The following is a 57,097-nucleotide window of genomic DNA, read 5'->3' as shown; positions in this document are numbered from 1 at the left end:
CACGGGATCGGGACCTCCTTCAGGGCTGGCGTTGGCCATGATGGGCGCCTAACCTTCCACACGTCAATGACTTGAGTAGTGCTTTTTGGTCTGCGATCCAGGCTTAACAAGGCCGTTACCAACGTTCTGAGCTGGACCATTGAGAGATTAGCTAACTTGAGTTACTGTCTCTGCTCAACTACTCCGGATAGTGAATCTCTCCCCGGATCCCCATCCCCATCCCCCCACTCCTACGGAGGCGCCATGAGGGGCACCCGCATCACCACGCTGGCCACCGCACTCCTGGCGGCCGCACTCGCCGTGTCCGCCTGTGGCGGCTCCAGCGGCTCGACGTCCTCGGCCGACGGCAAGATCCGCATCGCGCTGAACAACACCAACGACTCGCTCGCGGTGCTGGTGGCCGACCAACAAGGATTTTTCGCCAAGCACGGCGTGAAGGGCGTTTCCACCACGACGCTCAACGACATCACGCTGGTGCCCTCGTTGCTGGGCAAGCAGTACGACCTCGGGTTCAGCGTCGCGCCGATCATGCTGCGCGCGTCCTCGTCCGGCGTGCCGCTCGTGGCCGTGTCGGGCAACAACGGCGACTCGCCCGAGGACCAGAGCGTGCAGATCTTCGTGCGCCCGGACATCACGGACGTGAAACAGCTGCAGGGCAAGCGCATCGGCTCGCCGACGCTCACCGGCAACATCAACATCGCCACGAAGGCGTGGCTGTCGAAGAACGGCGTGAACCCCGCGGCCGAGCAGTTCGTGCAGGTGCCGACGCCGAACATGATCGACGAGCTGAAGGCCGGCCAGGTCGACGCCGTCGAGGTGATCAACCCGTTCATCACCGTCGGCAAGCAGGCCGGGATGCGCAGCCTCGGCGACCCGGAGCGGGCGCTGAGCCCGAACTACCTCGGTGGCACGTACTGGATCGCCTCGAAGGACTGGACCGCGGCGAACCCCCAGCTCGCCGACGGGTTCAAGGCGGCGCTGCAGGACGCGGCGCAGTGGATCAAGGCCAACAACGACAAGGCCTACACCGCCTTGGCCGCCTACACCAAGGTCACGCCCGAGCAGGCGAAGAAGTCCCCGCTGGGCGAGTTCACCACCGAGGTCTCACAGGACGACCTGAAGATCTGGGGCGACGCCATGAAGCAGTTCGGCGGCTTCGGCGGCACGGTCGACTACAGCAAGCTCGTCTACACCGGTTCGAAGTGACGGGAGCACGACAAGTGTCCACTGAGGACAAAACGGCCGCGGCGGTCACCTACCGCCCCGCGGAGACACCGGCGTCCCTGCTCGACTTCCACGCACCCGACGGCGTTTCGCTGCAGTACTACGAGATCACCTCGCTCGACGGGCGGTCCGGGCCGGCCGCGCACCTGGTGCCGGCCGAGCCGTTGCCCGACGCGCCGCTCGTGCTGAGCGTGCACGGCAGCGGTGGCAGCATCGGCAGCCTGCCGGTGCGCACGCTCGCCCTCGGCCTCAGCGGCCGCGGCGTGCCGGTGCTCGCGATCAACACCCGCCAGTCGGGCGATGCCGTGAACACCGACAACTTCTACGCGACCGTGCGCGACATCGAGGCCGCGTACTGGACGGCGCGTTCGCTGGGCTACTCGAAGATCGTGCTGCACGGGCACAGCCTCGGCACGTCGCAGGTGTCGTACTTCGCGGCCACGCACTGGCACCCGGAGACGGCGGGCATCGCGCTGACCGGGATGTTCGCGGACCTGCCGTGGAAGTCGCGCCACCTGCTGATCAACGACGAGGCCACCTACCGCGCGCTGACCGAGGAGGCCGTGGCCGCGGCGCAGGCCGGCGACTTCGGCCGCACGCTGTCCACGCAGATGTCGTGGCTCGGCGGGCGCACGGTTCCGGTGACCGCGCAGCACTTCCTCACCTACCGGCGCACGGGCACCGCGGGCGCGCGCAGCATCGAGTGGATCGCCCGCGTGCCCAACCCGATCCTCATGGTGCGCGACCAGCACGACACCGTGATCCACGACTTCGAGCCCGGCTGGCTGGAGGCGGCGCTGGAGCAGGGCATCTCGCCGTCGGTCACGTCGGTGTCGCTGCCGTCGCCGGAAGGCACGGAGGGGCACCGCTTCGACGGCTCGGGCGAGTCGCTGGTGGACACCGTGGCCGGCTGGCTCGCGAAACTCGGCTGAAAGGAACTGACGAAGACATGGGACAGAGCGTGGTGGTCGTGGGCGCGGGTCCGGTGGGCGCGGTGTTCGCGCTCGCGGCCGCCCGGCGGGGGTTCGACGTGACGCTGCTGGAAGCGGAGCAGGCCGTCGAGGACGCCCCGCGAGCCGCGACAGTGCACCCCTCCACCCTGGCGATGCTCGGCGAGCTGGGCCTGATGGACGACGTCGTCGCCCGCGGGCTCGTCGCGCGGTACTTCGACTTCTGGGACCGGCCGGAGCGTTCCCTCATCGCGCGGCTCGACCACGACGTGCTGCGCGACGTGACGCCTTATCCGTTCGTGGTCCAGATCGAGCAGCACAAGATCGTGAACATGGTGCTGGAGCGGCTGTCCGGAGTGGACGTCCGCTTCGGCGCCGCGGTGACGGGCGTGACGCAGGACGCGGACTCCGCCACCGTGCACACGGCCGAGGGCCCGGTGACCGCCGACTACGTGGTCGGCGCCGACGGCGGGCGCAGCACCGTGCGCAAGGCGCTGGGGATCGAGTTCGAGGGCTACACGTGGCCCGAGCGGTTCCTGGTCCTCACCACGCTGTTCGACTTCCAGTCCGAACTGGACTGCAGCTACCGCAACTACTGGGCCGACCCGCGCGAGTGGGTCAACCTGTTCAAGGTCGCCGGCGACGACGGCAAGGGCCGCTGGCGCGCCGTCTTCCCCACCACCGTGGGCGAAACCGACGACGAAGCCGTGGGCGACGAGGGCGCGCGGGCCCGGCTTTCGGGCCTGGCGCTCTCGGCGAACCCCGCGGACCAGCTCGTGCACCGCAAGCTGTACAACGTCCACCAGCGCGTGGCGGCCAGCTTCCGCTCCGGCCGCGTCTTCCTCGCCGGCGACGCCGCCCACGTCAACAACCCCATCGGCGGCCTGGGCCTGAACTGCGGCATCCACGACGCCGTCGAGCTGGCCTCCTCGCTGCACGCGTTCGCCTCCACGGCCGACGAGAAGGTTCTCGACCGCTACGACCTGCGCCGCCGCACGGTGAACATCGAGTTCGTGCAGCAGCAGACCGTGACGAACAAGCGCCGCCTGGAGGAAAAGGACCCCGTGCGGCGCAAGGAACGCCTGGCCGAACTCGCGGCGCTGGGCGACGACGCGGAGCTGGAGTTCAAGTTCCTGATGAACTCGTCCCTGCTCAACAGCGTGGCTCGGGCCGAGTCCCTCGGCTGACCCCCGCTCTCTCCCCCTCCCCCAGGCGCCCCCATGCGGCGTTGGGTGCGTCCATCGCACCGAACGCCGCATGGGGTGCGTCGTCCGCACCCCATGCCGTAAGGGGAAGTGCTAGAGGCGGATGCCGGCGAGCTGGGTGCCCTGGGCGACCAGTTTGCCGGTGCTGTCCCAGATGTGGCAGGACTCGTCGACGCGGCTGTCGGTGATGAGGTGGGCGCGGTGGAGGACGCGGAGCGGGCCGGGGGCCGGGCGGGCGCGGACATAGGCCGTCAGCTCGAGGGTGGGCACCCAGCCCGACGGGGCGAGGTCGAAGGTGGCGGGCGGGAAGGCGTCGACGGCGAACAGGAGGCTCACCGGGTCGAACGGTTCGCCGCCGGGGAGGGTGAGGCGGCCGAGGAGCTCGCCGCGGCCGGAGGGGCCGTCGGTGAAGACGCGGGCGCTGGCGGGGTCGAGGAGGACCTCGATCTCGTCCATGATGGCCACCGGCAGGCCGAGCGGTGTGGCGCCCGGGACGCGGAACGCGGACTCGACGTCGAAGCGCGGGTCAGGCAGGCCGTCCTGCCAGTACGGCTCGCCCTCCGTGAGCGTGCCGACGGTGAAGAGGGCCTCGACCGCGGTCTTGCCGTTCTGGACGAGGCGGCCGCGCACCTGGCTGGAACCGCGGCCGGTGCGCAGCGTCTCGATCTCGACCTCGGCCGGGCCCGGGTCGGGCGGGCGCAGGTAGTGGGCGCTGGCGGCGAGCACGTCGGGGTGCTCGCGCTCGGCGACAGCGGCGCGCGCGATCAACGAGAGCAGGTAGCCGCCGTTCGGCTTGCCACCGATTGTCCACTGCGGGCTGATGTCCGCGTCGAAACCACCGGGCGACCGCCGTTTGACGGCGGACACCGCGGCGAAGGTCGTCGTGCTCACCGGGACCGCCTCCTCGCCGGGCAGAGGGTTGTTCCGCGCAACTTAGCTCGCCCGTCCCGTGCGCGCCCGTCGAGTGAGACGGACACCACCCCCTTCAGAACCCGTACAACCCGACCGGGTTGTCGACCAGGATCCGCCGGCCCACCTCCGGGCCGGTCCAGTCGAGCAGCCGGGCCAGTGCCCGCGCGTCGTCGACCGGCTCGAACGGCTCGACGCTCAGGCGGTTGCCCGGAGTACGCGGCCGGCCACCGGTGTGGGGCCAGTCGGTGCCCCACAGCAACCGGTCCGGCGCGGCGGCGACCAAAGCGTCCACGAGCGGCCCGACGTCCGCGTGGTCGGCAGCCGTGGAAATCCGGTGCGGCGCAGAGAGCTTGACGTACGCCGCACCGGATCGCAGGAGGTCGGTCAGCTCCGGCAGGCCCGGCTGACCGAGGTCGGGCGAAGCGAGCGCGAAGTGGTCGAGGACGACGGGCACCGGCAGTCGCGCGAGGTCGTCGGCCAGCGCCGCGACCACGGACAGCTCCGTGAACACCTGCAGGTGCCAGCCGAGGTCCGCGATGGCCGCCGCGGTCGCGCGCAGTGGCGCCAGGGCCACGGCCGGGTCGTCGACCGCGAACGTCGCCAGGTTCACCCGCGCCCCGCGCACCCCCAGGGCGTGCCACTCCCCCAGCGGCGCCGGGGCAGCGGGGTCGAACACCACCACACCCCGCGCCCGGTCGCCCCGGACGCGCAGCTGCGCGAGCAGGCACGAGTTGTCCGTGCCGTACGGGCTCGGCTGCACGAGCACCGCCCGGCTCACACCGAGCCGCCAGTGCAGCTCGTCCAGCTGCTCACCGCTCGCCGGGCCGGGGGTGTAGGCCCGGTCCGCGGCGTAGGGGAACCGCGGGTCGAAGACGTGCACGTGACAGTCGCACGAACCGGAGGGCACCGTCGTCACCGCACGGCGCCCGCGAACTCGGACAGCCGGGCCAGCACCCCGTCGTCCACGGGGACGCCGTCACGCAGCTGCCGGTGGTAGCGCGCGAGCTCGAACTCACCCGGCAGCCGCACGGGCTGCGCCGGGTCCGCGGGCGGCGTGGTGTGCAGGACGGAAGCGAAATCGTCCATCCGGGACGTCAGCTCGGCAGCGGGCACGAGCTTCGCCGTGTCGATCAGGAAGAACACGTGGCCCAGGTTCTGCGGCCGCTCCGGATCGACGCTCCACGAGCTGATGCGCGTGAGATAGCCCGCGCCTGAGAGCACCCCGGCGAACAGGTCGACCATCACCGACAGGCCGTACCCCTTGTGCCCGCCCAGCGGCTGCAGGAAGCCGTCCAGCGCGGCCGCGGGATCCGTCGTCGGCTTGCCGTCGCGGTCGGTGGCCCAGGTGTCCGGAATGGACTCCCCCGCCGCCGCGGCCGCGCGGATCTTCGCCCGCGCCGCCACGCTCATCGCGATGTCCAGCAGCACCGGGTCCCCGCCGGGGGTGGGCACGCCGATGCCGAGCGGGTTATTGCCCAGCCGCGCCTCGCGGCCGCCCCACGGGGCGATGGTGGTGGTCGCGTTGCTCGCGATGATCGCCGCGAACCCCTGCTCCGCCGCGCGGAACAGGTACGGCATCACCGGACCGAAGTGGTTGCTGCCGCGCACGAAGGCCGCGCCGAGACCGGTCGCCCGGGCCGAGGCCAGCGCCGCGTCCAGCGCGTGCGAACCGACGAGTGGCCCGATGCCGTTGGCACCGTCCACCCGGGACAACGCCGGCGCGACCTGGTCCACCGCCACCTTCGCGTGGAGGTCGACGCCGCCGAGGCGCGCGCGGTCGAGGTACTGCGGGATCCGCGCGACGCCGTGCGTGCGGATGCCGAAGAGGTCGGCGAGCACCAGCACGTCGGCGACGCGCGCGGAGTCCTCTTCGGACATCCCGTTCCCCGCCAGCGCGCGAGCCGCCAGCCCGCGCAGGTCCTCGGCGGTGATCTGGGTGTCGCCGGTCATCGGTGTCCTTCTCCTTCGGTCAGGTCGAACTCGGTGGTCGCGGCGAGGTCTTCGCCGAACCACGAACGGATCCCGGCTCGCCGGGTGTCCGTGTAAACAGGGCCGTCGTGCCACAGCATCGGCACGTCGTGGCCCGGCACGAGCAGCGTGTCCGGGTGTTCCCGCCACAGGGTGAGGATCTTGTGCACGGACGCGCGGCTCGCCTCGCGGTCGAGCGTCATGTCGACATCACCGCCCAGCAGCTCCGCGCGGTTCTTCGCGGCGTCGCCGCTGAACAGCACGGAACCGGCCACTCGGAACACCAGCGAGCCCGGCGTGTGCCCGGCCGCGGCGAACGCCTCCACGCCGGGGAAGATCTCGCCGTCTTCGCTCACCCGCCGGGTGCGCGGATTACGAGCGAGATCGGCGGCGTACAGCTCCGGCAACGGGTCGAACCCCGGCTCGCGCCCGGCCGCCCACTCCAGCTCCGCCGCGCCCACCCACACGGTGGCCGACGGGAAGAGCAGGTAGTTCGCGGCGTGGTCGTAGTGCGCGTGCGTGAGCAGGATGTCGGTGACCTCACCCGGTTCCACGCCGTGTTCGGCCAGCCGCTGCGCGAGCAGAGAGCGCATTCCGAACGAGCCCGTGTCGGCCAGGATCAGCCGTTCGCCGTGGCGCACGAGGGTGACGCTGCTCCAGCCGAGCCCGCCGTGCTGCGTGCTTTTCCCGGGGTAGCCCTGGGTCAGCGGAAGGATGTTCACCGCGCCTCCGGGGAAACCGTGTCGGCGACGGGGACCACGGCCTCGTCGTGGTCGAAGGTCCGCCGGGCGTAGAACGAGACGACCGCCGTGATCAGGCCGAGCACCGCCAGGTACACACCGAGGCCGTACGGGCCGCCGGTCACGTCGTTGAGCCACACACCGATGATCGGACCGGTGCCGCCGAACACGGCCTGCGCCACGTTGTAGGCGAGCGCCCCCGCCGTGACGCGCACGGCCGTCGGGAAGATCTGGCTGATCGCGAGCAGCGCCGGCAGCGCGAGCAGGCCCTTGCAGGCACCGATGAGCGCGCCGCCGGTGAACGCGCCGACCCCGCCACCCGCGGCGAGCGCCAGCGACGGCACCGCGAGGATCGCGACCACGAGCCCGGTGAGGCTCAACGCCTTGCGCAGCCCGATCTTGTCCGCCACCGGCCCCATCACGAGCGTGCCGATGATGACGAGCACGTTGCTCACGATCGTCGCGTTGTAGGCCTCGGTGCTGTCGAGCTTGCCGACGTTGATGAGGAACGTGGTGAGGAACGACGTGATGGTGGTGCTCAGCAGCGCGTAGCTCGCGGTGCAGACGATGAAGACGACGATCGGCACCCAGTGCAGGCGCAGGGCGTCGCGCAGCGGCGTGGCGGCGGCCTTCGCCTTCTCGCGCGCCTTGACCAGCAGCTCGAACTCCGGGCTCTCCTCGACCTTCGAGCGCAGGTACACACCGAACGCGGCCAGCGGCAGGCCGACGAGGAACAGGATGCGCCAGCCGAACGTCTGGTACTCGTCCTTGGTCAGGATGCTCGAGAACACGCGCGCGAGGAGTGATCCACAAAGGATCCCGATAAACGTGGTGGCGATCAGCGTGCTCACGTTGCGAGCGCGTTTGGCGGCCGGGCTGTGCTCGAACACGAAGCTGATCGCGCTCGCGTACTCGCCGCCCGCGCCCATCGACTGCGCGAGCCGGCACACGAGCAGCAGCACCGGCGCCCGCAGGCCGATCTGCGCATAGGTGGGCAGCACGCCCATGAGCGCGGTGCCGAAGCACGTGAACAGGATCGAGATCGACAGCGCGCGGCGGCGGCCGTACTTGTCGCCGATCCAGCCGAAGAAGATGCCGCCGATGGGGCGGGCGATGTAGCCGAGCGCGAACACGGCGTAAGTGTTGAGCAGCGCCACGGCGGGGTCGTTGCCGGGGAAGAACTTCGCGGCGATGATCGTGGCGACCACGCCGTAGACGCCCCAGTCGTACCACTCGGCGAAGTTGCCCGCCGAGGCCGCGATGATGATGCGGCGCCGGCGGGCGCCGGTGAACTCGAGCTCCGTGTTCATGACGGGTGTTTCCGTTCTCTTCATCGGGAAAGGAGTCAGGTGAGCCGCGCCGCGACCGCTTCGGCGACGGCCGCGGGACCGCCCGTCGCCGAGCCGTCCGGCCGGATGCGGATGTCGCCGGCCTCGAGCGCGCCGGCGACGGCCGCGCGCACGAGGTCACCCTCGGCGGTGTGGTGCAGGTGGTCGAGCATCATCGCGGCGGCGAGGATCTGCCCGATCGGGTTCGCGAGGCCCTTGCCCGCGATCGAGGGCGCGCTGCCGTGGATGGGTTCGAAGTACGCGCTGACGTCGCCGATGTTGCCGGAGCCGCACAGCGAGATGCCGCCGACGGTCGCGCCGCCGAGGTCGCTGAGCACGTCGCCGAGGAAGTTCTCCATCACCAGCACGTCGAAGTCGCCGGGGCGCAGCACCAGGGCCTGGGCCGCGGCGTCGGCGTAGAGGACCTCGGTCTCGATGTCCGGGAAGTCGGCGGCGACTTCGAAGAAGATCTCGCGGAACAGCGCGTGGCTGCGCAGCACGTTGCTCTTGTCCACGCAGGTCACGCGGTGCTTGCCGTCGCTGGGTGCGCCGCCGCGGGCGGCCGCGAGCTCGAAGGCGCGCCGGCAGATGCGCAGCGTGCCCTCACGGGTGGTCATGAGCGTGTCGGACACGGCCCAGCGGTTGCCGACGCCCTTGCCGCGCGAAGCGTAGAGCCCTTCGGTGTTCTCGCGGACGATGACGTAGTCGATGCCTCCGGCCGCCACCCCGCCCAGCGCCGACGTGACGCCGGGCAGCAGCAGCGCGGGGCGGACGTTGGCGTACGCGTCGAGCCCGATGCGCAGGATGCCGCCGAGCAGGCCGGCCTCGGTGCCGTCGGGGAAGCGCACGTCGGGCAGGCCGACCGGGCCCTTGAGCGTGGCCGCGACAGCGGTGCGCAGGTATTCGAGGTCTTCGGGTGAGCAGGCCACGCCGGTGCGGCGGTAGGTGTCGGCGCCGGCGTCGACGTCGGTGTAGCGCAGCTCGAAGCCGCCCTTGGCCGTGACCGCGCCCAGCACGGTGAGCGCGGCGTCGACCAGCTCGGGACCGATCCCGTCCCCTCGGATGACGGCGATGTCGTGAACCTGCACTGGCGTTCCACCTCGAAAATCAATATAATCAACATTGAGCATCAACATTGACGAGAACGACGAGACCGTAGGCCGGTCCGGAATCCGTTGTCAACCCGATGTTTCTGTTCCGTGACAAGCATTGGCGGTCACTAGACTCGCCGCGAATCGTCACCGCGGCACGAGATCGCCGACAGAGGAGGGGGCACCAGTCGTGAGCACCGACACTGAGGTGCTGTCGATCGCCGAGGCAGCCGACGTCCTCGGGGTCAAGCAGAGCACGGTGTACGCCTACATCAGCCGGGGCCTGCTGAAGCGCCACCGGCTCCCCCGCGACCGGCGCAGCTGGCTCTCGCGCAGCGAGGTCGAAGGCTTCGGACAGCGGAAGGGCACCCGCACGCTCCTGCACGACGACGAGCCGGCGGTCTCGGCCGACACCAGCCAGGTCGCGCGCCTCGACGGCGACACGCTGCTCTACCGCGAGCGCGACGCCGTGGAGCTCGCGCGCACGGCGTCGTACGAAGAGGTGGCCGAGCTGCTGTGGGAGCAGCCCGACGTGGCGCCCGCACGGGACCTCGAACCGGAGCTGGTCTCGGCCATCCACCGGCTGCAGGACACCATGCCGGCGAGCAGCCTGCCGCTCGACCGGCTCAAGGTCACCGCGACGCTGCTCGGCGCGCGCGACTCGTTCCGCTACGACCTGTCCGTGCCCTCGGTGCTCTCCGCGGCGCGCACGATGGCGCCCGCGTTCGTGGAGTCGCTGCCGCAGCCGGGCGCGGTGTGCGAGGGCGGCCGGCCCATCGCCGAGCGGCTGTGGGGCCGGCTCACCGCGGAACCCGCGACACCGGAACGGCTCGCGGTGCTCTCGGCCGCCCTGGTCCTGCTGGCCGACCACGGTCTCGGCCCGTCGACGCGCGCGGTGCGCGAGGCCGCGGCCAAGGCGGCGGACCCGTACTCGGCCGTGCTCGCGGGCATGAGTGTCGCGAGTGGACTGTTGCTGGGCGGTGGGTCGTCACTGGCCGTGCAGGCGTGGCTGAACGACATCGCTTCGCCCGCTTCGGTTTCCCGGGTGCTCGAACAACGCCTGCTGCGCGGCGACCGGCTGTCCGGCTTCGGGCAACCGCGCTACCGCAGTGCCGATCCCCGCGCCTCGGAGCTGCTGCGCCTGCTGGCCGAGGCGCCTGCCGACCCCGAACGGCTCGCGATCGTCGAAGGGGCCATCGACCTCGTGCGCCGCCGCCGCGATCTCGAGCCGAACGTCGAGTTCGCGTTGGGCGCCTTGTGTTTCGTCCACGGCATGGCCGAAGGCGCCGGGGAGGCGGTGTTCGTGATCGCCCGCACGGCCGGGTGGATCGCGCACTCACTGGAGACCTACACCGTCCAGTGAGGACACTCAGCCGAGGCGGCTGCGGCGGTGGGCGGCCATGCGGACGGGGGCGTTGCCGGCACCGTAGCCCGCGTAGCCGTCGATGCGTTGCAGGACCTCGAAGAACACGCGCCCGCCGAGGATCTCGGTGAAGAAGTGCAGCAGGACGCCGCCGTGGTCGTCGCGGTCGTAGAGGATCGAGTGGGCCCGCAGGGCGTCGAGCAGGTCCGGCGGCGGGGCGAGGCGGGCGTCGAGGTCGTCGTAGTAGTTGCCGGGGATCGGCAGGAGCGGGGCGCCGAGTTCGAGCATCACGCGGGCGCTGGCGAGCGCGTCGGCCGTGGTGAAGGCGATGTGCTGCGGTTCGCGTACGCCCGGGGCCCAGTCGCCGCGGCGCAGCAGGGCGGAGTCCAGGGCCAGGCGCACGGTGCCGCGCTCGGTTCCGCCGCTCACCGTGCGGCTGCGCACGAGACCGAACGGCGCGGCGAACTCCGTGACCGGGTCGGGTTCGAGGCCGAGCACCGCGCGGTAGAACAGCGCGGCCTCGTCGAAGTGGTCGAACGGCTGCGTCAGCGAGACGTGGTCGACGCCCGTGACTCCGGCGTCCGCGGCTTTTCCCGCCACGGCGGCGAAATCGTCCAGCCAGCTGTCGCCGGGACCGGTACGGCAGAAGAACACCGAGGTGCCGTCGGGCGCGGCGACCGCGGACAGGTCGGCCTCCCCCGCGCTGTGCGTGCGCGGCAGCACCGGCGCGAGCAGCCGCTGCGCGCGGTCGGCCGAGGCCACCGGGTCGGCGCTCTCCACCGCCAGCGCGGCCACGGAGGCCCCCGGGTCGGATCCGGCCGAGTTCACGAGGATCCGCGCTTCGCCCTGCTGCCACAGCGCGACGGGTTTGGTCCGGTGCTGCCCGGCGTGCGCGAAGCCGAGCGCCGCCAACGCCTGCTCGACGTCGGTGCCGGCCGTGGCGATCTCCGTGAACGCGTGGCCGCTCAGCGCCGGGGCGGGCGGCAGCGTCGTCGCGCCGAGCGATTCCTCCAGTGCCAGCAGCGATCGCATGGCGTCGACGGCGGCCGGGCCGGGGTCGGCCTGGCGGAACACGTCGTTGAACACCTCCAGCGACAGGGGCCCGTCATAGCCGGCCGCGCGCACGTGGCCGGTGAAAGCCGTGAGGTCGAACGCGCCCTGGCCCGGGAAGAGCCGGTGGTGGCGGCTCCACTGCAGCACGTCCATCTCCAGCCGCGGCGCGTCGGCCAGCTGGAGGAAGAACAGCTTCTCGCCCGGGATCGTGCGGATCGCCGCGGGATCGCTGCCCCGGGACAGGATGTGGAAGCTGTCGAGGCACAGCCCCAGCGCGGGGTGCGCGGCGCGGCGCACGATCCGCCACGAGTGCTCGTAGGTGTTCACGAACCGGCCCCACGCCAGGGCTTCGTACGCGATCCGCAGCCCGCGCGCGGCGGCGCGCTCGGCCAGGGTGTGCAGCTGTTCGGCGGCGAGATCGTCGTCGTCGACGGCGTCCGGGGACACCGAGGAGCACACGAGCATCGTGTCGGCGCCGAGCTGTTCCATCACGTCGAACTTGAGCTCCGCGCGGCGCAGGTTCGCCGCGAGCACGGTGGGCGCCACGGCCTCGAAGTCGCGGAACGGCTGGTAGAGGTCCACCGTCAGGCCGAGGTCCGCGCAGTGCTCGCGCACCTGTTTCGGCGACCACGGCGAGGCGATCAGGTCGTTCTCGAAGATCTCCACGCCGTCGAACCCGGCAGCCGCGGCGGCGGTGAGCTTGTCCTCGAGCGTGCCGGACAGGCAGACGGTGGCGATCGCGCGGCGGTTTTCGAGGGCGCGATTTTCGAGGGCGCGGGTTTCAGTCGAGGACATCGGCGGGTTCCCTTTCCCCTGGGGAGGCGAGGCGGTCGAAGTGCCGCCGCATGCGGGCGGCGTCGGGTTCGGCGCCGGTGAACAGCGCGAGTGCGTCGGCGGCCTGGAACACGGCCATCCGGCCGCCGTCGAGCACGCGGCAGCCGCGCGCGGCGGCGACGCGCACGAGCTCAGTCTCCAGTGGCCGGTACACGACCTCCGCGACCCACAGCCGCGGATCGAGCAGCTCGGCCGGCAGCGGCAGGCCCGGGTGCGCGGCCATGCCGACGGGGGTGGCGTGGACCAGACCGTCGGCGCCGGCCAGCGCCGACGCCACCGATCCGCCGGCCGAAGCCCGCTGCGCACCGAACCGCGCCTGCAATGCGAGGGCGAGCGCCTCGGCCCGCGTGGTGTCCAGGTCGAGCACGCGCACCCGGCCCGCGCCGAGCGTCAGCAGGCCGTGGGCGACGGCCGCACCGGCGCCGCCCGCGCCCAGCAGCACGACGGACCCCAGCGGCACCCCCGGCAGCCCCGTTTCGAGGCCGCGGGCGAAGCCGGACCAGTCGGTGTTGTGCCCGGCCGCCGTGCCTTCGCGGAACACCACGGTGTTCACGGCGGCGAGCGCGGCGGCGTCGGCCGACAGCTCGTCGAGGTGGTCCAGCACGACCTGCTTGCACGGGTGCGTCACGTTGAGCCCGGCGTAGCCCGCGGCGCGCGCGGCGGCCACCACCTCGCCCGCGGCGCTCGCGGGCAGGCCCCAGTCGTCGAGGTCGAAGCGGCCGTACGCGAGCCGCACGCCGAGCCGGGCGGCCTCGGTCTCGTGCAGCGGCGGGCTCAGCGACGGGCCGATGCCCGAACCGACGAGCCCGGCGAGCACGGTGCCCGGGCCGGAGCGGCGGGCGTGCTCGCGGACCGCGTCCACGACCGTGGCTGGGTACACAGGTTTCCTTTCGACGGGCCGGTGGCGCCGGGCGGGTTTGTCGCGAAACGGCCTACAGTGGGGCGAGATCCATCCGGAGGGAGAAGGGACGTCCGTGGCCGCACCGTCGCCGGAAGACGCCGCCGGGAAAGACCGCACCCGCGACGCCGAGCGGACCAAGGCCGAGATCCTCGACGTCGCCGCCGCGGAGTTCGCCGAGAAGGGCTACGACGGCGCCCGCGTGGAGGAGATCGCGGCGAAGACCCGCACCACCAAGCGGATGATCTACTACTACTTCACCAGCAAGGACCAGCTCTTCGTCACGGTGCTGGAGCGGGCCTACACGGTGATCCGGTCGCTGGAGCAGGAGCTCGACGTCGACCACCTCGACCCGGTCGACGCGATCCGCCAGCTCGCCGAGCTCACCTTCGACCACCACGAGTCCCACCCCGGCTTCGTGCGGCTGGTGAGCATCGAGAACATCCACCGCGCCGAGCACATCGCGCGCTCCACCACGCTGTCGACGCTCGCCAACCCCGCGCTCGACGTGCTCACCCGCATCCTCGAACGCGGCCGCGCGGCCGGGCTCTTCCGCGACGACGTGGACGCGCTCGACGTGCACATGGCCATCAGCGCGTTCTGCGTGTTCCGCACCGCGAACCGCTACACGTTCAACGCGATCTTCGGCCGCGACCTGCTCGACCCGGCCACGCGCGAACACCACCGGCGCATGCTCGGCGACCTGCTCGTGAGCTACCTGACCGCGAGCTGAGGCCCTCACGCGATCCTCGCGATCCGGCCCGACGGGTCTGCCGGGTAGCGGTCGAGCACGCGCGGGTCGTGGCCGGGCAGGAAGATCCCCGACGGCCCGGCCAGCTCCCGGATGCGGTCGAAGGCGCCGTACACGTCGGTGGTCGAGTGCAGCAGCGGCGCCGGGTGGTCGGCTTCGAGGTTCTCGTAGAAGTGGCTGGCGTCGGAGGCGACCACGAGCTGGCCGGCCGCGGTGGCGATCCGCACCACCTGCGTGCCGGCGGTGTGCCCGCCGACGAGGTGGACGCTGAGGCCGGGCACGACGTCGGCGTCGCCGTCGACGAGCCGCAGCCGGTCGCCGGCCTGGAGCCGGTGCAGCTCGACCTCGTCCAGCAGCCACTTCTCCCGCGTGATGCGCCGGGCCCACGGACCGGTCCAATAGTCCATTTCGGACTGCTGGACGACGTGGGTCGCGTCCGGGAAGGCGCTCGCCCGGCCGGCGTGGTCGTAGTGCAGGTGGGTGAGCACCACGTGGTCCACGCCCGTGGGCTCGACGCCGAGCTCCGCGAGCAGCTCCACCGGGTCGGCGTAGTCCAGCCCGGGCACCTCCGCCGCGCGTTCCGGACGCATCCCGGCGTCGACGAGCACCGTGTGCTGCGGGGAGACGGCGAGCCACACGTAGTACGCCGTCGGGTGCGGCTCGGCGGAATCCTTGCTGTGGCCCAGGAAGTGGTCTCCGCGGACGCCGTCGCGCCGGGCGTAGCACAGGGCGTGGACCTCGAACGTGCTCACTGCTGGACGCCGACCTCACTCGCCTGCCGCGCCGGCGTGTTCTTCAGGCCCAGCAACGCGGTCGGGACGCGGTAAGTCTCGCGGCCGGTGGCCACGGCGATCGCGTTGACCACGCACAGCCCGGCGGTGAAGATCGCGACGCCGAGCCACGCGCCCCGCCCGTCCCCGGCGACGGCCGCCGCCACGCTCGGCAGGAAACCGCTGATGGCGAAGCCGATCTGCGTGCCGATCGCGGTGCCCGACAGGCGCACGCGGGCCGGGAACATCTCGCCGTAGAACGAGGGCCAGATGGCGCTCGTGGCCGTGTAGACGATGCCGAACATGCCGATGCCGAGCACGAAGATCCACACGTAGCTGCCGGCGGCGATCGCGCCGAGGTAGCCGAAGATGAGGACCGCGCAGCCGAGCGAGCCCGCGATGAAGATCTTCTTGCGGCCCTTGCGGTCGGACAGCTTGGCCCACAGCGGGATCGAGATCACGGCCGCGACGTTGGCGAGCACCCCGACCCACAGCATCGGCGTTTTGTTCAGCCCCACCGTGTTCACGGCGTAACTCAAGGCGTAGACGGTGAAGATCGTGCTGACCGAGGCGATGAGCGCGGCGACGATCACGCGCAGGACGTCGGCCCAGTGGTCGCGCAGCAGCACCGCCAGCGGCAGCCGGACGACCTCGCCGGCGGCGACCTCCTCGCGGAACACCGGCGTCTCCTCCACCGAGCGGCGGATGAAGTACCCGACCGCGACCATCACGGCGCTGAGCCAGAACGGCACGCGCCAGCCCCACGACAGCAGCGCGTCCTGCGGCAGCGCGGCGACGGGCAGGAACACGGCCGTGGCCACGATCTGCCCGGCCTGCGTGCCGCTGAGGGTGAAGCTCGTGTAGTACGCGCGGCGGTTCTCCGGCGCGTGTTCGAGGCTCATGGAGTTGGCGCTGGCCTGCTCGCCACCCGCGGAAAGTCCTTGCAGCAGCCGAAGAACGACGAGCAGCACCGGCGACGCGACGCCGAGTGCCTCGTAGCTGGGCAGGCAGCCGACGAGCACCGTGGACAGGCCCATGAGCAGCAGTGTCGCGATGAGCACGCGTTTGCGGCCGAACCGGTCGCCGAGGTGGCCGAGCAGCAACGCGCCGAGCGGGCGCGTGACGTAGCCGACGCCGAACGTCGAGAGCGCGAGCAGCGTGCCCGCGGCCAGTGAGGACGCCGGGAAGAAGATCTTGCCGAAGACCAGCGCGGCGGCGGTGCCGTAGATGAAGAAGTCGTAGTACTCGAGCGCGCTGCCGATCCAGGCGGCGAGCGCCGCTTTCGCGGGCCGGCCCGCGGCGGGCGCCGCTCGATCTGCTCGACCGTTCACGTTTGTCTCCTTCTGCGGTGCGCCGTTGCCTCGCCCGACGGCTAATGTACCGTGCGGTTAATTAGAGAGGGTGAAGGGCGCACCCGAGGTTGTCAAGGACGAGTTTCGGCGCGGGATCGGCGGCGGCCGGGTTCCACGGATCGCGGATCGATCCTTTGTGGAGGGTACGCGAAACGCCCCGGAAACCCGTGGTGGCCAGGGGTTTCCGGGGCGTGCTCGGGCTCGCGCTAGAGGTTCTCGACCTCGACCGGCTCGATGTCCTCGCCCTCAGGGAGGTCGAAGCCGAGGATCTGGCTGTAGAAGCTCAGCTCCGCGTCGAGTGACCGGTGGATGTTCTCCGCGCGGCGGAAGCCGTGCTGCTCGCCTTCGAAGAGGAGGTAGGCGACGGGCACCTTGCGCGAGCGCAGGGCGTCGACGATGAGCTCCGACTGGTTGGGCGGCACCACGGGGTCGTCGGCGCCCTGGAGGACGAGCAGGGGCCGGGTGAAGGCGTCGATGTGCTGGATCGGCGAGCGGTCGACGTACACGTCGCGCATCTCGGGGTACGGGCCGATCAGGCGGTCGAGGTAGCGGCTCTCGAACTTGTGCGTGTCGGCCGCGAGCGCCTGGAGGTCCGCGACGCCGAAGAGATCGGTGCCCGCGGCGAACGGCGTGTCGGCGCGCGAGAGGGCGGCCAGCACCGTGTACCCGCCGGCCGAGCCGCCGCGGATGAGGAGCTTGCCGCCGTCGACGCGGCCTTCGGCGGCGAGCCAGCGGACGGCCGCGATGCAGTCGGCGACGTCGAGGATGCCCCACGTGCCGTGGAGTTCCTCGCGGTAGGCGCGGCCGAAACCGGTGGAACCCGCGTAGTTCACGTCCACGACGCCGAAGCCGCGGCTGGTCCAGTACTGGATTCCGAGCGACAGCACGGGAACCGCGTGCGACGTCGGTCCACCGTGGACGACCACGACGACCGGCGGCTTCGACCCCGCGGGCCCCTCGAAGTCCGGGTTCGCGGGTGGGTAGAACAGCGCGTGGGACACGCGGTCACCCGACGGGAAGTCGATCGCCTCGGGCGCGGACACGTATTCGGCGCCGATGCCGGTGTCGCGGGGCTCGCGCACGGTGGCGACCTTGCCGTCGGCGGTCAGCGTGTACACGCTCGGCTCGGCGGTGGGTGAACCGGCGAGGAGGAGCAGCTCGTCGTCGCCGGCCGGCCGCAGCGCGCTGATCGCGGTGAACGGGGTGTCGAGGTCGGTCACGGTGCCGTCCGGGCTCGCGATCGCGAGCCCGTCGATGCCGCCGGACCAGCGGGCGAACACCACGCGGTGGTCGGCCAGCACCACGTACCGGCCCGTGCCCAGGCCCCAGGCCGGCACGCCGATCTCGGCGTCGAGCACGACCACCGGCTCGACGATGCCGCTCTGGCCGAGCCGGTAGAGGTTCCACCAGCCGGTGCGGTCGGACAGGAAGTACAGGGTGCCGTCGGCGTGCCAGCGCGGTTCGGACACCGACTCCCCCGGCCCGCCCGCGACCACGGTCTCCTCGCCGGTGGCCAGGTCGCGCACCCGCAGCTCGGTCGAGTCCCACGGCATGTCCGGGTGGTTCCACGCGACCCACGCGAGCTTCCCCGCGTCGGGCGAGAACCGCGGGCTCGCGACGAAGTCCGGGCCGGACACGAGCACCTCGGGCTCGGCGTTTTCGGTGAGCAGCACGATCTCGTTGCGCACATCGGCCGCGCCCTGGCCGGTTTCGGGGTGGTGCTCCCGCACCACCGCCAGGCGCGTCCCGTCGGCGGTCAGGTCGCCGTCGGCGTACCGGTCACCGCGCGGCACCTCGGGCTCGGGGGTGACGGCTTCCGGCTCGCCATCGCGGCCGAGACGGTAGAGCCGCTGGTCGGCCCAGTTGGCGAACCACACCACGCCGTCGCGCACCCACCAGTCGGCCCCGCCGTACTCGTGCACGCTCGTGCGCGCCCCGAACCCGTCCGGCAGCAGGTCGGTGGTGCTTCCGTCGGCTTCGCGCCGCACGAGCTGCACCCGCCCGCCCTCGCCCGGCCGCGCCTCCGACCACACCACGGCGCCGGCGTCCGCCCGCACATCCGTGACGCGCACGGCGCTCTGCGTGATCAGGCTCGCGGTGAACGGCGTGGCCCAGGAACCGAACTCGGAGATCTGCACGGCGCCACGCTAGCCGATCTCCCGCACGCCGGGGGCCACGTTGCACCCGTTGCCCCGCGGCGTTGCCGGATCGCACACAGCCGGTCGCACACAGCCGGTCGCACACTGCCGGATCGCGCACCGCCTCACACGGCGTACGTGTAATCCGGCACGTCGGTGACGAACATGTACCCCGGCGCGTGCGTGATCGCGAACGGCGGCTTCGACTGCATGATCGCGGCCTGCGGGGTGACGCCGCACGCCCAGAACACCGGAACCTCGCCCTCGCGGATCTCCACCGGGTCACCGAAGTCGGGCTTCGACAGGTCCTCGATGCCGAGCGCCTCGGGTGCTCCGATGTGGACCGGCGCGCCGTGCACGGCGGGGAACTGGCCGGAGATGCGCACGGCGTCGGCGACGCGGTCGGCGGCGATCGGGCGCATCGAGACGACCATGGGGCCGCTCAGGCGGCCGGCGGGGGCGCACTCGCGGGTCGTCTTGTACATCGAGACGTTCTGGCCCTTGCTGATGTGGCGGACCTCGATACCCGCGGCGACCATGGGCGTCTCGAACGTGTAGCTGCAGCCGATGAGGAACGAGACGAGGTCGTCGTTCCAGTACTCCAGCACGTCGTCCGGCTCGTCGACCAGCTCGCCGTCGCGCCAGACGCGGTAGGCGCCGAGGTCGGTGCGCAGGTCGGCGCCGGGCGCGAGGTCGGTGTGGGGGCTGCCGGTGTCGGTGACGCCGATGATCGGGCACGGCTTGGGGTTGCGCTGGCCGAACAGGAGCGCGTCGTAGGCGTACTCGCGCGGCACGATGATCATGTTCGCCTGGGCATAGCCGGGCGCCCAGCCGGCGGTGGGCACGCGCAGGCCGCCGCGGAAGGCTTCGCGGGATTCGGCCGGGCTCAGGGCGGGGGTGACAGTCATCAGCAGCTCCTCAGGAGAAGATCGAACCGAGTGAGGTGAGGGATTCGACGGCGGCGTACGCGGTGAACAGCCAGGCGGCGATGCCGACGCCGAGCAGCACCTTCGGGTAGCGGTAGCCCGCGATCAGGTCGCGGCGGCGCAGCGCCACCCACAGGATGATGGCCAGGCCGATGGGCAGCACGAGCCCGTTGATCGCGCCGGCGAACACCAGCATCGACTGCGGCGTCTGGCCCGCGGCGATGAACACGATCGTCGCGAGGCCGATCAGCACGATCACCGCGCGGTTGAAGTGCGTGCGCACGGGCTTGACGTAGGACTGCAGGAACGTGGCGGTGGTGTAGGAGTTGCCGATCACGCTCGTCATCCCGGCGGCCCAGAACACCAGGCCGAACAGGTGCAGCCCCACCGTGCCGAACGCCGACAGGAAGGCCGAGCCCGCGGCGTCGTTCTTGTTCGCCAGCGTCGCGCCGGTCGCGACCACGCCGAAGAAGCCGAGGAACAGCACGATCCGCAGCACGCAGGCCACGAGGATGCCGGTCCACGCGCCGCGGTTGATGCGCTTGAGGTTCGCCACGCCGGTGATGCCGGCGTCGATCAGGCGGTGCGCGCCGGAGTAGGTGATGAACCCGCCGACGGTGCCGCCGATCAGCGTGAGGATCGGCAGGAACGGCAGGCCCTTCGGGTCGACGGTGCCGACCGCGGCCTGGCCCACCGGCGGCGCCGTGGCCACGACCAGCGCGATGATCAGCGCGATCTTCACGAAGCCGAGCACCACCATCACGCGGTCCACAGCCGTGAGCACCGAGCGGACCAGGAAGATCGCGATGGCGAGGATGCCGCTGATCGCGGCGCCGATCCGCGGGTCGATGCCCAGCAGGTTGTGCAGGCCGAGACCGGTGCCGGCGATGTTGCCGATGTTGAACACGACCGCGCCCAGCACCACGAACACCGTGAGCACCTGGCCGGCGCCCGGGAACACCTTGCTCGCGATGTCCTGCGCGCGCTGCCCCGAGATGCCGAGGATGCGCCACACGTTGAGCTGCACGGCGACGTCGATGATCATCGAGACCACCACCGCGCACGCGAACGAGGCCCCGTAGAGCACGGTGAACGAGGCGGTCTGGGTAATGAACCCCGGTCCGGCCGCGCTCATGGCCATCAGCAGCGCCGCGCCGAACAACGGCGGCACGCGCAGCCGGCCCGGCCGGGCCTGCTGCGTGTCGGTACTGGTCACGCTGTCCATCCCACTCCTTGGTCCCGATTGGCGGGGGTTGCCGCGCAGCTTAAGTTAGACGTCTGACGTCTTACGACCTGTATCACCATTTGGGAGGCACCGTGGCGGAGAACCTGCCGTCGGTCTGGATCCAGGACCTGACCTGGGAAGAAGTGAGCTCGTACCTGGAAACCGAGCGGATCGTGATCGTGCCGATCGGCAGCACCGAGCAGCACGGCCCGGCCGGTGTGCTGGGGGTCGACTCGTACGTGGCCATCACGTTGGCCGAGGACGTGGCCGAGCGCAAGGGTGTGCTGGTCGCGCCCCCGATCTGGTACGGCGACTCGTCGCACCACGGCGCGTTCCCCGGCACCATCACGGTGCGCCCGGACACGCTGACGCTGCTGATCCGCGACGTCGCCCGCAGCCTCGCGCGCCACGGCTTCACCCGCATCATCCTGCTCAACGGCCACAAGGGCTCGAACCTGCCCGCGCTCAACAGCGCCGTGCGCGTGCTGCACGACGAGGAGCTGCCCGAGGTGCTCTTCGCCGTCGCGGACCCGCTGCACCTGGCGCGGTCGGCCTCGCCGACGATCAAGGAGACCAACGAGCACCACGCCGGTGAGCTCGAGCTCTCTCACGTGCACTATCGCTACCCGGGCAAGATCCGCACCGACCGCCTCACCGACGCCTCCGTCGACTTCGACGCGGTCTTCGGCGGCTTCGTCGGCAACGACCTGTTCGGCCCGGCGCCCGACGGCGTCGAGATCATCTGGTCGGGCGACGAGCAGCGGGCGTTCACCCCGACCGGCTCGTTCAGCTCGTCGAAGGGCCTCTCGGAGGACAAGGGCAAGCGTTACCACGACCACATCGTCGGGCGCCTGGGCGAGCTGGTCGACTGGCTGCGCACGTACGACGGCCCCATCGGCCGCCGCGAGGACTGACCCGTGGTCACGCGGATCCACCCCGAACCGGCTCTGCCGGCCGACCTCACGGCGATCACGTCCGACGCGTACCGGCAGGTCAAGGACCGGCTGCGCGAAGTGATCACGCGGCTCGGCGAGGCGGGCCGGCTGCGGCTGCCGTCGGAGGCGGAGCTGTCGGCCGCGCTCGGCGTGAGCCGGGCCACGCTGCGCTCGGCGCTGCAGTCGCTGCAGAAGGAGGGGCGGATCCGCCGGCTGCACGGCCACGGCACGTTCATCAACCGCCACGCGCTGGGCCTCGGCGCCAACCTCGCGGAGGCGGGCGCGTTCCTGGACCTGCTCGCCAAGGCGGGTCACGAGGCGTCGGTGCGCACGGCCGACCGGCGCCTGGTGGCACTCGAGGCGGACGTCGCGACGTCGCTGGAGATCCCGGCCGGCGAGCAGGCGCTGCGGATCGAGCGCGTCTTCGCCGCTTCGGGCGAGCCGGCGGTGCACAGCGTGGACCACTTCCCGGCCCGCCTGCTCGGCGCGGACCCGCGGGCGCTGGACCCCGCGCAGTCGACGTTCGAGTTCGTGGAACGTCACCTCGGCCCGCCGGTGTGCTACTCCGTCGCCCAGGTGCGGCCGGTGCTGCCGCCGCCGGAAGTCGCCGCGGCGCTGAACATCCCGGCGACGCAGCCGCTGCTTCGGTTGCGCCACACCCACATCCGGGCCGACGAGCAGCCCGTCGCCGTCACGGTCGCGCACGTCAACGACGAATACCTGCGTTTTTCGGTGATCCGGACCTACCTCGATGAGTGAGAGATGACCACACTGGCCAACCCGCCGCGGCTTGACCGCAAGGCGTGGGGCGTGCTGGCGCTGACCCTGGTGTTCTGGGTCGCCGACGGCTACGACACGTTCGTGCTGCTGATCACCGCGCGGCCGACGCTCACCGAGCTGCTGCCGCACGACCAGCTGCCGCACCTCACGACGTACCAGGGTTACCTGGTCGCCATCACGCTCGCGGGCTGGGCCACGGGCGGGATCGTCGGCGGCGTGCTCGGCGACCGGCTGGGCCGGCGGCGGACCATGATCGTGGCCGTCGCCGTGTACAGCGTCTTCACGGCGTGCTCGGCGTTGTCCGGGAACTGGTGGGTCTTCGGGCTCACGCGGTTCCTGACCGGGCTCGGGATCGGCGCCGAGTGGGGCGTGGGCACCTCGCTGCTGCAGGAGGTGTGGCCGGAGCGGTGGCGGGCCCGGGGCGCCGGCCTGCTGCAGGCCGGGTTCTCCGTCGGCGGCGTGCTCGTGTCGGGCCTGTGGGTGCTGCTCGGCTCGACGCTCGGGCTGTCGTGGCGCTGGATGTACCTGTTCGGCGTGATTCCGCTCGTCGTAGTGCTGCTGGTGCGCCGCAGCATCCCCGAGTCCCCGCGCTGGGCGGCGCAACGCAAGCGAAAAGTCGGGATCGGCGAGCTGCTGGCGCCCGGCGTGCGGCGCAATTTCCTGGGCGCGCTGGCGGTTTCGATCGCGATCACCGGCGGCTGGTGGGCGGTGAGCTCGTTCCTGCCCAGCTTCGTCGGCGGGCTCGTCGACGATCCGAAGCGCATCGCGTTCTACACGGGCTGGGCCGGCGCCCTGTACAACCTCGGCGAGATCGTGGGCTGCATCCTGCTCGGGTTCCTCGCCGAGAGCTGGGGCCGCAAGCTCTCGATCCAGGTGTACTTCGCCGGGTGCGTGGCGATCGTGCCCATCGTGTTCCTGCTGGTGCACGACGCGGCGACCGCCACGTGGCTGCAGCTGATCGCCGGGTTCCTCACCGGCGGCGTGTACAGCTGGTACACCGTGCACACGCCGGAGCTGTTCTCCACGTCGATCCGCGCGACCGCGATCAGCGTGGTGTTCAGCGGTTCGCGTTATCTGGCCATGGCCGGCGCCGTGCTGATCGGCCCGCTGGCCTCGGCCGTGGGCGGGTTCGGCCACGCCGCCGCGATCTTCGCCCCGATCTACCTGCTCGGCATGCTCGCCGTGCTGTTCCTGCCCGAGACCAAGGGCAAACCCCTGCCGGACTGAGTGTTTCCCACCGGACCGAGTGCCTGTCGCTGGAAGAAAGGACCACCCATGACCGTGAAGGTCGACATCCGGGTTCCCGTCGGCCGCCCGCTGCCCGAGCTGACGAAGTTCATCGTGTCGTGTGAAGAGGCCGGGTTCAACGGCGTCGGCGTGCACGACCACCACCACTCGGGCCGCGACGTCTACTCCGCCCTGACGCTGGCCGCGGCTGCGACGTCGAAGCTGCAGCTGTACCCGGCCACCACCAACACGGTCACGCGCCACCCGCTCGTGCTCGCCGCGATCGCCAACTCGCTGGCCGAGATCGGCCCGGGCCGCGTGCTGCTCACGCTCGCGCCGGGGTTCCTCTCCGTCGAGAAGGCGGGACGGCCGCAGGGGCGGCGCGAGCAGCTGAGCGAGGCGGTCACGGCGATCCGCAAGCTCGTGGCCGGCGAGACGGCCACTGTGGACGGTCACGAGATCAAGATGAACAACGTCGCCAAGCCCGCACCCGGGATCTTCGTGCTCGCGGCCGGGCCGAAGATGCTGGAGCTGGCCGGCGAGGTCGCCGACGGCGTGGTGATGCTCGCGGGCCTGCACCCGGACAGCATCGAAGCGGCGCGCTCGCACGTGCGCGCGGGTGCCCAGCGCGCGGGCCGCGCGCCGGAGTCGGTGCAGGAGATCCTCATCGTGCCCACGGCGATCGAGCCGTTCGACACCGCGCGCGAGTGGGTGCGGCGCTACTTCCGGCCGGACAAGCCGTTCCTCAACTACCCGAGCACCGCCAACCTGCGCTGGCTGCGCGCGGCCGGCCTCGACATCCCCGAGGACCACGACCCCACCGCGTTCACCTCGGCGCAGGCCAAGGAGATCAGCGAGGCGTTCGGCCTGTTCGGGCCCGCGGAGTACTGCGCGGAGCGGCTGCTGCAGGCTCAGTCGGAATCCGGAGTGGAGCACGTGTTCTTCTTCCCTTCGCACACGGCCGAAAGCGGCTACGACCTGCCGGAGGCCGACGTCGCCGCCTTCGCCGACGTCATCGGCCCGCGTCTGGCCGCGGGCTAGTCCCGCTTACGGGAACCGCTTCGCCCAGCGCCTGGACCACCGCGAGCGAGTCGAGGTAGTCGCGCCAGCGCACGACCTTGCCGTTCGCGACGGTGACGATGGAGACGAAGCGGTTCTCGTAGGGCCGGCCGGTTTCGACGACGCGGCCGTGCACTCCGTATTCGAGCGTGATCACGGACTTCTCGCGGTCGTGGTGCACGGCCAGGTCGCTGGCCCCTTCGAGCACGATGGCTTCGCCGTAGCCGCGATAGAGCTCGGCCAGCGCCCCGCGCCCCTCGACCCGCCTCGGATAGCCGCGCACCGTCACGACGAACTCGGTGACGACGTCTTCGGCGAGCAGGTCGAAGAAGTGCTCGCCTTCGACGTGGCCGGCGAGACCTTCTTTGACGACACCGAAAAACGGTTCGAGGGCGGCGAAATCTTCGAGGTGTTCCACGGTCATGGGCTGAGTTCCTGTTCTCGATCCGGGTTTGTCCGGTGTCGAGAACGGTAGGACCCGGCACCGACAGTTCCGGCTGCCGTGGCGTCCCTCGATCCGGTGAATGGGCCGCTGATTTTCGCTGGACTCGGCGGCGTTTCGCTTCGGTGTTCGGTTCCTCGCGGCCGTGTCGACACCGGCGCCGGTAACCGCGGCCGGGAACCTGGCCCTGCCACTCCCAGGAAAACCGGGACCGTCCCTGCCGCCGGCCGGGCGGCGCATCGTGGAGGAGAGCACGGAAGACCCAGCAGGAAAGGCATCCGACCATGGCCGACAGCGTTCCCGGCGGCACCCTCACCCTCGCCGACGACCTCACCCTCAGCCGCATGGGCTACGGCGCCATGCAGCTGGCCGGCCCCCGCGTCTTCGGTCCGCCGAAGGACCACGACGAGGCGATCGCGGTGCTGCGCGAAGCGGTCGAGCGCGGCATCACCCACATCGACACCAGCGACTTCTACGGCCCGGTCGTCACGAACGAGCTCATCAAGGAAGCACTGCACCCCTACCCGGCCGGCCTGCACATCGTCACGAAGGTCGGGGCGCGCCGCGGCCCGGACGGCTCGTGGAACCCGTCGCTGGAGCCGGAAGACCTCAAGGCGCAGGTGCGCGAGAACCTGCAGCACCTCGGCCTCGACGCGCTCGACGTGGTGAACCTGCGCGTCGGCTCCCACGAGGGCACGGACGACACCCCGCTGAGCGGACAGTTCGGCGCGCTGGCCGAGCTGCGTGAGCAGGGCCTGATCCGCCACCTCGGGCTCAGCGGCGTCTCCGACGCGCAGCTCACCGAGGCGCAGGCCATCGCGCCCGTGGTCACCGTGCAGAACCTGTACAACCTGGTCACCCGCGCCGACGACGCCCTGGTGGCGCGCTGTGCCGAGGAGAACATCGCGTTCGCCGCGTTCTTCCCGCTCGGCGGGTTCAGCCCGCTGCAGTCGGAGACGCTGGCCAAGGTCGCCGCGAACCTCGACGCGTCGCCGCAGCAGGTCGCGCTCGCGTGGCTGTTGCAGCGCTCCACCACGACCGTGCTGATCCCCGGCACGTCCTCGCGCGGGCACCTGCGCGAGAACATCTCCGCGGCCGACCTCGTGCTGCCGGCCGAAGCGGTGGCGGAGCTGGACGCCATCGGCGCCTGAACGTCCACTGTGGACCCCGACGCGATGGCGGGGTTAGGCTCACCGGCGTGATCACCACGGACGGATACCTGTACCTCGTCGACCGCGCGCTCGACGGGATGGCGGCCACGCTCACCGAGCTGGGCGACGAGCTCGCGAACGTCCGCCCCGAGGCGGCCGGGACGAACTCGCCGTACGCGATCGTCACGCACTGTCTCGGGGTGATGGCGTTCTGGGGCGGCCAGGTCGTGGCGGGCCGCGACGTGGCGCGCGACCGGGCGGCGGAGTTCGAGGCGGCGGGACCGGTCGCGCCGCTGGTGGAACGGATGCGGGCGGTCCGGGAGCGGTTCGGCGCCGACGTCGCCGGGTGCACCCCGGCCGCGCCGCCGAAGGGCGAGGTCCCGCCGAAGTACCGCGACACCCCGATCGGCGCGGCTCAGGGCCTCGCACTGCTGCACGTGTACGAGGAGCTGGCCCAGCACCGCGGCCACCTCGACCTCACCCGCGACGTAGTGCTCGGACCCCGCGACGAAACCGTGTAGAGGACACGGCGCCGGCTCCGTCCTTACAGTGAGCGTGCCGACGCGCGGCACGCCGGAAGGGCGGAGGACCCACGATGACGAAGTACATGGTGATGCAGACGTACTCGGGCGGCGAGGCCTGCGACGCGCCGATGAGCGAGTGGTCGCCCGAGGACATCCGGGTGCACATCGCGTTCCAGCGGGCGCTCAACGAGGAGCTCACCGACAAGGGCGAGCTGGTGGACGCGCAGGGGCTGGCCGGGCCGGAGGCGGCGAAGAAGGTCGTGTCCGGTGGTGCGGGCGGGACCGTGGTGACCGACGGGCCCTTCACGGAGAGCAAGGAGCTGCTCGCGGGTACCGGATCATCGACGTCGACTCGGAGGAGCGGGCTCTGGAGATCGCCGCGCGGCTCTCGGCGGCGCCCGGGCTCGGGGGCACGCCGATCCGCCAGCCGATCGAGGTCCGCCAGGTGATGAGCGCTCCGGCCTGATGGCGGCCGAGAGCGTCGAGGACCTGCTGCGCACGCTCGCGCCGCAGGTCCTCGGCGTGCTGGCCCGGCGCTTCGGCGACTTCGACGCGGCCGAGGACGCCGTGCAGGAGGCCCTGCTCGCCGCGGCGCTGCACTGGCCGGACGACGGCGTGCCGGGCAACCCGCGCGGCTGGCTGATCCAGGCGGCGGCGCGGCGGCTGACCGACGCGTACCGCAGCGACGAAGCCCGCGCGCGGCGTGAGCTGGCGGTGTTCGCCGAGCCGGTGGGCGCCGAGGTCCCGGACGAGGACGACACGCTCACGCTGCTGTTCCTGTGCTGCCACCCCGCTTTGACGTCGGCCTCGGCCATCGCGCTCACGCTCCGGGCCGTCGGCGGCCTGACCACGGCGGAGATCGCCGGCGCGTTCCTCGTGCCCGAGGCGACGATGGCGCAGCGGATCAGCCGGGCGAAGGGGAAGATCAAGGCTTCGGGCGTGCCGTTCCGGCTGCCGGCCGACGACGAGCGCGCACCGCGGCTGAAATCGGTGCTGCACGTGCTCTACCTGGTGTTCAACGAGGGCTACACCAGCAGCGCCGGGACGAGCCTGCACCGCACGGAGCTCTCGGGTGAGGCGATCCGGCTCGCGCGGCTGCTGCACGGGGTGCTGCCGGAAGACGGCGAGGTCACTGGCCTGCTGGCCCTCATGCTGCTCGTCGACGCGCGCCGCCCCGCGCGGACCGGGCCCGACGGTGACCTGGTGCCGCTGGAGGACCAGGACCGGACGCGGTGGGACCGGTCGCTGATCAGGGAAGGCGTCTCGCTCGCCACGGCCGCGCTTTCCGGCGGGCCAGCCGGCGAGTACGCGCTGCAGGCGGCGATCGCGGCGAGCCACGACATCGCGTTGCGCGCGCAGGACACTGACTGGCCCCGGATCCTGGCCCTCTACGAGCGGCTCGACACCTCGGCGGACAACCCGATGGTCACGCTGAACCGCGCGATCGCGACGGCGATGGTGCACGGCCCGGCTACAGGTCTGGACCTGCTCGCGACGCTCGACGGGCGGCTCGCCGGCCACTACCGGCTCGACGCCGTGCGCGCCCACCTGCTGGAACGCGCGGGCGAAACCCCGGCCGCGATCGGCTGTTACGAGGCCGCCGCGGCGCGCACCACGAACGCCCCGGAACGCCGCTATCTCACGGTTCGCGCCGCGCGGTTGCGGGCGGACCACCGCTGACCGTCCTCTTCGGACAGTGAGTCGATGTTCCACACTTCGCTCTCACAACGCGGCCCAGTAGGATCAGCACCGATCCTCACGGAAAGCGGAGCGGACCATGGCCACCACGGGTGATCGGCGGACGGGGTACGACATCACGAGCGTCCCCGCCGAGACGGTGCTCGCCGCGCTGCGGGCAGCCGTGCCGCCGTCGGCCACCTCGGGGGTCGTCTGGTGGATCTACGCCGGTCAGGGCCCTGGGACACCCCACCTCGTCGTCGGCCTGCGGGGTGACCGCGGCGCACTGGTGTGGCAGGAGAACGGTGCCGCGCACCTGCCCGCCGACGGCGCCGGCGCCGCGTCCGCCGACTACTTCAGCCTGCAGGGCGGCCACTTCCCGCAGCCGGCGGGCAGCGAGGTGCCGGCCGAACTCGTGCTCCGCGCGGTGGCGGAGTTCGCGGCGACCCGGGTCCGGCCGGAGTGCGTCTCCTGGAAGCTGCCCTAGGCCGTCGCGGCGTCGAGGTGCATCAGCTTCACCACGGCGAGGTTCGCGACGAACAGGGCGGGTAGCAGGAGCCCGAGCGTCCGCAGGCCCGAGAACCACAAGCCCGCGCCGGCGCCGCCGACCACCACGACGACGGTGAGCGCGTAGAGCAGCGGCGTGTGCAGCTTCGCGGTCGGCGCGGCGAACAGGGCCCACAGGCCGATGCCCACGGCGGGCGCGCCCAGGCCGAGCAGCAGCCTGCCCGCGGTGGACTCCCCCGTGTGGAACCCCCAGTACCCGAGCGCGACGATCGCGGCCAGCTCCAGCAGGAAAGCCAGGCCCAGGTTTCCCCAGCGCCACACGGTCTCGATCACGGTCGCCTCCTTGAAGTGAGAGCAGTGCTCTCTGTTGGAAGCAGTGTTCACCCTTATCGTTCGCGTTGTCAAGAGCACTGCTCTCGGATCGCCAGTGCCGCGGTCGCGAGGACGACGGCGAGCCACACCGGCGCGCGGTGACCCGTGCCGATGAGGCCGGCGGCGAGCCACGGCCCGGCAGCGGCGCCGACGTTGAGCGCCGCGGTGGCGAACGCACCCCTCAGCGCCGGCGCGTCCGGCGCGGCGCGCAGCACCTGCGCGACGGCGGTGGACCCGACGGCGAACGACAGCAGTGCCTGCACGGGGACGAGAACGAGCAGCACGGTCGCGTTCCCCGCGCCGAACGCGAGGGCGAGCCAGCCGACGGCAAGCCCCACTTGCGTCTTTCGCGTGGCCGGACGCCGGCCGGCGAGCACGACCCCGGCGGAGGCCCCGAGGCCGAACAACGCGAGGAGGACGGGCAGCCGGCCGCCGTTCGAGTCCGCCAGCAGGGCGAGGTAGGTGAACACGGCGAAGGTGGCGCCGTTGACGAGCGCGCCCCGGCCGAGCGCGGCCAGCACCCGTGGTCGCTTCAGCACCGCGAACTCGGCCATGACGGGTGCACTCGCGGTTTTCGTCCTGGGCGCCCACCGCGCGATGGCGGCGAACGCGGGCACGGACACCAGCGCGACCGCCCAGAACGCCGAGCGCCACCCCCACACCTGCCCGAGCACGGCGCCCGCCGGCACTCCGGCGATGCACGCCAGTGTCGTCCCGGTCAGCACCACGGCGGTCGCCCGCCCCTCGGCGCCGGGCGCGGCATCGGCCGCCACGGTCAGCGCGACGGCGAGAAACCCGGCCGTCGCCAGCGCGGCCAGCAGCCGCGTGCCGAGCAGGATGCCGAACCCGGGCGCCAGCGCCCCCACCACGTGCACCGTGATGAACACCCCGAGGTACCCCAGCAGCGCGCTCCGCCGCGGCCACCCCCGGCCGGCCACCGCCAGCACCGGCGCCCCGACCACCATCCCCACGGCGAACACCGCCGTCAGCGACCCCGCGGCGGCCGGCGAGACCCCCAGGTCCCGCGCCACGCCGGGCACCAGGCCCGACACCATGAACTCCGACGTCCCCTGGGCGAACACGGCGAGGGCGAGCAGATACGGCAACACAGACACTCCCGAGATCGACGTGACCGTCCTGTTCGGACGGTGAAAGAAGGCACGGTCGATCGGAGCGTCTGGCCTCGGCTACCGGGGAATACGGCAGCTACTGGAGAACACGGCCGCTAGGGAACACAAACTCCGCAACGCCACCGCTCGACCGGTGGCGCCACTCTGTTCGCCTCGGGACTGCTCATGGCGCGCACGGTAGCAGCGTCGGGGGGTGGCGCCGAACGGTTTTCGGCCGGGGCTTCCCGACGGCGTTCCAGGATCCCCGCATTACCCGCCACAGCCCCGAAAGATCGCCTGCCAAGAGGACAAAGGCCACCCTCGGTGGTAGTTCCGGGCAGCGGTCACGAAGGGTAGCGCTCGAACGGAGCAGCGACGCAAGATCGTGTCCTTCGTTCGGCGGCGTCGCTCTACCCTGAGTCTCAGTAATCTTCTCCGCCATGAACGACCGAAGGACCGGGATTCGCACGGTCCAGATGGCGGGCCTGGGCATCGTCGCCGGGCTGGGGTTCCTGGTGGCGAGCCTGTGGTGGTCGGCGGCCACGTGGTGGAGCTGGCTGGGCGGGAGCGTGCTGGTGGGGATACTGACGTGGATCTTCGTGTTCGAGCTGCTGCGGCTCGGGCGAAGGGGCGACGACTGATCCGCCTCGGGCAACAGCACAAAAAAGAGGGGCCGCCCCTCGGAAAAGGGCGGCCCCTCGAAGAAAAACCTACTTCGTGAAGTACCAGTCCTCGGGGCTGCGCGCCGTCTGGACCGCGGGGAACGAGACGCCGCCGAGGTCCTTCGCGACGACCTCCATCGGGCCGCGCAGGGGCATGTTGATCTGGCCCGGCAGGGTCTTCGTGGCGTAGTCCTCGTAGGCGGCGAAGGCGTTCTTGTCGTCGCTGTGCAGCGTGGCCTCGATGAGCTTGTCCAGCTGCGGGTCGTCGTAGTTGCCGATGTTGCCGGTGGAGCCGGGGAGCAGCAGCTGGTCACCGGTGGGCACGGCGTTGTACTGCTGGTACCCGAAGTAGCCCATCTGCCAGTCGCACGCGGGGCCGGAGCCGTGGCAGTCGCTGACGTCGCCCAGCAGCGCGTTGAACTCCTGGCCCTTCAGGTCGAACACGATGCCCGCCTCGGCGGCGTCCGACTTCCACTGCTGCATGATCCGCCCGTACGCGGGGTTGCCGGTCGAGTACTGCAGGTTGAACTCCAGCCGCGTGCCCGCCGCGACGCCGGCGCCGCACTGGTTCGGGGCGGTGCCGGGTGCGGTGCAGGTCATGGCGCCGTTCTGCACGGTCCAGCCGTGTGACGTCAGCAGGGCCTTCGCCTTCGCCTTGTCGAACGGGTACGGGCCCGCGCCGCGCTCGGCGTCGGTCACGTAGGAGTTGTCCGGGTTGGTCGGCACCGGGCCGGTGGTCACGGTGGCGTAGCCGCGGTAGGCGACGTTCACGTCCGTCACCTGGTCCAGGGTCTGCTGGAACGCCTGCCGGACGTAGAGCTGCTTGAACACCGCCCCGAACTTCGGGTTGTCCATGTTCAGGATCGTCGAGCTCCAGCCCCACGCCGCGGCGGGCACGAGGTTGTAGTTGGCCTGCAACGGGTTCGTCGCCGGCACCTTCTCGCTCGCCTTCTTCTGCGGCAGGTCCGCACCCTGCACGCCGCCGACGGAGATGGTCCGGCCGCTGCGCAGCGTGTTGAACTCCGCGCTGGTGCTCGTGAACGGCTGCATCTTGTAGTGCGCCAGGTGCGGCTTGTCCGGCCCGCTGTACTTCGGGTTCGGGTCGTAGCTGATGTTGCCCTCGGCGTCGAACGACGTCAGGTGCCACGGCCCGTCCACGACCTGCCACAACGGATCCGTCGCGTAGGTCGAGAGGTCCTTGCTCTTGGTGAACAGGTACTTGTACACCGCGTCGCACTTCGCGCGGTCGTCCGCGCAGCCGCCGCTGCCCGCGGCCGCGGAGTCCGACGTCTTGTCCCACGCCATCGGCAGCGGCGCGATCTGCGCGAGCTCCTGGCCGGTGAACCACGTCGGCGAGTACGAGTCGGTGAGCTGCAGCGTCACCTGCTGCGGCCCGGTCGCCGTCGCGGACTTCACGTTGTCCGGGAACTGGCCCGGCACGTAGCCGTACCAGTTGGCCTTCTCCGCGAACATCATGTTCATCCAGAACACCACGTCCTTGGCGTTCACCGTCTCGCCGTTGGACCACTTGTACGGCTTGACGTTGATCACCACCTTGGTGTTGTTGTCGCTGAACACCGGCGGGTCGGCGAGGCTCTTGGTGGTGTTGACGCCGGTGCCGCCGTTCGCGTCGCCGAACCAGTACAGCTCGCGGTACATGAGCTGCTGCAGGTCGCCGGTCGCGTAACCGCTGTTGTGCGCCGAGTCCACGAACGGGAAGATCCAGTTCGGCTGGGTGCCCGGCGATTCGGCGAACACGGCCGTGCCGCCTTCGGTCGGGGTGCCGCCGCCCGAGCTCGAGCTCCCGCCGCTGCACGCGGTGGCGAGCGCGGCCGCCGCCAGCACCACCACCGGCGCCACGAGTGCCTTGCGCAGTCTCATCCGTTCTCTCCTTGGTAGACCTTCGTCGCGTCGTGCTCACGAGCGGCGTCGAGCGGGAAGTGGCAGGCCGCCTCGTGCCCGGCGCCGAACGGCCGCAGCACGGGCTCCTCTTCGGCGCAGATCTCCTGCGCGAACGGGCAGCGCGTGCGGAAGCGGCAGCCCGACGGCGGCGAGATCGCGGACGGCAGCTCGCCCGAGACGCCGCCGCTCTGGCGGGCCGCCCACGGATCGGCGACCGGGACCGTGTCGATCAGCCCCCGCGTGTACGGGTGCCGCGGACGGCCGTGCACCTCCGCGGCGGGGCCGACCTCCACGAGCTTGCCCAGGTACATCACGCCGATGCGCTGCGCCAGGTACCGCACCACGGACAGGTCGTGGGAGATGAACACGTACGTGAGCCCGTGGCGCTCGCGCAGGTCGTTCATCAGGTTCAGGATCTGCGCCTGCACGGACACGTCCAGCGCCGACACCGGCTCGTCGGCCACGATCAGCTTCGGCTCCAGCGCCAGGGCCCGCGCGAGCCCGACGCGCTGGCGCTGCCCGCCGGAGAACTCGTGCGGGTACCGCTGCGCCGCGTCGGCGGGCAGCCCCACCTCGCCCAGCAGCTCGCGGACCCGCGCGCTGCGCTGCGCCCGGGTGCCGGCGCCGTGGATCTCCAGCGGCTCGGCCAGGATCGCGCCGACGCGCATGCGCGGGTCGAGCGAGGCGTACGGGTCCTGGAACACCAGGTGCGTGTCGCGGTGACGCTGCCGCAGCTCGGCGCCACGCAAGGAAGTCAGCTCCGTGCCGCCGATCCGGATGTGGCCCGACGTCGGTTCGTCGAGCCCGACCACGGCCCGGCCCACGGTCGTCTTGCCGCAGCCCGACTCCCCGACGAGCCCGAACGTCTCCCCCTCCGCCACGGAGAAACTCACCCCGGCGACGGCGGACACCGTGCCTGTGCGGCGCCGCAGCACCGCGCCCTTGGTGACGGGGAAGTCCTTCACCAGGTTCTCGACTTCCAGCAGCGGCGCGCCCGTCGTCGGCTCCGAAGCCGGCGCGCCCGCCCGCTCGTGCACGCGGACCACGGCCGACGGTTCCTCGACCCGCGCCGAACCGACCGGGTGGAAACACGCGTACTCGTGCCCGGCCACGTCGGCGCGCAGCTCCGGGTCCTTCTCGACGCACTCCTCGGTCGCGTAGCGGCAACGCGGCGCGAAGCGGCAGCCGGCCGGCGGTTCGCGCAGGTCGGGCGGCAGGCCGGGGATGCTGTAGAGCTTCTCCCCCGACTCGGCCGAGTTCTCCGGCAGCGCCTCGAACAACGCCTCGGTGTACGGGTGGCGCGGGTTGCCGAACAGCCGGCGCGTGTCCGTGAGCTCGGCGATCTTCCCGGCGTACATCACGGCGACGCGGTCGGCGCGGCCCGCGACCACGCCGAGGTCGTGCGTCACGAGGATCACGGCCATGCCCAGGCGGCGGCGCAGGTCGTCGATCAGCTCCAGGATCTGGTGCTGCACGGTCACGTCGAGCGCGGTGGTCGGCTCGTCGGCGATGAGCAGCTCCGGCTCGCACACCAGCGCGCGGGCGATCATCACGCGCTGGCGCATGCCGCCCGAGAGCTGGTGCGGGTAGTCCTCGGCGCGTTTGCGCGCGTCCGGCAGCCGCACCAGATCGAGCATCGCGACGGCGCGCTCGTGCAGCTCGCGCCGGGACAGCGTCGAGTGCAGCTCCAGTGGTTCGCTCACCTGGCGCCCGATGGGCAGCGACGGATTGAGCGAGGTCATCGGGTCCTGGAACACCGTGCCGATGCGCTTGCCGCGGACCTCACGCAGCTCGGCGGGGGTCATGGCCGCGAGGTCGTCGTCGCCGAGCAGAATCCGGCCCGACGCGATGCGCCCGCCGGGCGGGAGCAGCCGCAGGATCGACAGGGCCGTCATCGTCTTGCCGCTGCCGGACTCGCCGACGAGCCCGAGCAGCTCGCCGCGGCCGACTTCCAGCGTCACACCGTCGACGGGGCGGACGACGCCGTCGCGGACGTCGATGGTGGTGTGCAGTTCTTCCAGGCGCAGAACGGGTTCCATGGGGTTCAGCGCCTCCGCAGCCGCACTTCGAGCGCGTCGCGCAGGGCGTCGCCGAGCAGGTTGAACGCCACGACCACGAGCATGATCGCGATGCCGGGCGGAAGGATCATCCACCAGTAGCCGTTCTGCACGAACTCGGTGCCGTTGGACAGCATGTTGCCCCAGTCGGCGTGCGGCGGCGCGATGCCGAGGCCGAGGTAGCTCAGCGCGGCCACGAGCAGGATCGCGTCGGCCACCTGGAAGGTCGCGTTGACCACGATGGTGCCGATCGCGTTGGGCATGATGTGGCGCAGCACCACGCGTTTCCCGCCGCCGCCCATCATCCGCACGGCCTGCACGTACTCGCGGGTACGCAGCGAAAGCGTCTCGCCGCGCACGAGCCGGGCCGGGCTGAGCCACGCGCCGAACGACACCACGACGATCAGCAGCCCCAGCGTCGGCGTGAAGATCGCGGCGAGGATCAGCAGCAGGAACAGCGTGGGGATGGCCAGCAGGGTGTCGACGATGCGCATCATCACCGCGTCGACGAACCCGCCGACGTAACCCGCGATGGCACCCCAGAACGTGCCGAACACGGTCGCGAGCACCGCCGCCGCGACGCCGATTTCGAGCGACGACCGGCCGCCGACCATGAGCCGGCCGAGCTCGTCGTAGCCCACGTCGTCGGTGCCCAGCGGGTGGCCCGCGCCCGGTGGCTGGTTGGCGCCCGAGAGGTTCGTCGCGATCTGCTCGGTGTGGTAGACGAGCGGGCCGAAGAAGCAGAACAGCACGAACAAGACGATCAACACGAGTCCCGCGACCGCCAGGCGGTTCTCGAGGAAGGCCCGCAGGGTCGCCCGCGCCGTGGAGCGCGGGGGTGCCACCGGAGCCGCGGCTTGGTCGGTCATCAGTACTTCACCCTCGGGTCGAGCACGGCGTAGCCGATGTCGGCGAGCAGGGAGCCGGCCACCGTCGCGAGCGCGACGACGAGCCCGATCCCCAGCAGCACCGGGTAGTCGTGCACCTGGGCACCCTGGATGAACGTGAAGCCCATGCCCGGGTAGTTGAACACCTGCTCGGTGATGAGCGCGCCCGCGAACAGCTGCGGCAGCGAAAGCCCCAGCAGCGTGACGATCGGGATCAGCGAGTTGCGCAGCACGTGGCGCGTGAGCACCTTGCCCTCGCTCGCCCCGCCCGCCAGCGCGGTGCGCACGTAGTCCTGGCTGAGGTTCTCCATCACCGACGAGCGCGCGTAACGGCTGAACGACGCGATGGTGATCAGCGCCAGCGTGAGCACGGGCAGCACGAGCGCCGGTGCCTGCGACAGGATCTCGCCCAGCGAGTCGCCGCTCGGTCCGAGTGGGGAGAACCACTGCAGCTGCACCGCGAACAGCAGCACGAGGATCTCGCCGAGGAAGAAGCTCGGCATCGAGTAGAACGCGAACGACAGGCCGGTCGCCACGTAGTCGCCCAGGGTGTTGCGCTTGCGCGCCTGGTACACGCCCAGCGGCACCGCCACCACGAGAGCGACCAAAGTGGACAGTGTCATGAGCAGGATCGTCTTGGGCAGGTGATCGGCGATCACGTCGGTCACCGGCTGGTTGAGCTTGTACGAGTAACCGAGATCACCGTGCAGCACGCGCCCGGCCCAGGTGAGGAACTGCGTGACCAGTGGACGGTCGTAGCCGTTGTCGTGGAGGAACGTCCGGATCTGCAGCTGCGTGGCCTTCGGCCCGAGGATCGCGCGGGCCGGCCCGCCCGGCAGCAGCTGGAGCAGCACGAACGTGAGCACCGCGACCAGCACCACCACCACGACCGACTGCAGGACGCGGCGCGCCAGGTACCCCGCCATCAACCGTCCCCAGGATCGTTCCAGTACTTGCCCGATGCATAGACCTACACGGCGGAAGCTCACGTGTCCACGGCGCCCATGGAAACTGACGTGCCGTTGTCCCACCTGGTGATCTTCCTACTTTCGGCGCTACCGCCGCCGCAGTGTCCGATGTAGATGATCGGCAAACCGGACAATCCGGGGCACACCGTGATACACGGCCCGGCGTCCGCGTTGTACGGATCGTGTACGGATCGCGCACAGACTCCTCACCGTTCGCGACGGACGAGTGAAGGAGTTGGGTGTCGTGCTGGGGAAGACAGTCGGGAAGACAACGGCCCGCCGCGTGGTCGCGGCGGTCCTGGCCGCGGGCGCGGTCACCACGGGCGGGGTGGCGCTGGCGGCGCCCGCGAGCGCCGCGCCGGCCGGGTCCTGGCGCGCCGACCTGTCCCACGTCGACGGCGACGACGTCAACGTCGAGGCGGCGGGCGGAGCGCTGACGCTGAAGGATTCCGCTTGGCACAGAACGGATCTGCTCACCGCCGGCAGCCAGGGCTACCTGGTCTCCGCCGCGCAGCAGCTCGCCTCGCCGGTGAATCGCCTGACGACGAACGTCGCCGCGGACCTGCCGAAGGGCACCGACGTGCAGATCGACGTGCGCGGCCGCACCGGCGCCGACGACTGGACCGAGTGGACGCCGGCCGGCGCGCAGGCCGCCTCGTTCGGCCGCGCGGTGAGCGTGGTGCAGGCGCGGATCTCCCTGTCCAGCACCACCGACGGCGTGCGCCCGACCGTGCGCGAGGTCGACCTGACCGGCACCCTGGCCCCGCAGGCCAACGCGCTGGCGGCCACGACCCCGCTGACCTACACGATCTACGCCACCCGCGAGGGCCTCACCGGCCACACCACCGCCAACGGCCACGTGATCACCGCCAACGACCACTTCGTCGCGCTGCCCTCGGGCAAGGCGACCTCGCCCAAGGGCACCGGGAACTACACGGTGAAGGTGTGCCGCACCGACGGAAGCCGCTGCGAATACGCGCCGGTGTGGGACGTCGGCCCGTGGAACACCAAGGACGACTACTGGAACCCGGCCTCGGTCCGCTCGGAGTACAAGGACCTGCCGCAGGGCCAGCCGGAGGCGTATGCCGCCTACCACAACCACTACAACGGCGGTAAGGACGACCTCGGCTACACCGTGGGCAACCCGGCCGGCATCGACCTCGCCGACGGCGTGTTCAACTCCGGCCTCGGGCTCGCCGACAACGGCAACGTGAAGGTGACCTACCTGTGGACCGGTTCGGCCGCCGCGACCGGGGTCGTGAGCACCGCCGGCGACCCGATGAACGTGCGGGCGAGCGCGAGCACCACGGCCGCCGTCAAGGGCCTCGCGGCGAACTACGCCAAGGTCAACATCGAGTGCTACGTCAACGGTTCCTCGGTGACCGGAACATTCGGCACCAGCACGATCTGGGACCGCATCGGCCCGGACAACTTCATCTCCGACGCCTACGTGAAGACCGGGTCCGACCTCCCCGTCGCCCCGCTCTGCTCCTGAGCTCGACGGTGAACGGTCCGGCGGGGACACTCCGCCGGACCGTTCACCTTTGCCCGCAACGCTTTTTCCACCCGGTTCAGCGACATCGGTTTCCCCTCGGCCCGGCTATCGTGTCTGCCATCGTTTTCTTTGCGCCGAGGGGGTTTTCATGCCGAAGACACGACTGCCCGGAAGACGTCCGAACGCGGTGCTCGCCGCGGCGGTGTGGGCCGCGGCGATGGTCGGTGCGGCGGCACTGACCACTGTGGCCACCGGCCCGGAGGCGGCCGCGCAGGGCGCGATCGTCGGCGGGGAAAAGGCCTCACTGGCCGATCACCCGTACGCGGTGTACCTCGTGGACGACGCCGGCACGCAGTTCTGCGGCGGCGTGATCGTGGGCAGCTCGGCGGTCGCGACCGCGGCCCACTGCGCGGAAGCGGTGTCCACGAAGGACATCCGCGTCGTCGTCGGCCGCGAGGACAAGCGCACGGACGAGGGCAGCACGCTCTCCGTCACGAAAGCCTGGGTGCACCCGGACTTCGAGAAGGCCGAAGAGGGCGACGACATCGCGGTGCTGACCGTGCGCGGCCGCCTGCCGGGCCGCGCGGCGTCGATCGCCCGCGACACCGACGTGTACGCCGCCGGAACGAAGGCCACCGTGCTCGGCTGGGGCCGCGTCGCCGACGGCGGCGACCGCTCCGACTACCTGCGCAGCGCCGTGGTGCCGATGGTGAGCGACTCGACGTGCAAGCAGGCCTACGACTCCTACGACCCGGCGAGCATGGTGTGCGCGGGGTACCAGCAGGGCGGCATCGACGCCTGCAAGGGCGACTCCGGCGGCCCGCTCGTCATCGGGGACACGCTCGTCGGGATCGTGTCCTTCGGCGACGGCTGCGCGAAACCCGGCAAGCCCGGCGTCTACACGCGGGTGACCACGTTCGCCGGCGCGATCGCGCAGCAGACCCGCGGCCGCTGACCGTCCACAGCGGACTTACCCGGCGCCGGCCGACGAGCGCAGTACCTCCAGGAAATCCGCCACCGGCTTCGACCGCTGCGCCTCGGGCAGCGTGACCGCAGTGACGCGCCGGGCGAAGCCGCGGCCGGCCAGCGGACGGTCGGCGAGGTCCTTGCGGTGCGCGGCCAGCGACAGCCGCGGCACGAGGCTCACACCCATGCCCGCGGCCACGAGTCCCTGCAGCGACTGGTAATCCGCCGCGCGGAAGGTGATCTGCGGTTCGAACCCGGCGATGCGGCACATCGTCTCGTACGCCTGCTCGTACGGCGCGCGGTGCGTGCGCGTCACCCACTGCTCGCCGGACAGGTCGGCCAGCGCCACCTCTTCGGCGTCGACGAGCGGGTGGTCCAGCGGCAGCACGACGTGCAGCGGGTCGTCCGGCAGCGCCACGTGGTGCAGCCCGCGGTCCACCGGCTGCGGCGCGAAGTCGTAGCCCCACACCAGGACCACGTGCGCGGCGCCCTCGCGCAGCCGGCTGAACGCGTCGTCGCCGTGGGTGGCCGACAGGCGCAGGCGCACGCCGGGGTGCTGTTCGCGGAACGCCTTCACCACCGGCGGCAGCAGCTCGACACCGGCGGTCGCGAACGCCTCGATCCGCAGCTCCGCCGGCTCGGTGCCGGACGAGCGCACCTCCTGCTCGATCGCCGAGAGCTCGCCGAACAGGCTCTTCGCGTGCGCGGCCAGCACCTCACCCGCCGGGGTCAGCTCGACCCCGCGCGGCAGCCGTTTGAGCAGCGACATGCCGACCTCGCGCTCGATCACCGACATCTGCTGCGAGACCGCCGACTGCGTGAGCTGCAGCCGGTGCGCGGCCGCGGTGAACGAACCCCCTTCGACCACCGCGACGAGGATCCGCAGGCGCCTGACGTCCAGCACCGGCGCCTACTCGCCCGTGACGGCGTACTGCGGTGCCCGCCCGCCGAGGGTCGCGTCCACGAACGCGACGGCCGCCCGCGCGTTCTCGATCCGGAAGGTGAGCAGCACGGTGTCGAACCCGTCGGAGGAGCGCTGCTGCTTCTCGAGCCCGTCGACGATCCGGTCCAGCACCCGCCGCTGCTCGCCGAGCAACGGCGCCGGGTCGGCGCCGCGCCGCTCCAGCAGCGCGAGCTTCACCAGCAGCTCCGAACGCACGTCACGCACGTGCCGGGCCGGGCGGGCGAGCCACTCGCCGACGGCGGCGTGGCCTTCGGGCGTGGCCTGCACGAGCGCGCGCGGCGGGCCGGAGTCGCCGGGCTCGGTGCCCGCGCCGACGACGAACCCGCGGGCCAGCAGCCGATCGACAGCCCGGTAGACGACGGGCTTCGGCAGCCGCCAGACCCGGCCGACCTCGCCGGCCTCCGACGTGAGCCGCACGAGGGCGAAACCGTGCGTCGGGGACTCCGCCACCAGGCAGAGCACGATCCACTCGCTCAGTGACAACCCAGCCGACAACCCAGCCGACAACCCGGCTCCGTCTTCCACGTCCGACACTGTAGCTCGTGAGTAGTCTCGGTGAGACTAGTCGCGGAAGATCGGGCCGGGCCGCCCGTCGCCATCGGGTCCTGCCAGGCCTTTTCAGCCCCGCAGCGTGGCGCGGCCCGCGTACCGGGCCTCGGTGCCGAGCTCCTCCTCGATGCGCAGGAGCTGGTTGTACTTCGCCGTGCGGTCCGAGCGCGACAGCGAACCGGTCTTGATCTGGCCGCAGTTGGTGGCCACGGCGAGGTCGGCGATCGTGGTGTCCTCGGTCTCGCCCGAGCGGTGCGACATGACGGCGGAGTAGCCGGCCTTGTGCGCGGTCTCGACGGCGGCGAGCGTCTCCGTGAGCGTGCCGATCTGGTTGACCTTGATGAGGATCGAGTTCGCGATGCCGCGCTCGATGCCGTCCTTCAGGATCTCGACGTTGGTGCAGAACAGGTCGTCGCCCACGAGCTGCACGCGGTCGCCGATGGTGTCGGTGAGCTGCTTCCAGCCGGTGTAGTCGTCCTGGGCCAGACCGTCCTCGATGGACACGATGGGGAAGCGCCGCGTGAGGTCTTCGAGGTAGGCCACGTGCTCTTCGATGCTGCGCTTGCGGCCTTCGCCGGCGTAGTCGTAGACCTCGCCGGTGTAGAACTCCGACGCGGCCGGGTCGAGCAGCAGCGCGATGTCCTCGCCCGGCGTGTAGCCGGTCTGCTCGATCGCGCGCACCACGAACTCGAGCGCCTCGTCGGCCGAGCCGAGCTGCGGCGCGAAGCCGCCTTCGTCGCCGACGTTGGTGTTGTGCCCGGCCTCGTGCAGCGACTTGCGCAGCGTGTGGAAGACCTCGGAGCCCATGCGCACGGCGTCGGCGAACGTCTCGGCGCCGACCGGGCCGATCATGAACTCCTGGAAGTCGATCGGGTTGTCGGCGTGGGCGCCGCCGTTGATGATGTTCATCATCGGCATCGGCAGCAGGTGCGCGTAGACCCCGCCGACGTAGCGGTAGAGCGGCAGGTGGTTGGCGGCCGCGGCGGCCTTCACCACGGCCAGCGACACGCCGAGCGTCGCGTTGGCGCCGAGACGGGCCTTGTTCGCGGTGCCGTCGAGCGCGATCAGCGCGCGGTCGACGTCGGCCTGCGCCTCGGCCGCCAGGCCGGTCACGGCTTCGGCGATCTCGCCGTTCACCGCGTCGACGGCCTTGCGCACGCCCTTGCCGTGGTAGCGGGACTTGTCGCCGTCACGCAGCTCCACGGCTTCGCGCGTACCCGTGGACGCCCCCGACGGCACGGCCGCGCGCCCGCGCGACCCGTCGGCCAGCTCCACGTCGACCTCGACCGTCGGGTTCCCGCGGCTGTCCAGCACCTCGCGGCCCTTGACCCGGACGATGCGTGTCATGTCACTCCTTGCGAAGGTCTGGCCGGAGCGCGTTCGACGAGAACCGTGGGCACTGCGGCGGCAGCGGCACCACGGTGAGCCGCGAATCACGGGGAGGCTAGCAGAAAGCACTGAATCGATCCTGAACTCCGGGCGACGACTCGAGCGTCGTACCGCTGAGCGGCACAGGATCAGAACTTGGCGGTCTCGCGGACGAACTCGAACAGCTCCGCGTCCCCCGTCACGGTCAGCCCCGCTTCGGCCGCGGATCGCCGGCCGTAGAGCACGAGCGCGAGGTCGGCGGCCGGGCCGTGCACCGTCACGGCGGGCGGCTCGGCCGGCTGCTCGTGCGTCATGGTGAGGCCCTCGGGCGTGCGCGTGAGCAGCCACTCGCCCGCGCCGTCGGTCGCCGACAGGTGCAGCACTTCCCCCGCGCCGGCCAGCTGCCCCACCGGCGAAGCGGGGTTGTACCGGATGCGGTCGGGCAGCAGCTCGACGAACTCGGTGATCGCGTCGGCGGCGAGGTCGGGCTCGACGGTGAACGGCACGCCGAGCGCGGCGGCCGCGTCGGCGCGGTGCACCACCAGCTCGTGGGTCATGCGGCGCAGCCAGAACCCGGCCCGCAGGTCACTGCTCCACGTCCACGTGTCCCGCTCGGCGCCGATCCCGGCGACGGCCGCGACGAGCGTCTCCCCCGCCGAGCGCACCCACTGCGCCGGCTCGGCGGGCACCGCCGCCTCCGGCACCAGCCGCGGCGGCACGAACTCGCCCTTCGCCGTCACGGCGGCGGCCCAGCGCACCGCTTGCCCGACGTGCCCCACAAGTTCACCGAGTGTCCACTCGGGACAGGTGGGAACCGTTACCGCCGGGTCGGCACCGTCGACGAGTGCCGCGAAAGCGTCGCTCTGCGCGAGAACTTCACGGGCGTAGCGGTCGGTCCCCAGGTTCATGGTCCCGATGCAACCACGAACCGCGGCACGATCACCACGGCTTTTGGCGGAGATCCACACGCGGGGCGAGGTCCCGGTCACCGGTACGGCACTCCTCCGACCGGGTTGAGCCAAGGGACGTACGGAGTTCTACTCAGCGTAACCGCGGCTTCTCCTCACCTGCATCGACCGGAACGACTCTCAGGGCGTCAACACCATTCCGCCCTACCCGGGCGAAAAAAAGGAGAGTCCCCGATGTCCCGTCTCCCCCGGCGCACGGCCGCGGCCGTCCTCGGCGTGGCCGCCGCCTTCCTGCTGGCCGCGTGCGGCCAGAGCGCGGCGACGAACACCGGCAACGCAGCCGATGGTGGTGGTCGCAACCCCGACGAACTCACGTTCTCGGCGGTTCCGTCCGAAAACGCGCAGAGCCTCCAGCAGTCCTTCCAGCCGGTGATCAACCTCCTCGAGAAGGAAACCGGCAAGAAGATCAAGTTCCAGCCGGCCACCGACTACGCCGCGGTGATCGAGGCGCAGCGCAGCGGCAAGGTCGACATCGCCAACTACGGCCCGCTCTCCTACGTGCTCGCCAAGAACAGCGGCGTGAAGGCCAGCCCGGTCGCCGCCGGCATCACGACCAAGGGCGAAACGCCCGGCTACAAGTCCTACGGCATCACCAAGGCGGGCTCGCCGATCAAGAGCATCGCCGACTTCAAGGGCAAGAAGATCTGCTTCGTCGACCCGGCGTCGACCTCGGGCTACCTGTACCCGAAGGCGGCGCTGCTGCAGGCCGGCATCGACCCGGTCAAGGACATCACCCCGGTGATGACCGGTGGTCATGACGCGTCCGTGCTCGCCGTCAACAGCGGCCAGTGCGACGCCGGCTTCGCCGAGGACGTCATGGTCGACAAGATCCTGATCGACAAGGGCCAGCTGAAGCAGGGCGACATCAACACCGTCTGGAAGTCCGACATCATCGCCGGCTCGCCGGTCGCGATCGACGACGACCTCTCCGCCGACCTCAAGGCGAAGATCACCGACGTGTTCCAGAACAAGGCCAACGTCGACTACCTCAACGCCAACGGCTTCTGCTCCACCACCTGCAAGGCGGTCGACGACGCCGGCGACTGGGGCTACGCGAAGGTCGACGACGCGTTCTACGCCGGTGTCCGCAAGGTCTGCGCGACCACCAAGGACAAGCAGTGCACCGCGTCGTGACCGACGAACCGGTCATCGTCTTCGACGGCGTCAGCAAGCACTTCGGGCCGGAGGTCCGGGCGCTGGACGAGGTGTCGCTGAAGGTTCACCCCGGTGAGGTCGTGGTGCTGCTCGGGCTTTCGGGCTCGGGCAAGTCCACGCTGCTGCGCCACGTCGACGGGCTGCAGCGGCCCACCGGCGGCTCGGTCACGGTGCTCGGCACCGACGTCGGCCGGGCGCGCGGCGGTGAGCTGCGGCGCCTGCGCCGGCGGATCGGGTTCGTGTTCCAGCAGTTCCACCTCATCGGCAGCCTCACGGTGCTGGAGAACGTGTGCGCGGGTGCCCTCGGGCGCCTGCGCGGCCCCCGGCTGGGCCTGTTCACCTACCCGAAGGCGGTACGGCTCGAAGCGCTGGGCCACCTCGAGCGCGTGGGGCTGCTGGACCGCGCGTTCCAGCGGGCCGACACGCTCTCGGGCGGCCAGCAGCAGCGCGTCGCCGTGGCGCGGGCGCTGATGCAGCGCCCGGAGATCCTGCTCGCCGACGAGCCGGTGGCCTCGCTCGACCCCGAGTCGTCGGCTCAGGTCATGGCCCTGATCCGGGAGATCGGGGCCGAGCAGAAGCTCACGGTGCTCTGCAGCCTGCACCAGGTCGACCTGGCGCTGAGCTGGGGCGACCGCGTGGTCGGGCTGCGCGGCGGCCAGGCGGTGCTCGACACCCCGGTCGCCGGCCTGGACCGCGACGCGGCCATGGGTCTGTACGCCAAGGTGGCCGCGGCCCCGCTGCCCGTGCCCGCGGCCGTCGGATGACCGCCGCGCCGCCGCTGTCCGCCAACCGCGTGGCGCAGCGGACCCTGGCCCGGCCGCGCGCCGGTGGCACGGCGGCGTGGCTCGTCCTCGCCGCGATCGTCGCCGTCGGCGTGTGGGCCGTGGCGGACCTGAAGATCAACGTCGCCACGTTCGTCGACAGCGCCGACAACGCCGTCGACTTTGCGGGCCGGATGTTCCCGCTCGACTTCCCGCCCGTGGGCGAGCTGCTGGAGCTGTGCGGGAAAACGCTGGCGATCGTGGTGTCCGCGACGGTGCTGTCGGTGATCATCAGCGTGCCGCTGGCGATCCTCGCGGCGGTGAACACGACGCCGCACCGCGCGGTGCGCGCCGGGGCCCGCACGCTCATCGTGCTGGCCCGGGCGGTGCCCGACGTGGTGCTCGCCATCGTGTTCTTCCGCATCTTCGGCCTCGGCGCCATGACCGGCGTGCTGGCCATGGGCCTGCACTCGGTCGGCATGGTGGGCAAGCTGTACGCCGACGCGGTCGAGCAGATCGACGAAGGCGCCCGTTCCGCCGTGCGGGCGGGCGGCGCCGGGACGTTCCAGGAGCTCGTGACCGGCGTGCTCCCGCAGGTGCTGCCGGCGTTCGTCGCGACCGCGCTGCACCGGCTCGACATCAACCTGCGGGTCTCGGTGGTGCTCGGGTTCGTCGGCGTCGACGGGCTCGGCTACGCGATCGCCACGGCGTTCCAGCAGCTCGACTACCCGCGCGGGATGGCGCTCGCGCTCGTGGTGCTGCTGCTGTGCGTGGCGGTGGAGCTGCTCTCGGGCGCCATCCGCCGCGCGCTGCTGCGCGGGCAGGACACCCGCAAGACCGTGGCGATCCCTGTGCAGCGGGGGAACCAGGTCAGTCCCGGGTGGACGTTCCGCCGGGTCCGCCAGGCCGCCTACGCGCTGGTGACCGTACTGGCGATCGCGGCGTCCGCGTGGGGTGCCGACCTCGACCCCGCGCAGTTCTTCGGCGCGCTGGGCAACCTCGGGCAGACGGCGGGGTTGTTCTGGCCGCCGGAAACGTCCGGGATCTTCGGGCAGCTGCTCGACGACCTGTGGGTCACCGTGCAGATCGCGCTGGGCGCCACGGTGCTCGGCGCGGTGCTGGCGGTGCCGATCGGGTCGCTGGCCGCGCGCAACGTGGCGCCGGCCGCCTGGGTCGCGCGCACGTTCCGGATGATCCTCGTGCTGATCCGCGGCATCCCGGAGCTGGTGCTGGCGATCGTGTTCGTGGTGATCACCGGCCTCGGCGCGGTGGCAGGCACGCTCGCGCTCGCCGTGGGCGCGATCGGGCTGCTGGGCAAGCTCGTGGCCGACTCGCTGGAAGAGGTCGACCCGGGCGTCGAGCAGGCGATCCGGGCCACCGGGGCCGGGCGGTGGCAGGTGTTCTTCACCGGCACGCTGCCGCAGGCCGCGCCCGCGTTCGTGGCCCACGTGCTCTACCAGCTCGACACGAACATCCGCTCGGCGACGCTGCTGGGCATCGTCGGGGCGGGCGGGATCGGGTTCGACCTGCTCAGCGCTTCCCGGGTGATCGAGTTCGGCGTGGTCACCACCGTGCTGCTGCTGGTGTTCGCCACGGTGCTGCTCGTGGAACTGCTCTCGGTCTGGCTCCGGCACGTCGTGCGCTGAGCCGCGGGCAACAACTGTCGCTGATGTTCACCTTCGGGCGTGCGGGCGTTGGCCACGGCGCAGTTGTCCGGACAAGCCCGGCGAGCACTGTGGGTGACATGACCTCGACGAGGTACCTCGACATCGCCGACCAGCTGGCCGCCGAGCTGGTGGCCTACGCACCCGGGACGCGGGTGGCGAGCGAGCCGGAGCTCGCCACCCGCTTCGGGGTCGGCCGGGCGGCCGCCCGCTCGGCCCTGCAGGAGCTGGAACGGCGGCTGCTCGTGCGCCGCGTGCAGGGCGCCGGCACGTTCGTGAGCCGGCGGATCGACTACGTGATCTCGCACAGCCGGCCGCCCTCCTGGCACGCCACGGTGGCCGCGGCCGGAGCCACGCCCCGGTCTCAGATCAAGGACGTGGAGCGCGTCGAGGCCTGCGAGGCGGCGGCCCGGAAGCTGGAACGGCCGCTGGGCTCGCCCGTGCACCGGGTGATCCGCCACTTCTACATCGACGACCTGCTCGCCTCCTGGACCGAGGAGCTGATCCCGGTCGACGTGGCCCCGAACCTCGACCTCGCGCTGCACAGCGTGGAGTCGGTGGACCTGGTGCTGCGGCAGCTGGGCGGCGTGCAGCCGGTGCGCGCGTGGTTCCGGGCGAGTGTGGACATCCCGCCCGCCGAGGTGCTGCGCGGCCTGCAGATCGAAGCCAGGGTCCCGGTGTGGTGCATCGAAAGCGTCAACCGGGACGCCGAATCCGGCCGGGTCCTCATGACCAGCACCGCGTGGACGCGCATGGACGCCGTCCGCGTCGTGGTGGAGCTGGAAGACCCCGCCTTCCCCCCGAAACGTGAAGGAGAACAGGGTGACTGACCCCTTGGGCCGGGAGGAGCGCTGCGGCCTGCTGGCCGAAGCCGAACCCGGCGAACTGCGGGCGCTCGCCGACGCCTGCCTCGCCGACGGCGCCGACGTGCGCGTGCTGCTCGCACCGGAGGTCGGCACCGTGCAGACACAGGTGCGGGAACCCGTGGCGGGTGAACGGTTCCTGCTCGGCGACGTGCTCGCGTGCCGCGCCGAGGTGGAGCTCGCCGGCCACCGCGGCTGGGCCATGCGCCTCGGCGACGACCGCGCGGCCGTGCTCGCCGCCGCGGTGCTCGACGCCGAGGTCGAGGCCGGCCGGGCCCGTGCGGCCGAAGTGGACGAGCTGTGCCGGGAGGTCGCCCGCCGTCTCGTCGAGCGGGAAGAACGCGAATGGGCCGAGCTGGCCCCGACCGTCGTCGAGTTCGAGGAGCTGACGTGATCGCCATGACGTCCACCGCCATCGCACCCGCCGCGGTCCTGCGCCCCGCGGAGTCGCAGCAGGTGTTCCGCACCGTGCTGGAAGCGCTTTCCCGGCCAGGCGCGCCACAGGAACTTCCGCAGGATCTGGTGCACCGCACGGATCCCGCGGTGCTGCCGGTCCTCGCGCTGGCCGACCTCGGCACCGGCGTCTGCGTGCTCGAAGAAAGCACGAAGTGGGCCGACGCCGTCGCGCTGGCGACGTCCGCGCCGATGCGGCCGCTCGAGCTCGCCCGGCTGGTCGCCGCCGTGCGCCCGGTGACCGCAGATGAGATCACGCGCCTGTGCCGCGGCACCGCCCCGGCCCCGGAGGACGCCGCACTGGCCGCCCTCGCAGTGTCCGATGTGGACGGTGGCGACCGCCGCTGGCGGATCTCCGGACCGGGTGTGCCCGGCGAACTGACTCTGGCCCCGCGCGGCCTGCCCGAGGGCTTCGTCGCCGCGCGCGCCGAAGCCGTGGCCGGCTACCCGGCGGGGATCGACGTGCTGCTGGTGACGGACGACGGCCGCGTCGTCGGCCTGCCGCGCACCACCACGATCATCGAGGAGGACTGATGGGGTACTCGGGAGCCCGGGGCGGGCTCGAAGCCATCCTCGCGGCCGAAGACCTGGTGCGCCGCGCCCGGGACCACGCGCCGGTGGCGTGGGCCGACACCGAGCAGATCGTCGCGCGGTTCCGGCTCGCGGTCGACCGCGTGATGGGCGAGGCCGGCCTGTTCGACGTGGACACCGCCGCCGCGGCGTTCCGCCAGGCCGAAGGCGACCCGCTGGAGGCGTCACACCTGCTGCGCGCCTACCGCTCCACGTTGCCGCGGTTGGCCGTGGGCGAGCCGGTGGACCCGGACGACATGCTGATCCTGCGCCGCATCGTGCCGGCGTTCCGCGAGCCGGACGGCCCGCAGCTGCTGGGCCGCACCACCGACTACACCGGGCGCCTGCTGGAGAAGCCGGCCGGGCAGCCCGGGGCCGACGAGCACGTGGCCGGCACTCCGAAGCCGCGCACCGACGAGCAGCGCCGGCCGCGGCGGTTCCTCGACCTGCTGCGCGAGCTCGACCTCGCCGTGGACCACCGTGGTGAGGCCGAGGACGCCGAGCCGTTCGACCTCACGCGCAAGCCCGCCCGCCCGCCGGCCCCGCGCTCGGCCGCGCTGGCCGCCATGGCGCGCGCGGAGACCGGCGCGCTGGTGTCGCTGTGGTACCGCTCGATCCTCGGCCCCGACGGCAACCTCCACGAAGTCACGCTGGGCGAGGTCCGCCACGGCCGGCTGCCGCTGCGCGTGAAGCACCCGCACACCGGAAACCCCGTGTCCGTCGGGAACTTCCGCGTGACCGAGGCCGAGGCCATCGAGGACCTCAACGGCGCCGAGGAGGACCGCAGCCGCTTCGACGTGGGTTACGGCCTGTGCTTCGGCCACAACGAGCGCAAGGCCATCGCGATGGCGAACCTCGACATCGCCAACCGCCGCTTCGGCAAGTCCGGCCCGCTGGAGCAGCTGCTGCTGCTGACCACCGACGGGCTCGACTCCGGCGGTTTCCTGGAGCACCTCAAGCTCCCGCACTACGTCACGTTCCGCTCGATGGTGGAACGCAAGCGGGCTCTGCAGGCCGCGGCCGCCGCCGGTGAAGGACCGGCGCCCCGGCAGTCCGAGCCTTTCGGAGGAGAATGCTGATGAGCACGACCGAACAACTGCTCACCGATCTGGAAGCCGTCGCCGAACCGGCGGGCATCCTCGACGAGGGCGGCAAGCGCGAGGTCCGCCGCGCCGCGCTCACCGCGGTGTGCGTGCCCGGCTACCAGGTGCCCTTCGGCTCGCGCGAGATGCCGGTGGCCCGTGGCTGGGGCTCGGGTGGCCTGCAGGTGACGCTCGCCGTCGTCGGCACGGCCGACACGGTGAAGGTGATCGACCAGGGTGACGACGCCGGTGTCAACGCCACCAACCTGCGCCGGATGATCGCCGCCACCACGGGCGCGACGGAGACGGCCGACACGCGCGAGGCGACGATCGTCCAAACGCGACACCGCGTGCCCGAGGAGGCGTTGTCGGAGGGCGACGTGCTCGTGTACCAGGTTCCGGTGCCGGAACCCTTGCGAGGCGTCGAGAAGTCCATGGCCGAGTGCGGCCGGATGCACGCCGAGGGCGACTACTCGGCGATGTGGGTGAGCCTGTACGAGGACATCGTCCGCAACGGCATGATCACCCGCACCACCGGCTACCCCGTGCTCGTCGGCGGCCGGTACGTGATGGCCACGACGCCGATCCCGCGCTGGGACGTGCCTCGGCTGCACCAGTCGCCGCACCTGAACCTCTTCGGCGCGGGCCGCGAGAAGCGCATCTACGCCGTGCCGCCCAACACCGACGTGACCCCGCTGACGTTCGACGACGTGCCGTTCGAGGTCGAGTACACGCCCGGCGCGGTGTGCAAGCTGTGCGGCCGCGACGATTCGTTCCTCGTCGCGGCGGGCACCAAGGGCGACTACGCCTGCAGCGACACCGAATGGTGCGCCCGGGTGCGCGCCGGCGACGCCGACGTGAGCGCCCACTACCACCGCGCACCGCTGAGCCTGCTGCCGGATCCGAGGCGACGCGCCCGTGCCGCCGTGACGGCGGAACACCGCGAGATGCCGCGGCGCGAGATCGCCGCGGACGCACCCGAGTGGGCGCTGAAGGTCACCGGCATCGGCAAGGTGCACGGCGCGGGTGGCGCGGGCGCCGTGCCCGGGACCGGCCCGGAGCACGGCACCGCGGTCAGCCCCGCGACGGGCGCGATCGTGGCGGCCTGGGACGTGTCCTTCGACGTCGCGCCGGGCGAGGCGCTGGGCGTGATCGGCGAGTCGGGCTCGGGCAAGTCGACCGTGCTGGCGTGCGTGATCGGCGACGAGCGCGCCACCGCCGGCGAGGTGCGGCTGGCCACTGTGGACGGTGGCCGCACCGACCTGCTGACCCTGCCGGACGCGCAGCGGCGCGGCCTGCGCGTGGACTCGATGGCCGTGGTGCACCAGAACCCGGCCGACGGGCTCGACCTGCGCGTGAGCGCGGGCGGCAACATCGCCGAGCGCCTCACGGCGGCGGGCTGGCGCGGCTACCACGACATCCGCCGCCGCGCGGCCGAGCTGCTCGACCGCGTCGAGGTGCCGCTGTCGCGAATGGACGACCCGGTGGGCACGTTCTCCGGCGGCATGCGCCAGCGCGTGCAGATCGCCAAGGCCCTGGCCACCGAACCGCCGGTGGTGCTGCTCGACGAGCCGACCACCGGGCTCGACGCGTCGGTGGCCGCGGGTGTGCTCGACCTGCTGCGCGGCCTGCTGTCCGAACGCGACATCGCGGCCGTGGTGGTGAGCCACGACTTCTCCGTGATCGACGCGCTCACCGACCGCACGATCGTGATGCAGCTCGGCCGCGTGGTCGAGCGCGGCCTGACCGACCAGCTCTTCCACGACCCCCACCACCCCTACACCCAGCGGCTCGTCGCCGCGGCCCGGAGGTGACCCCCGTGTCCCCCGTCCTGTCCCTGCGCGGCCTGCGCAAGTCGTTCACGCTGCACACGATCGACGGCCGCAAGGTGCACTCGCTGCACGGCGTCGACCTCGACGTGCGTGCCGGCGAGCACGTGGCGCTCGCCGGGCCCAGCGGCGCCGGCAAGTCGTCGCTGCTGCGCTGCGTGAACCGCACCTACCTGCCCGACTCCGGTTCGGTCGGGCTGCGCACCGCCGACGGCACCGAGCTCGAGCTGACGGAGCTGCCCGACCGGGCCATGGCGCGGGTGCGCGGCCGCGAATTCGGGTACGTGTCCCAGTTCCTGGCCGCGCCCCCGCGCACCGGGCCGCTCGAGGTCGTGGCCGCGACGGCCCGGCGCCGGGGTGTGGACCGCGCCGAGGCGCGGGAAGCTGCGGCCGAAGCGCTGAAGCGGCTCAACCTCGACGAGGCGCTGTGGGACGTCGACTGCTCGGTGCTCTCGGGCGGCGAACGCCAGCGCGTGAACCTCGCGGCGGGCACGGTCCGCCCGCCGCGGCTGCTGCTGCTCGACGAGCCGGTGTCGGCGTTGGACCCGGCCAACCGCGAGTCCGCCCTGGAGCTCATCGCCTCGCTCACCGCGCAGGGCGTGGCCGTGCTGGCGGTGTTCCACGACCTCGACGCCATGCGGCGACTGGCTTCCCGCGTCGTGCTGATGAGCGACGGCCGCATCGCTCGCGACGGCGCGCCCGACGAAATCCTGGAGGAAGTGGCATGACGACGCCGGTTTTCGAGTCCAGAATGGACCAATGGACGCTCGGTGCGCCACCGCCGAGCTACGTGCTCGGGCACGTGCGTGCGGTACTGGCAGACCGGGTGCTCGACGACGCACTGGTGGCTGTGCGCGACGGCGTGGTCGCCGCCGTGGAGCCGCACGCGCCCGGCGTCGAGGCCGATGTGGACGGTCAGGGCCTGCTGTGCATCCCCGGTCTCGTCGACGTGCACAGCGACGGCCTGGAGAAGGAGCGGTTGCCGCGGCCCGGCGCCGAGCTGCCGATGGAGTTCGCGCTGCTGTCCTTCGAGGGCAAGCTGCGCGCGGCGGCCGTGACGACCGCGTTCCACGGGGCCGGTTTCGAGCAGAGCCACGGCCGCGGGCTGGCCCGCACCGTCGAGCGTGCGCACGACGTGTGCCACGCGGTGGACGAGCGCTCGGCGAGCCTGGTCGACCACCGGATCCTGTACCGGCTCGACGTCCGCTCCCCCGAAGGCCTGCAGGCGTTGCAAGAGCGGATCGCGGTGGCCCCGGACACCGGCGTCGCGCCGCTCGTGTCGCACGAAGACCACACGCCGGGTCAGGGCCAGTACGCCGACCGCAGCTACTACGAGCGGTACCTCATGGGCGTGCGCGGGCTCTCGCAGCAGGAAGCGGCCGACCACGTGACCAACCTGATCACCGAGCGCGACGGTCGGCTCGGCGTGCGCGAGGACGCCATGGCGTGGCTGGGCGAGCAGGCCCGCGCGGGCCGGATCCGGTTGCTGGGCCACGATCCCGCGTCGGCGAAGGAGATCGGCGAGCTGGTGGACCGCGGCGGGTCCGTCGCCGAGTTCCCGACCACGGTCGAGGCGGCGCAGGAGGCGCGCGACCGCGGGCTGCCCGTGGTGATGGGCGCGCCGAACGTGCTGCGCGGTGGTTCTCACAACGGCAACGCCTCCGGGCGGGACCTCGTGGCGCTGGGCCTGGTCACGGCGCTGGCGTCGGACTACCTGCCTTCAGGGCTGCTCGCGGCGGCGTTCGCGCTCGTCGAAGACGACCTGGTGTCGCTGCCCGAAGCCATCGGGCTCGTCACGAGCGGTCCCGCGGCCGTCGCGGGGCTCGACGACCGCGGCCGGCTCGAACCCGGCCGGCGCGCCGACCTCGCCCTCATCGCGGCGGGCCCGCGGTGGCCGGTCGTCCACACCACCCTGGTGAGTGCCGAATGAGCTTCATCGGCTGGCCCGTGCCCGAGCCCGTGATCCCCGAGGGCACCCACCCCGCGCTCGCCGACGCCACGCGCGCGGCCGTCGCCGCGTTCGCCGCGGCCCGCGCGAAGCACACCCGCGCGGAACTGGCCGAAAAGGTGCAGATCGGCGCCGACGGCACACCGACGATGCGGCTGGACATCCTCGTCGACACCGCCGTCGCCGAGGTCGTGGACAAGCACCGCGTGAACCTGCTGAGCGAAGAGATCGGCGTGATCGACCACGGTTCGTCGGTGACGCTCGTGGTCGACCCGGTCGACGGCACCGCCAACGCGGCCGCCGGCGTGCCGCTCTCGGCGTTCGCCGGGGTCGTGGCCGTGGACGGGGTCGCGACCGAGGCCCTGACCTGCTGGCTCGACACCGGCCGCTGCTGGCACGCCGTCGCCGGGCAGCCCACGCCGTACCGCACCACCGGCCGCCGCGAGCTCGACGGCGCGGCCGTGAGCCTGCTGCGCCCGCACGGTTCCGACGACGACGCGTGGTGGCGGGTGGCCAAGCGCGCCGCGCGCGTGCGGATCCTGTCCACCAGCTGCCTGGAGGCGGCCCTGGTCGCCGAGGGCTCCACCGACGCGTTCGCCGACGCGGGCTCCGACACCCACCGGATCATGGACCTCGCCGCGGCGATGGTCATGGTCCCCGCCGCCGGCGGCGCCGTGCTCGACGTCAACGGCCGTCCGCTGGAGATCGACCCCGATCTGACGCGCCGCTGGTCCGGTGTCGTCGCCGCCACCCGCGAGCTCGCGGAAGAGCTCGCGAGCACCCTGAAGGAGAAGCCGTGACCCTCACCCGAGAAGCGCTGGCCGGGCTCGTCGACGGGCTCGCCGGCCTGCCGTACGGCGGCGAGGCGGTGGACCAGCGCACCCACGCCCTGCAGGCCGGCTGGTTCGCCGCGCAGCACGGCGGGGACGACGAGCTCGTGCTCGCCGCGACGCTGCACGACATCGGCCGCGCCCGCGCCGTCCGCGAGGAGTGGCCGGGCCTGCCGCACGAGCTGTCCGGCGCCGAGTTCGCCCGCCGCCACCTCGGCGAGCGCGCCGCGTGGATCATCGCGCAGCACGTGCCGGCCAAGCGCTACCTCGTCGCCACCGACGCCGAGTACCACGACCACCTCTCCCCCGCGTCCGTCGCGTCGCTCAAGGTCCAGGGCGGCCCGATGACCCCCGAGGAGGTCGCCGAGTTCGCGTCCCACCCGAACGCCGAGGAGGCCGTGCTCGTCCGCCGCTGGGACGACGACGCCAAGGACCCGGACGGCCCGGCTTTGGACACCGAGGACGTGCTCGCCGCGTACGACCGGTTCCTCGCGAGCCGCTGACGCGGTTCGCCGCCTATGCCCGAAAGTTCCGGTGCGCGGGTGTCCTGATTGGACCGTCCGGCCCAGCACGGACACCCGCGCTTCGGACACTTCACGCGGCTGACAGGTCTCGTTCATCGCCGCGTCGGGCGGCACGCCTAGGTTCTGCTGGCCGAAGCCGAGGAGGGTCATGTCCGAGACCAGCAAACACACCGTCAGCCGCAGAGGGGCTCTGGGCCTGCTGGGCGCGGGCGCCGCCGTGCCCCTGCTGGGCACCGGGGTGGCCGCCGCCGCGCCGCAGAGCGCCGCGTTCGTGCCGCAGGTCGGGTCCGGCACCACGCCGGTGCAGGGCCTGCACCTCACGTTCGGCCGCGACCCCGCGCGCCAGATGGTGGTCTCGTGGATCACCGAGGCCTCCGTGCGCAAGCCGCGCGTGCTGTACGGGACGCTCGACGGTGGCTTCGGCGCCGTGGCGCAGGCCGACACGCGCACGTACGTCGACGGCACGTCCGGCCGCACCGTGTGGGTACACCACGCGATGCTCGACCGGCTGCGTCCCGGCACCGAGTACATCTACGCCGCGCAGCACGACGGCGCGACGCCCGACGCGGCCACCTTCCGCACCGCCCCGAGCGGCCGCTCGGCCTTCACGTTCACGAGCTTCGGCGACCAGTCGGCGCCGCAGGTCACCTGGAACGCCGCGGGTGCCGTGGGCCTCGACGCGAACTCCACGCCGGCGACCAAGGACATCGTCACCGGCATCGAGACGGTCGCGCCGCTGTTCCACCTGCTCAACGGCGACCTGTGCTACGCGAACCTCGACGTGGACCGCGTGCGCACGTGGAACAACTTCTTCACCAACAACACCCGCTCCGCGCGCTACCGGCCCTGGATGCCCGCCGCGGGCAACCACGAGATCGAGAAGCTCAACGGCGAGATCGGCCTCGGCGCGTACCAGGCCTACTTCCAGCTGCCCTCCACCGAGACCGACCGTGAGCTGGCCGGCCTCTGGTACGGCTTCACCGTCGGCTCGGTGCGCGTGATCGTGCTGCAGAACGACGACAACGCCCTGCAGGACGGCGGCGACGTCTACATCAACGGCTACTCCGGCGGCCGCCAGCTCGCGTGGCTGAAGAAGGAGCTGGCCGCGGCCCGCGCGTCGCACGACATCGACTGGATCGTCGTCGCGATGCACCAGGTCATGATCAGCACCTCGGACGCCAACGGCGCCGACCTCGGCCTGCGCGAGAAGTACGGGCCGCTGTTCGACCAGTACGGCGTGGACCTGGTGCTGTGCGGCCACGAGCACGACTACGAGCGTTCGCTGGCCGTGCACGGCGTGGTGTCCGGCAGCGAGACGCTCACGCCGAACCCGGTGTCGAGCGCCACCGACAACATCGACGCCTCGCACGGCACCGTGCACATGATCCTCGGCGGCGGCGGGGTCTCCGGCACGACCAACGGCAGCTTCTTCAAGGACGGCACGGGCAAGGTCATCACCGCCGTCTCCGCGAAGGCCGACCCGGGCACGGGCAAGCGCGTGTCGACCTACGTGAAGGAGCAGGCCGTGTGGAGCGCGGTCCGCGACGAGGAGCACCCGTACGGCTTCGCGTCCTTCACCGTCGACCCGGGCCGCCACCGCGGCGACACGACGACCATGCACGTGACCTACTACAACGTGAACAAGCCGCACGGCGAGCTGTCGGTGTTCGAGAAGTTCTCGCTGCACCGCCGCCGTTCCGACGGCTGAGCGGAAATTCCAGGGCGGGGCGCCATCCGGGTGGGCCGGGATGGCGCCCTTTCCGCGTTCACGGCCGGGTCAACCCCTCTTGCCGCGCTTCACCCGGAATGATCATCCGCACCCCTTCCCGGGGCCCGGTCCGGGCCGGGCGCGCGCTACGGTTCCCGGGACCGGTGCCCGGCGAGGACAACCGTCCTCTGTGGACACACCGGCCAGCGAGGAGCGCCCGCCGATGGACCACACCGCGACCCCCTTCCCGCTCGACCCCGCCGCGCGCGACGTGCACGGCGAAGGCGCGCGGCTGCGCGAACGCGGGCCGCTGACGCCGGTCGAGCTGCCGGGCGGCGTGCGGGCGTGGGCGGTCACGAGCCCCGCGGTGTTGAAACAGCTGCTCACCGACCCGCGCGTGTCCAAGGACCCGC

General features: G+C 71.7%; 55 protein-coding genes and 1 pseudogene (1 of these 56 cut by a window edge). 31 read left to right on the top strand and 25 right to left on the bottom strand.

Annotation, left to right across the window (positions count from 1 at the left end):
* A protein-coding gene (locus AB0878_RS43220) for an ABC transporter ATP-binding protein (RefSeq protein ID WP_366587941.1) crosses the window boundary here: on the bottom strand, positions 1-3 show its 5' end (the start). It extends 816 nt beyond the left edge of the window; the window shows 3 of its 819 coding nt (coding positions 1-3); its start codon is at positions 1-3; the stop codon falls past the left edge of the window.
* Between the two features lie 240 nt (positions 4-243).
* On the opposite strand from AB0878_RS43220, the gene AB0878_RS43215 reads away from it, so the two are divergent.
* The 3 genes from AB0878_RS43215 to AB0878_RS43205 are packed head-to-tail and all read left to right on the top strand — an operon-like array spanning position 244 to position 3,361.
* Positions 244-1,206, top strand: a complete 963-nt coding sequence (locus AB0878_RS43215) for an ABC transporter substrate-binding protein (protein WP_366587939.1) — start codon at positions 244-246, stop codon at positions 1,204-1,206.
* 14 nt (positions 1,207-1,220) lie between these two features.
* Complete coding sequence (locus AB0878_RS43210; RefSeq protein ID WP_366587937.1) at positions 1,221-2,156, top strand: alpha/beta fold hydrolase; 936 nt, start codon at positions 1,221-1,223, stop codon at positions 2,154-2,156.
* A gap of 17 nt (positions 2,157-2,173) precedes the next feature.
* Entirely contained in the window at positions 2,174-3,361 is a 1,188-nt protein-coding gene (locus AB0878_RS43205) for an NAD(P)/FAD-dependent oxidoreductase (protein WP_366587934.1), read from the top strand.
* Between the two features lie 111 nt (positions 3,362-3,472).
* On the opposite strand, the gene AB0878_RS43200 is transcribed toward AB0878_RS43205, so the two are convergent.
* From AB0878_RS43200 to AB0878_RS43175, 6 genes are all read right to left on the bottom strand, one after another.
* Positions 3,473-4,270, bottom strand: a complete 798-nt coding sequence (locus AB0878_RS43200; protein ID WP_366587931.1) for a thioesterase family protein — start codon at positions 4,268-4,270, stop codon at positions 3,473-3,475.
* Positions 4,271-4,364: 94 nt separating this feature from the next.
* Positions 4,365-5,207, bottom strand: a complete 843-nt coding sequence (locus AB0878_RS43195; protein ID WP_366587928.1) for an amidohydrolase family protein — start codon at positions 5,205-5,207, stop codon at positions 4,365-4,367.
* Entirely contained in the window at positions 5,204-6,241 is a 1,038-nt protein-coding gene (locus tag AB0878_RS43190) for an Ldh family oxidoreductase (protein ID WP_366587926.1), read from the bottom strand. Before AB0878_RS43190 ends, AB0878_RS43195 begins: the two co-directional genes overlap by 4 nt.
* Positions 6,238-6,981, bottom strand: a complete 744-nt coding sequence (locus AB0878_RS43185) for an MBL fold metallo-hydrolase (RefSeq protein ID WP_366587924.1) — start codon at positions 6,979-6,981, stop codon at positions 6,238-6,240. The genes AB0878_RS43190 and AB0878_RS43185 overlap by 4 nt, the downstream gene beginning before the upstream one ends.
* Positions 6,978-8,309, bottom strand: coding sequence for an MFS transporter (locus tag AB0878_RS43180; RefSeq protein ID WP_366587922.1), 1,332 nt, complete (start codon positions 8,307-8,309; stop codon positions 6,978-6,980). Before AB0878_RS43180 ends, AB0878_RS43185 begins: the two co-directional genes overlap by 4 nt.
* 35 nt (positions 8,310-8,344) lie before the next feature.
* Positions 8,345-9,415 (bottom strand): isocitrate/isopropylmalate family dehydrogenase, encoded by a 1,071-nt coding sequence (locus AB0878_RS43175; protein WP_366587920.1) that lies wholly within the window; start codon positions 9,413-9,415, stop codon positions 8,345-8,347.
* Between the two features lie 193 nt (positions 9,416-9,608).
* Here AB0878_RS43175 and AB0878_RS43170 point away from each other — a divergent pair, with 193 nt between their 5' ends.
* A complete protein-coding gene (locus AB0878_RS43170) occupies positions 9,609-10,781 on the top strand; it encodes a citrate/2-methylcitrate synthase (protein WP_366587917.1) in 1,173 nt (390 codons plus the stop codon).
* Positions 10,782-10,787: 6 nt separating this feature from the next.
* On the opposite strand, the gene AB0878_RS43165 is transcribed toward AB0878_RS43170, so the two are convergent.
* Together AB0878_RS43165 and AB0878_RS43160 are read right to left on the bottom strand one after the other, a co-directional pair.
* Entirely contained in the window at positions 10,788-12,629 is a 1,842-nt protein-coding gene (locus AB0878_RS43165; protein WP_366587915.1) for a TIM barrel protein, read from the bottom strand.
* Positions 12,616-13,548 (bottom strand): shikimate dehydrogenase, encoded by a 933-nt coding sequence (locus AB0878_RS43160; RefSeq protein WP_366587912.1) that lies wholly within the window; start codon positions 13,546-13,548, stop codon positions 12,616-12,618. Before AB0878_RS43160 ends, AB0878_RS43165 begins: the two co-directional genes overlap by 14 nt.
* A gap of 94 nt (positions 13,549-13,642) precedes the next feature.
* Here AB0878_RS43160 and AB0878_RS43155 point away from each other — a divergent pair, with 94 nt between their 5' ends.
* The gene (locus AB0878_RS43155; RefSeq protein WP_366587910.1) at positions 13,643-14,299 is read left to right on the top strand and encodes a TetR/AcrR family transcriptional regulator; all 657 of its coding nucleotides are present in this window, start codon (positions 13,643-13,645) and stop codon (positions 14,297-14,299) included.
* A 5-nt stretch (positions 14,300-14,304) separates the two neighbouring features.
* Here the strand turns inward: AB0878_RS43155 and AB0878_RS43150 are convergent, their stop codons facing one another.
* From AB0878_RS43150 to AB0878_RS43130, 5 genes are all read right to left on the bottom strand, one after another.
* The gene (locus AB0878_RS43150) at positions 14,305-15,069 is read right to left on the bottom strand and encodes an N-acyl homoserine lactonase family protein (RefSeq protein ID WP_366587907.1); all 765 of its coding nucleotides are present in this window, start codon (positions 15,067-15,069) and stop codon (positions 14,305-14,307) included.
* Complete coding sequence (locus AB0878_RS43145) at positions 15,066-16,418, bottom strand: MFS transporter (RefSeq protein ID WP_366587904.1); 1,353 nt, start codon at positions 16,416-16,418, stop codon at positions 15,066-15,068. The genes AB0878_RS43150 and AB0878_RS43145 overlap by 4 nt, the downstream gene beginning before the upstream one ends.
* 227 nt (positions 16,419-16,645) lie before the next feature.
* A complete protein-coding gene (locus AB0878_RS43140; RefSeq protein WP_366587901.1) occupies positions 16,646-18,577 on the bottom strand; it encodes a prolyl oligopeptidase family serine peptidase in 1,932 nt (643 codons plus the stop codon).
* A gap of 125 nt (positions 18,578-18,702) precedes the next feature.
* Entirely contained in the window at positions 18,703-19,467 is a 765-nt protein-coding gene (locus AB0878_RS43135) for a putative hydro-lyase (RefSeq protein ID WP_366587997.1), read from the bottom strand.
* Between the two features lie 28 nt (positions 19,468-19,495).
* Complete coding sequence (locus tag AB0878_RS43130; protein WP_366587898.1) at positions 19,496-20,728, bottom strand: NRAMP family divalent metal transporter; 1,233 nt, start codon at positions 20,726-20,728, stop codon at positions 19,496-19,498.
* A 92-nt stretch (positions 20,729-20,820) separates the two neighbouring features.
* On the opposite strand from AB0878_RS43130, the gene AB0878_RS43125 reads away from it, so the two are divergent.
* From AB0878_RS43125 to AB0878_RS43110, 4 genes are read left to right on the top strand one after another with little or no spacing between them, the layout of a single operon-like run.
* Positions 20,821-21,642: a creatininase family protein gene (locus AB0878_RS43125; RefSeq protein WP_364046235.1), complete on the top strand. Its 822-nt coding sequence runs from the start codon at positions 20,821-20,823 to the stop codon at positions 21,640-21,642.
* A gap of 3 nt (positions 21,643-21,645) precedes the next feature.
* Positions 21,646-22,422, top strand: coding sequence for a GntR family transcriptional regulator (locus AB0878_RS43120; protein ID WP_366587896.1), 777 nt, complete (start codon positions 21,646-21,648; stop codon positions 22,420-22,422).
* 3 nt (positions 22,423-22,425) lie between these two features.
* Positions 22,426-23,670, top strand: a complete 1,245-nt coding sequence (locus tag AB0878_RS43115) for an MFS transporter (RefSeq protein ID WP_366587893.1) — start codon at positions 22,426-22,428, stop codon at positions 23,668-23,670.
* Between the two features lie 48 nt (positions 23,671-23,718).
* Complete coding sequence (locus tag AB0878_RS43110) at positions 23,719-24,711, top strand: LLM class flavin-dependent oxidoreductase (RefSeq protein ID WP_366587890.1); 993 nt, start codon at positions 23,719-23,721, stop codon at positions 24,709-24,711.
* Here the strand turns inward: AB0878_RS43110 and AB0878_RS43105 are convergent.
* The gene (locus tag AB0878_RS43105; protein ID WP_366587887.1) at positions 24,683-25,153 is read right to left on the bottom strand and encodes a nuclear transport factor 2 family protein; all 471 of its coding nucleotides are present in this window, start codon (positions 25,151-25,153) and stop codon (positions 24,683-24,685) included. The genes AB0878_RS43110 and AB0878_RS43105 overlap by 29 nt on opposite strands.
* 302 nt (positions 25,154-25,455) lie before the next feature.
* Between AB0878_RS43105 and AB0878_RS43100 the strand changes: the two genes are divergently transcribed.
* From AB0878_RS43100 to AB0878_RS43080, 5 genes are all read left to right on the top strand, one after another.
* Positions 25,456-26,322, top strand: coding sequence for an oxidoreductase (locus tag AB0878_RS43100; protein ID WP_366587884.1), 867 nt, complete (start codon positions 25,456-25,458; stop codon positions 26,320-26,322).
* A 47-nt stretch (positions 26,323-26,369) separates the two neighbouring features.
* Entirely contained in the window at positions 26,370-26,843 is a 474-nt protein-coding gene (locus AB0878_RS43095) for a DUF664 domain-containing protein (RefSeq protein ID WP_366587882.1), read from the top strand.
* A 74-nt stretch (positions 26,844-26,917) separates the two neighbouring features.
* Positions 26,918-27,295 carry a hypothetical protein gene (locus AB0878_RS43090; RefSeq protein WP_366587880.1) on the top strand — a complete coding sequence of 126 codons (378 nt, stop codon included), beginning with the start codon at positions 26,918-26,920 and terminating at the stop codon, positions 27,293-27,295.
* A gap of 16 nt (positions 27,296-27,311) precedes the next feature.
* A complete protein-coding gene (locus AB0878_RS43085) occupies positions 27,312-28,526 on the top strand; it encodes a DUF6596 domain-containing protein (protein WP_366587878.1) in 1,215 nt (404 codons plus the stop codon).
* Positions 28,527-28,623: 97 nt separating this feature from the next.
* Positions 28,624-29,010: an Imm1 family immunity protein gene (locus AB0878_RS43080; protein WP_366587876.1), complete on the top strand. Its 387-nt coding sequence runs from the start codon at positions 28,624-28,626 to the stop codon at positions 29,008-29,010.
* Here AB0878_RS43080 and AB0878_RS43075 read toward each other — a convergent pair.
* Together AB0878_RS43075 and AB0878_RS43070 are read right to left on the bottom strand one after the other, a co-directional pair.
* The gene (locus tag AB0878_RS43075; protein WP_366587874.1) at positions 29,007-29,363 is read right to left on the bottom strand and encodes a YrdB family protein; all 357 of its coding nucleotides are present in this window, start codon (positions 29,361-29,363) and stop codon (positions 29,007-29,009) included. The genes AB0878_RS43080 and AB0878_RS43075 overlap by 4 nt on opposite strands.
* 68 nt (positions 29,364-29,431) lie before the next feature.
* Positions 29,432-30,511: an MFS transporter gene (locus tag AB0878_RS43070; protein WP_366587871.1), complete on the bottom strand. Its 1,080-nt coding sequence runs from the start codon at positions 30,509-30,511 to the stop codon at positions 29,432-29,434.
* A 440-nt stretch (positions 30,512-30,951) separates the two neighbouring features.
* On the opposite strand from AB0878_RS43070, the gene AB0878_RS43065 reads away from it, so the two are divergent.
* Positions 30,952-31,152 (top strand): hypothetical protein, encoded by a 201-nt coding sequence (locus AB0878_RS43065; RefSeq protein WP_366587869.1) that lies wholly within the window; start codon positions 30,952-30,954, stop codon positions 31,150-31,152.
* Positions 31,153-31,221: 69 nt separating this feature from the next.
* Here AB0878_RS43065 and AB0878_RS43060 read toward each other — a convergent pair whose 3' ends face one another.
* From AB0878_RS43060 to AB0878_RS43045, 4 genes are read right to left on the bottom strand one after another with little or no spacing between them, the layout of a single operon-like run.
* Positions 31,222-33,054, bottom strand: a complete 1,833-nt coding sequence (locus AB0878_RS43060) for an ABC transporter substrate-binding protein (protein WP_366587867.1) — start codon at positions 33,052-33,054, stop codon at positions 31,222-31,224.
* Complete coding sequence (locus tag AB0878_RS43055) at positions 33,051-35,114, bottom strand: ABC transporter ATP-binding protein (protein ID WP_366587864.1); 2,064 nt, start codon at positions 35,112-35,114, stop codon at positions 33,051-33,053. Before AB0878_RS43055 ends, AB0878_RS43060 begins: the two co-directional genes overlap by 4 nt.
* Positions 35,115-35,119: 5 nt before the next feature.
* A complete protein-coding gene (locus AB0878_RS43050; RefSeq protein WP_366587861.1) occupies positions 35,120-36,001 on the bottom strand; it encodes an ABC transporter permease in 882 nt (293 codons plus the stop codon).
* Positions 36,001-36,945, bottom strand: a complete 945-nt coding sequence (locus tag AB0878_RS43045) for an ABC transporter permease (protein WP_366587859.1) — start codon at positions 36,943-36,945, stop codon at positions 36,001-36,003. Before AB0878_RS43045 ends, AB0878_RS43050 begins: the two co-directional genes overlap by 1 nt.
* Positions 36,946-37,231: 286 nt before the next feature.
* Between AB0878_RS43045 and AB0878_RS43040 the strand changes: the two genes are divergently transcribed.
* Positions 37,232-38,482 (top strand): hypothetical protein, encoded by a 1,251-nt coding sequence (locus AB0878_RS43040; protein ID WP_366587856.1) that lies wholly within the window; start codon positions 37,232-37,234, stop codon positions 38,480-38,482.
* A gap of 148 nt (positions 38,483-38,630) precedes the next feature.
* The gene (locus tag AB0878_RS43035) at positions 38,631-39,437 is read left to right on the top strand and encodes a serine protease (protein ID WP_366587854.1); all 807 of its coding nucleotides are present in this window, start codon (positions 38,631-38,633) and stop codon (positions 39,435-39,437) included.
* Positions 39,438-39,452: 15 nt separating this feature from the next.
* On the opposite strand, the gene AB0878_RS43030 is transcribed toward AB0878_RS43035, so the two are convergent.
* From AB0878_RS43030 to AB0878_RS43015, 4 genes are all read right to left on the bottom strand, one after another.
* Positions 39,453-40,352 carry a LysR family transcriptional regulator gene (locus AB0878_RS43030; protein ID WP_366587852.1) on the bottom strand — a complete coding sequence of 300 codons (900 nt, stop codon included), beginning with the start codon at positions 40,350-40,352 and terminating at the stop codon, positions 39,453-39,455.
* Between the two features lie 6 nt (positions 40,353-40,358).
* Positions 40,359-40,937: a PadR family transcriptional regulator gene (locus tag AB0878_RS43025; RefSeq protein WP_366587850.1), complete on the bottom strand. Its 579-nt coding sequence runs from the start codon at positions 40,935-40,937 to the stop codon at positions 40,359-40,361.
* 93 nt (positions 40,938-41,030) lie between these two features.
* A complete protein-coding gene (gene eno, locus AB0878_RS43020) occupies positions 41,031-42,308 on the bottom strand; it encodes a phosphopyruvate hydratase (protein ID WP_366587847.1) in 1,278 nt (425 codons plus the stop codon).
* A gap of 170 nt (positions 42,309-42,478) precedes the next feature.
* Positions 42,479-43,237 carry a maleylpyruvate isomerase family mycothiol-dependent enzyme gene (locus AB0878_RS43015; protein WP_366587845.1) on the bottom strand — a complete coding sequence of 253 codons (759 nt, stop codon included), beginning with the start codon at positions 43,235-43,237 and terminating at the stop codon, positions 42,479-42,481.
* Between the two features lie 234 nt (positions 43,238-43,471).
* On the opposite strand from AB0878_RS43015, the gene AB0878_RS43010 reads away from it, so the two are divergent.
* The 14 genes and pseudogenes from AB0878_RS43010 to AB0878_RS42945 all read left to right on the top strand — a co-directional run.
* Complete coding sequence (locus tag AB0878_RS43010; protein ID WP_366587842.1) at positions 43,472-44,431, top strand: phosphate/phosphite/phosphonate ABC transporter substrate-binding protein; 960 nt, start codon at positions 43,472-43,474, stop codon at positions 44,429-44,431.
* On the top strand, positions 44,428-45,216 hold the full coding sequence (phnC, locus tag AB0878_RS43005; RefSeq protein ID WP_366587840.1) for a phosphonate ABC transporter ATP-binding protein: 789 nt from the start codon (positions 44,428-44,430) through the stop codon (positions 45,214-45,216). Before AB0878_RS43010 ends, phnC begins: the two co-directional genes overlap by 4 nt.
* Positions 45,213-46,859 carry a phosphonate ABC transporter, permease protein PhnE gene (gene phnE / locus AB0878_RS43000; protein WP_366587838.1) on the top strand — a complete coding sequence of 549 codons (1,647 nt, stop codon included), beginning with the start codon at positions 45,213-45,215 and terminating at the stop codon, positions 46,857-46,859. The genes phnC and phnE overlap by 4 nt, the downstream gene beginning before the upstream one ends.
* 98 nt (positions 46,860-46,957) lie before the next feature.
* Complete coding sequence (locus AB0878_RS42995; protein WP_366587835.1) at positions 46,958-47,707, top strand: GntR family transcriptional regulator; 750 nt, start codon at positions 46,958-46,960, stop codon at positions 47,705-47,707.
* The gene (locus tag AB0878_RS42990; protein WP_366587832.1) at positions 47,700-48,134 is read left to right on the top strand and encodes a phosphonate C-P lyase system protein PhnG; all 435 of its coding nucleotides are present in this window, start codon (positions 47,700-47,702) and stop codon (positions 48,132-48,134) included. Before AB0878_RS42995 ends, AB0878_RS42990 begins: the two co-directional genes overlap by 8 nt.
* A 5-nt stretch (positions 48,135-48,139) precedes the next feature.
* The gene (phnH, locus tag AB0878_RS42985; protein WP_366587994.1) at positions 48,140-48,727 is read left to right on the top strand and encodes a phosphonate C-P lyase system protein PhnH; all 588 of its coding nucleotides are present in this window, start codon (positions 48,140-48,142) and stop codon (positions 48,725-48,727) included.
* The gene (locus AB0878_RS42980) at positions 48,727-49,842 is read left to right on the top strand and encodes a carbon-phosphorus lyase complex subunit PhnI (protein ID WP_366587828.1); all 1,116 of its coding nucleotides are present in this window, start codon (positions 48,727-48,729) and stop codon (positions 49,840-49,842) included. Before phnH ends, AB0878_RS42980 begins: the two co-directional genes overlap by 1 nt.
* Positions 49,842-51,659, top strand: coding sequence for an alpha-D-ribose 1-methylphosphonate 5-phosphate C-P-lyase PhnJ (locus AB0878_RS42975; RefSeq protein ID WP_366587826.1), 1,818 nt, complete (start codon positions 49,842-49,844; stop codon positions 51,657-51,659). Before AB0878_RS42980 ends, AB0878_RS42975 begins: the two co-directional genes overlap by 1 nt.
* Before the next feature lie 5 nt (positions 51,660-51,664).
* Positions 51,665-52,402, top strand: coding sequence for an ATP-binding cassette domain-containing protein (locus AB0878_RS42970; RefSeq protein WP_366587823.1), 738 nt, complete (start codon positions 51,665-51,667; stop codon positions 52,400-52,402).
* Complete coding sequence (locus AB0878_RS42965) at positions 52,399-53,604, top strand: alpha-D-ribose 1-methylphosphonate 5-triphosphate diphosphatase (protein WP_366587821.1); 1,206 nt, start codon at positions 52,399-52,401, stop codon at positions 53,602-53,604. The genes AB0878_RS42970 and AB0878_RS42965 overlap by 4 nt, the downstream gene beginning before the upstream one ends.
* The gene (locus tag AB0878_RS42960) at positions 53,601-54,422 is read left to right on the top strand and encodes an inositol monophosphatase family protein (RefSeq protein ID WP_366587819.1); all 822 of its coding nucleotides are present in this window, start codon (positions 53,601-53,603) and stop codon (positions 54,420-54,422) included. Before AB0878_RS42965 ends, AB0878_RS42960 begins: the two co-directional genes overlap by 4 nt.
* Complete coding sequence (locus tag AB0878_RS42955) at positions 54,419-54,955, top strand: HD domain-containing protein (protein WP_366587816.1); 537 nt, start codon at positions 54,419-54,421, stop codon at positions 54,953-54,955. The genes AB0878_RS42960 and AB0878_RS42955 overlap by 4 nt, the downstream gene beginning before the upstream one ends.
* A gap of 169 nt (positions 54,956-55,124) precedes the next feature.
* Positions 55,125-56,684, top strand: coding sequence for a metallophosphoesterase family protein (locus AB0878_RS42950; RefSeq protein ID WP_366587814.1), 1,560 nt, complete (start codon positions 55,125-55,127; stop codon positions 56,682-56,684).
* A gap of 223 nt (positions 56,685-56,907) precedes the next feature.
* Positions 56,908-57,097, top strand: a pseudogene (locus tag AB0878_RS42945) (cytochrome P450); the annotation flags it as partial.

Origin of the sequence: Amycolatopsis sp. NPDC047767 (assembly GCF_040704195.1) — a bacterium.
GTDB lineage: Bacteria > Actinomycetota > Actinomycetes > Mycobacteriales > Pseudonocardiaceae > Amycolatopsis.
This window is presented reverse-complemented; position numbering and strand designations above follow the sequence as displayed.

Bases quoted from the DNA above. Each gene is read 5' to 3' on its own strand.
- AB0878_RS43215 (WP_366587939.1), top strand. From the start codon at position 244: ATGAGGGGCACCCGCATCACCACGCTGGCCACCGCACTCCTGGCGGCC.
- AB0878_RS43205 (WP_366587934.1), top strand. From the start codon at position 2,174: ATGGGACAGAGCGTGGTGGTCGTGGGCGCGGGTCCGGTGGGCGCGGTG.
- AB0878_RS43190 (WP_366587926.1), bottom strand. From the start codon at position 6,241: ATGACCGGCGACACCCAGATCACCGCCGAGGACCTGCGCGGGCTGGCG.
- AB0878_RS43180 (WP_366587922.1), bottom strand. From the start codon at position 8,309: ATGAACACGGAGCTCGAGTTCACCGGCGCCCGCCGGCGCCGCATCATC.
- AB0878_RS43165 (WP_366587915.1), bottom strand. From the start codon at position 12,629: ATGTCCTCGACTGAAACCCGCGCCCTCGAAAATCGCGCCCTCGAAAAC.
- AB0878_RS43130 (WP_366587898.1), bottom strand. From the start codon at position 20,728: ATGGACAGCGTGACCAGTACCGACACGCAGCAGGCCCGGCCGGGCCGG.
- AB0878_RS43115 (WP_366587893.1), top strand. From the start codon at position 22,426: ATGACCACACTGGCCAACCCGCCGCGGCTTGACCGCAAGGCGTGGGGC.
- AB0878_RS43110 (WP_366587890.1), top strand. From the start codon at position 23,719: ATGACCGTGAAGGTCGACATCCGGGTTCCCGTCGGCCGCCCGCTGCCC.
- AB0878_RS43105 (WP_366587887.1), bottom strand. From the start codon at position 25,153: ATGACCGTGGAACACCTCGAAGATTTCGCCGCCCTCGAACCGTTTTTC.
- AB0878_RS43100 (WP_366587884.1), top strand. From the start codon at position 25,456: ATGGCCGACAGCGTTCCCGGCGGCACCCTCACCCTCGCCGACGACCTC.
- AB0878_RS43090 (WP_366587880.1), top strand. From the start codon at position 26,918: ATGACGAAGTACATGGTGATGCAGACGTACTCGGGCGGCGAGGCCTGC.
- AB0878_RS43085 (WP_366587878.1), top strand. From the start codon at position 27,312: ATGGCGGCCGAGAGCGTCGAGGACCTGCTGCGCACGCTCGCGCCGCAG.
- AB0878_RS43080 (WP_366587876.1), top strand. From the start codon at position 28,624: ATGGCCACCACGGGTGATCGGCGGACGGGGTACGACATCACGAGCGTC.
- AB0878_RS43065 (WP_366587869.1), top strand. From the start codon at position 30,952: ATGAACGACCGAAGGACCGGGATTCGCACGGTCCAGATGGCGGGCCTG.
- AB0878_RS43060 (WP_366587867.1), bottom strand. From the start codon at position 33,054: ATGAGACTGCGCAAGGCACTCGTGGCGCCGGTGGTGGTGCTGGCGGCG.
- AB0878_RS43055 (WP_366587864.1), bottom strand. From the start codon at position 35,114: ATGGAACCCGTTCTGCGCCTGGAAGAACTGCACACCACCATCGACGTC.
- AB0878_RS43050 (WP_366587861.1), bottom strand. From the start codon at position 36,001: ATGACCGACCAAGCCGCGGCTCCGGTGGCACCCCCGCGCTCCACGGCG.
- AB0878_RS43045 (WP_366587859.1), bottom strand. From the start codon at position 36,945: ATGGCGGGGTACCTGGCGCGCCGCGTCCTGCAGTCGGTCGTGGTGGTG.
- AB0878_RS43035 (WP_366587854.1), top strand. From the start codon at position 38,631: ATGCCGAAGACACGACTGCCCGGAAGACGTCCGAACGCGGTGCTCGCC.
- eno (WP_366587847.1), bottom strand. From the start codon at position 42,308: ATGACACGCATCGTCCGGGTCAAGGGCCGCGAGGTGCTGGACAGCCGC.
- AB0878_RS43015 (WP_366587845.1), bottom strand. From the start codon at position 43,237: ATGAACCTGGGGACCGACCGCTACGCCCGTGAAGTTCTCGCGCAGAGC.
- AB0878_RS43010 (WP_366587842.1), top strand. From the start codon at position 43,472: ATGTCCCGTCTCCCCCGGCGCACGGCCGCGGCCGTCCTCGGCGTGGCC.
- phnE (WP_366587838.1), top strand. From the start codon at position 45,213: ATGACCGCCGCGCCGCCGCTGTCCGCCAACCGCGTGGCGCAGCGGACC.
- AB0878_RS42995 (WP_366587835.1), top strand. From the start codon at position 46,958: ATGACCTCGACGAGGTACCTCGACATCGCCGACCAGCTGGCCGCCGAG.
- phnH (WP_366587994.1), top strand. From the start codon at position 48,140: ATGACGTCCACCGCCATCGCACCCGCCGCGGTCCTGCGCCCCGCGGAG.
- AB0878_RS42980 (WP_366587828.1), top strand. From the start codon at position 48,727: ATGGGGTACTCGGGAGCCCGGGGCGGGCTCGAAGCCATCCTCGCGGCC.
- AB0878_RS42975 (WP_366587826.1), top strand. From the start codon at position 49,842: ATGAGCACGACCGAACAACTGCTCACCGATCTGGAAGCCGTCGCCGAA.
- AB0878_RS42965 (WP_366587821.1), top strand. From the start codon at position 52,399: ATGACGACGCCGGTTTTCGAGTCCAGAATGGACCAATGGACGCTCGGT.
- AB0878_RS42960 (WP_366587819.1), top strand. From the start codon at position 53,601: ATGAGCTTCATCGGCTGGCCCGTGCCCGAGCCCGTGATCCCCGAGGGC.
- AB0878_RS42950 (WP_366587814.1), top strand. From the start codon at position 55,125: ATGTCCGAGACCAGCAAACACACCGTCAGCCGCAGAGGGGCTCTGGGC.